This is a genomic window from Xanthomonas hortorum pv. cynarae (assembly GCF_002939985.1).
Taxonomy (GTDB): domain Bacteria; phylum Pseudomonadota; class Gammaproteobacteria; order Xanthomonadales; family Xanthomonadaceae; genus Xanthomonas; species Xanthomonas hortorum_D.
Genome location: NZ_MDFM01000005.1, coordinates 57,672 through 114,404, shown reverse-complemented (window position 1 = coordinate 114,404; position 56,733 = coordinate 57,672). Strand labels below are relative to the sequence as shown.

Below are 56,733 nucleotides of genomic sequence, written 5' to 3'. Positions count from 1 at the left end.
CATATGTATCGACTAGTCTGTATTTAGGTATCGGAGAGTGCAATGGCACAGATGGGAAGGCCACGCAGCTTCGACCGCGACACCGCGGTTGAGCAAGCGCTTCACCTGTTCTGGGAACAGGGCTACGAATCCACCTCGTTGACCCAACTCAAGGCGGCGATTGGCGGCGGCATCACCGCGCCCAGCTTCTACGCAGCGTTCGGCTCCAAGGAGGCACTCTTCAAGGAATGCATGGAACGCTACCTGGCGAGCTACGCGAAGGTGACCCACTGCTTGTGGGACACCTCGCTTTCTCCAAAGCAGGCGGTGGAGCTTGCACTGCGCCGCTCAGCCAAGATGCAGTGCGAGCGCGGCCACCCAAAGGGCTGCATGGTCACATTGGGAGTGATGAGTGCACCATCACCGGAACTCTCTGCGCTCTGCACCCCACTGACGCGCTCGCGTGCCCGCACACGCGCCGGCATCCGCGCCTGCGTGGAACGCGCCATCGTCAACGGAGAACTCGGGCCGGATGCCGACCCCGCTGCACTGACCTGCGTGTTCGACAGCTTCCTGCTTGGGCTATCCACACTCGCCAGGGACGGCATGAGCTTCAAGGCGATGGATGCTGCCATTACGCAGCTCATGGGGTTCTGGCACGCCCAGACCCAATAGGCAGGCAGCACTTCAACCCGTGCGCCGCAGAACGCCGGGATGGCGTTCGCTGCGGGATGACAGAGCTAGATTTATTTGAGAGCCCGCTTGCCTCGCTGCGCCTGTCTCTCAGGGTCAACTTTCGCAGTGAATGACTCAAGCCGCCGGACCTGATTACCGGTATCGATGGTAGCGGCAGCGCGCATTGTCTGACTTTTTAGTCGAAAGTGCCGATAGCGGAAAGCCGCACTAGCTCGTCCACCACGTAGCGCACCTTCGGGCGCAAGTGGCGCGTGCGCGGCCAGAGCGCGAAGATTTCGATGCAATAGGCCGTGCACTCTTCCAGGACGAGCTGCAGCCTGCCCGACTGGATGTGCGGGCGCACCAGCGAGATCGGCATTTGGCAGATGCCCAGACCTGCGATCGCAGCGTCGATGACAGCATCTCCGTCATTCAACTGGTGCGTTCCTTGGGGCACAAAATCGCCGGCGGTCACCTTGTCGCCAAACCGCCAGCCAACAGGCTGGCCATTGCGGAAGCCGACGATGCTGCGATGCGCCTGCAGCTCGTTGATCGTGCGAGGCGTTCCGTGTGCAGCGAGATACGCAGGTGATGCGCATAACACCAGTCGCTGCCGCCCCAGTTTGCGCGCAACCAGGCCGCCGGAGCTTTCAACGCCGCCAAACCGAATCGTCAGGTCGATGCCTTCCTGAGCCGGATCGATCAAATGGTCGTTGAAGGAAAGCGTGTAGTGAAGATCGGGGTGCGCTGCACCGATGCGGAGCAGGATCGGCAACATGACGTGGCGGCCGAAAGACGACGGCATGTCCACGCGCAGCCGGCCGGTAGGCAGTGACGACTGAGAGGCCAGGCCGGCTTCTGCGCTGGCGATCTCTTCCAACGCAGCAGCGCATGTCGCGAAATAGGATTCGCCATCAGCAGTGAGCGCGATTCGGCGCGTGGTGCGATGGAACAGGCGCACGCCCAGCCGCGCTTCCAGGCGGGCGATCGCCTTGCCTACCGCCGAGCGCGAGATCCCCAGCGACTCGGCCGCCTTGGTAAACGTCCTGGAACGTGCCGCGGTGACGAAGGTGACCAACCCATTGAGTGTCTCGACAGGGAGCATCGGAAATCCTTTGGGGAATTGATGTCCCCAATGCTGGGACTCTCAGCACCTTTATGTGCATCGAAGTCAACCTTACCTTCTTTAGCCTGTCCCCACCAAATAGCCCTTCTCCATGACATCAAAGATCTTCCAACTCTTCGATCTCGGCGGCACCCAGCTGAGCAACCGCATCGTCATGGCACCGATGACCCGCGCCCGCAATCCGGGATGCGTGGCGAATGCATTGACGGCAACCTATTACGCCCAACGCGCGAGCGCAGGCCTGATTGTCAGCGAGGGCACTCCCGTCTCGCAGCAAGGCCAGGGCTACATTGATGTGCCCGGCATCTGGTCGCAGGAGCAGGTCGCCGGCTGGAAAGTGGTGATCGATGCAGTGCATGCCAAGCAGGGCAAGATCTTCGCCCAGCTGTGGCATGTGGGCCGCATGTCGCATACCTCGCTGCAGCCCGACGGCGCCGATCCGGTGAGCGCGAGCACGCGCCCGGTTGCATCCAGCTCCAAGAGCTATGCATTTATCTACCGCGAGGACGGAACGCGCGGGACAGCTGAGCCCAGCCCGGCGCGTGCGCTCGAGACCGAAGAGGTGCCAGGCATCGTCCGGGATTTCGAGCAGGCGGCCCAACGCGCGATCGACGCAGGCTTCGACGGCATCGAGATCCACGCCGCCAATGGCTACCTCTTCGAGCAGTTCCTCAACCCGATCACCAACGACCGTGTCGACGCCTACGGTGGTTCGCTGCAGAACCGGGCGCGGCTCATTCTCGAGACCGTGGATGCAGTGGCAGCGCGCATCGGCTCCCGCAAGGTGGGTATTCGCCTTGCACCGAACAACCGCCAATTCGACATGCCCGCGTATGCCGAGAGCGAGGCCAGCTACCTGTACCTGGCCAAAGAGCTGGCCAAGCGTGAGCTGGCGTATGTGCATCTAAACGACAACCACGCAGACGGCTCCCCGGACATGAGCGAAACATTCCTCGCAGCGTTCAAGCGCACCTACGGCGGCACCGTGATCCTTGCGGGAAAATTGAACCTGGAACGCGCAACTCGGTTAATCGATCAGGCAGTGATCGACCTGGCCACGTTCGGCCAGCCCTTCATTGCAAACCCGGACCTCGTGGCACGCCTGCAGACAGGGACCTCGCTCGCGTCTCCGGATCGCGACACTTACTACGGCGGTGGTGCGGAGGGTTACACCAACTATGCGGCCGCAACCTGAAGCACAAGCATCCACCTCTTCGATGCATCCGCCGGCGGCTGGCGCTGCGCTCTGCGAATTCGCCTCAAAGGGAATATCGCAGCGCGCATCGGCATGATCCTGCGTCAGGCTGCACAGCGTGTGGCGATCTATTCCATTAACGAGTCGTCCCCTGACCTGGCGGCGCGCGTGATCGCCGGCAACTCGCAATCGACCTGCGCGAGCGCGTCCACAAACAGTGGACAACGCGGGCAACAAACACTGCGGGGCACGTGACACCGGCAACGCTAGGCAGCTATGACCATGCGCTGCCGATGATAAAACTGCCAAAGCGCGGCTAATTTTCCAACAATTTTTTCCAAGGCAACGAAAAAGGCACTTCGACTCGCGTCAAGTGCCTTTTTTATTGGTGGGCCCACCAGGATTCGAACCTGGAACCAAAGGATTATGAGTCCTCTGCTCTAACCGTTGAGCTATAGGCCCGGCAGGGTGGGTGGCGAGATGCAGGGCATGTCGGACCGTCCAGCTGACGCGAAAGTTTACCTGTCCGCGCGCGTCGCTGTCTGCTGTATCAGGTGTCAATGAGGACGAGTGGCCGCACCTACCTGTGTTTGCGCATGCAGATACAGGAAAGCCCGGCGTGAGCCAGGCTTTAAAGGTGTACGCGATCAATCTGTCCTGCCGCACTATTCGAGGATGAATGATCTAGCGACATACACCTCAGCAATTCCGAATCACTGATCCCCAATCCTCAACCCGGCCACTACGCCATCTCAAACTGCGCATCGATCAACTTCCGCCCCGCTTGAAACCCATGCGCAATAGCGTCCTGATACGTCTCCCAACCAGGCCCCTGGTCGTCGATGCGTGGCTGGCGTTGGCCGCCAAGCGCATACACATCGACCTGCACCGTCCAGTTGGCATCGGGCGCAGCGCGCTCGACGCGTACGCGGATTTCGTGATCGCGGTACGTGGTGGTTTCAAAGCGGCTTTGCCTGCTCATAAGGCGGTCTCGTGTGCGTGCGTCCGTCAACTTAGAAGGCACGGTTAGAACACCACGTGAGCTTTGGAGAAACGCCGATTTCATGTTGCGGCGCCGTGCGGCTTCGTCGCCGATGCGTGAATGCGCTAGCACCGTTGCAATGCTTGGCAGCCTGGACACACAACACAGCCCTACTGAGCAGCCATCGCCTACTACGGACCCATAACGCAACAGCCCCGCGATTGCGGGGCTGTTGTGATCGCTACGCTGGCATCGCCCTGATATCAGTCGATATCAAGGAACGAGCGCAGCTGCTCCGAACGGCTCGGGTGACGCAGTTTGCGCAACGCCTTGGCCTCTATCTGACGAATCCGCTCGCGGGTGACGTCGAACTGCTTGCCGACTTCTTCCAGCGTGTGATCGGTATTCATGTCGATACCGAAGCGCATCCGCAACACCTTGGCTTCGCGCGGGGTGAGGCCGGCCAACACATCACGCACCGTCTCGGAGAGATTGATGTTGGTGGTGTTGTCGATCGGGGACTCCACATTGGTGTCCTCGATGAAGTCGCCCAGATGCGAATCCTCGTCGTCGCCGATCGGGGTTTCCATCGAGATCGGCTCCTTGGCGATTTTCATCACCTTGCGGATCTTGTCCTCGGGCATGTCCATTTCCTTGGCCAGTTCCTCCGGCGTGGCCTCGCGGCCGAACTGCTGGAGCATCTGACGGGAAATGCGGTTCAACTTGTTGATCGTTTCGATCATGTGCACCGGAATACGGATGGTGCGCGCCTGATCGGCGATCGAACGGGTGATGGCCTGACGGATCCACCACGTTGCATACGTCGAGAACTTGTAACCGCGACGGTATTCGAACTTGTCCACCGCCTTCATCAGGCCGATGTTGCCTTCCTGGATCAGGTCGAGGAACTGCAGGCCGCGGTTGGTGTACTTCTTGGCAATCGAGATGACCAGACGCAGGTTGGCCTCGACCATTTCCTTCTTGGCCTTGCGTGCCTTGGCTTCGCCATAGGCCATCGCGCGACTGATCTCCTTGATCTCGCCCAGGGTCAGGTAGTTGGCCTTCTCCATCTCGATCGAGCCCTGCTGCTCGGAGACGATCTGGTCCTTGACGTCGCGCAGCGCCGAGGACCACTTCTGCTTGCGCTTGAGCGCGTCTTCCACCCATTCCAGGTTGGTCTGATTGCCTTCCCAGGAACGGATGAAGTCCTTGCGCGGCATGCGTGCCACGGCGGTGGCCAGGTGCAGCACCTTGCGCTCGTGGTCCTTGATGCCGTTGACCACGCCACGCAGCTGGGTGACCAGCGCGTCGGTCAGCGGCAGCGGCAGCTTGAGCGTGGTGAAGATGGCGGCCATGTCTTCGCGCGCCTTGACCACCAGCTTGTGCTCGGCGCCGTTCTTGGCATAGATCTTCTTGAACTTGGCGTATTCGTTGGCCAGGTTCTCCATGCGCGTGGCCACTTCCACCGGGTCCGGACCGGTCGGGCCGGCCTCTTCTTCGGCAGCGTCGTCGTCGCCGTCTTCGGCGTCGTCATCGTCCGCAGCATCGTCTTCGGAAACGGCAACCGGGCCAGCGGCGGCCAGCGCCGCGGCGGCGGCATCGGCTTCTTCGATCAGGTCGTTGAAACCGACCACGATCTCGGCCAGACGCTTCTTGCCTTCCTTGTGCGCTTCGTAATCGGCCAGCAGCATCTCGGTCGACAGCGGGAACACGCCCAATGCTGCCTGGACCTGGCTCAGGCCTTCTTCGATGCGCTTGGCGATGGCGATTTCGCCTTCGCGGGTCAGCAGCTCGACCGTGCCCATTTCGCGCATGTACATGCGCACCGGGTCGGTGGTACGGCCACCTTCGGTGTCGAGCGCGGTCAGAGCGGCGGCGGCTTCTTCGGCTGCGGTATCGTCAACCTCGCGGTTGCCGGTGTTGCCATCGTTGAGCAACAGGGTTTCAGCATCGGGCGCAACTTCATGGACATCGATGCCCATGCCGTTGATCATGCTGATGATGTCTTCGATCTGCTCCGGGTCGACCAGGTCGTCGGGCAGATGGTCATTGACTTCGGCGTAGGTCAGATAGCCCTGTTCCAGGCCCTTGCTGATCAGTAGCTTGATGTCGGATTGCTGGGCAGGACGTTCGTTGGCCATGGATGCTCGCGCCACCGGCTTTGAGATTGGAAAGAGGACCTAGCATTATACCAGCGTGAAGCCCCGTCTGCCGGATTCAAGACGAGACCGCTGGTGTAGCGCTGGCTAGGGCCTGAGAAGGAAGGTCACCGGGCCATCGTTGACCAGGTCGACAACCATATGGGCACCGAAACGCCCGGTTTCCACCCCGCCGCGATGTTTTTCGCGGCAGATCGCCACCAATTGATTGAACGCCCGTTCAGCCTCCAGCGGCGGTGCGGCCGTACTGAAGCCTGGGCGGGTGCCGGAACTGGTGTCGGCAACCAGGGTGAACTGGCTGACCAGCAGCAGCCCGCCCGCGGTATCGGTGAGTGAGCGGTTCATCTTGCCGGCGTCGTCGGCGAAGACGCGATAGCCGAGCAGGCGTTCGGCCAGGCGCCGGATCTGCGCATCGCTGTCGCCGGGTTCGACCCCGACCAGGGCCAACAGCCCGGGACCGATCTGACCGACGCGCTCCGCATCGACAGTGACGCAGGCCCGGGTGACGCGTTGGATCAGTGCAAGCATGGGCATTGTGGTTGAGCAAACTGTGTCGCGCAGCATGCCCAGCACGGCCCGTACTGTCACGCGCGGGTCTTGGGCGGCCGCGCTGTTTAGAATTACGTCGATGAAACCTGATGCTCGCGCTCGCCTGCTCTACGCCACCGCCGCCACCGTGGGCCGCTTGCCGTGGCCGCTGCTCAAACGTGTGGCCGATACGCTGGCCTGGAGCTGGCGCAAACTCGATGCGCGCGAGAGCCGCGTGGCACGCCGCAACCTGGAGTTGGCGTACCCGGAACTGGATGCCGGCCAGCGCGCGCAGCTGCATGCGCAAGTGCTGCGTTCGACCGCCCGGCAGACGCTGGAAGTGCTGCGCACCTGGACCCGCCCGCCGGCCGAAAACCTGGCGCGCCTGCAACGCAATGGCCAGGAGCTCTACGACGCAGCGCTGGCCTCCGGACGCGGGGTGATTGTTGCCGCGCCGCACTTCGGCAACTGGGAACTGCTCAACCAGTGGCTGTCCGAACGCGGGCCGATTGCGATCGTGTATCGGCCACCGGAGTCGGACACGGTGGACGGATTCCTGCAGCTGGCCCGCGGCGGCGACAACGTGCGCCAGGTGCGTGCCGAAGGCCCGGCGGTGCGGCAGTTGTTCAAGGTGCTCAAGGACGGCGGCGCGGTCGGCATCCTGCCCGATCAGCAGCCGAAGATGGGCGATGGCGTCTTTGCACCGTTCTTCGGCATTCCGGCCTTGACCATGACCCTGGTCAACCGGCTTGCCGAACGTACCGGCGCGATCGTGCTGTACAGCTGGTGCGAACGCGCCGGTGGCGATCTGCAGTTCGCGCTGCATGTGCAGCCGTCCGACCCGGCGGTGGCCGATGCAGACCCGGTGCGCGCGGCCAGCGCGCTCAATGCGGGCATCGAACAGATCGCCCGGCGCGACCCGGCGCAATACCAGTGGACCTACAAGCGCTACACGCTGCGCCCGCCAGGCAGCGGCGAGGCCAATCCGTATGCGACCGAGCGGCATCCGCACTAGATTGGCCAGCACACCGACGGCACGGCTACGTTTTGCTAGCCGCTCCTGGCTGCAGATCCTGTGCAACAGATACCGTGCAACACTGCGTTGACACGCAGCGCATTCCGATCGCCTCCATCGCAGACAGCCACTGGGTGACGCCGCGCCGCAGTGGCTCGCTACATCGCCCGACCGCTCAGCCCAGCTCAAACAAGGGTGAGAACAGAGCGCGGCACGCCGTGTCGGCGCCAGGCACGACCATTCAATCGTCGTGTGGATCGGCCGGCGTGGCCAGAATGCGCTGATAGAACGCCAGATCCAGCCAACGCCCGAACTTGAAGCCTGCCTCGCGCACGGTGCCGGCGTGGGTGAAGCCGAATTGTTCGTGCAAGGCGATGCTGGCCTGATTGCTGGCATCGATGCCGCCGACCAGTACATGCACACCACGCTCCTGCGCCGCGGCGATCAAGGCCTGCAGCAGCGTGCGCCCCAGCCCCTTGCCGCGATGGTCGCGGTCCACGTAGATCGAATGCTCCACGCTGTACTTGAACGCCGGCCAGGCGCGAAAGGTGCCGTAGCTGGCAAAGCCCATCAACGTGCCGTCGGCGTCTTCCACACCAATCACCGGAAAGCCGCCCGCCCGCTTGGTCGCAAACCAGCCGACCATGCTCTCCGGCGGCCGCGGCTTGTAGTCGTACAGCGCGGTCGAGTTGGCGATGGCATCGTTGAAGATGTCCAGGATGGCGCTGGCGTGGCGGGCTTCGCTGCAGTCGATAAGAGACATGGGGTCCTAGGCGGGCAGAGGGTCTTGGGATTAAAAAGCATTGCCGGGCGATGAACAACGCGACCGGCATGCAACCAATCGGCGCCTGCTGCGCCACCCAGTCTGCAGCCGCTGGATGCAGCGTTCCACCGCGCCGTGGCGACCGGGCGTTGCGAACCACGCGACAATGGCGTCACGCGACCACGCAGTGGCTGCGGCGGCGTCCGCCTTGAAGCGGCCGTGGCAATCCCCATCTGGAGTCGTGCATGAGCAGCCCCGTCCCCTCCCCCAGCGCACACGTCTTCGGTGATCCGGCGGCGATCCGCTGTGAGCGCGCCGCCTCCGAACTGCGGTCCGGTCGTCCGGTGCTGCTCACTGCGGCAAGCGGACAGGCGCGCGCAGTACTGGCGCTGGACAGCAGCACGGCGCAGTCGTACGCGGCGTTCGCACGTGCGGCGCAAGGCCGCCACTATCTGTTCGTAACGCCGACACGCGCCCAGGTCCTGGACCTGAGTGCGCCGCAGGGCGCGCGCGTGGCCTTGGTCGAACACAGCTACGACCAGCTTGCCGCGCTGGCCTACCTGCGCGACACCCCGGTGCCGACGCAGTGGGCGCCCGGCGATGCACTGGATGCAGGCGCGGTGGAGATCGCGCGGCTGGGACTGCTGCTACCGGCGATGTTGGCGGTAGACCTGCGCGATGCGGACGACCATGCCGCCTTTGCCGGCTGCCAATCGCTGGCGTTGGACGATCTGGCCACCGGCTGCGCCAAATCCGCCGCAGCTGGCTACGAGCTGGTGACGCGCACGCCGGTACCGCTGCGCGGCCTGGGCATGAGCGAATTCGTGGTGTTTCGCGGCGGCGTGGCGCAACGCGACCAGGTGGCGATCGTGGTCGGCCAGCCCGACTTCTCAGCCGCGGTGCCGGTACGCGTGCATTCCTCCTGCCTCACCGGCGATCTGTTCGGCTCGCTCAAATGCGATTGCGGCGACCAGCTGCGGCATGGTCTGGCCAAGCTGAAAGACCTCGGCGGCGGCGTGCTGCTGTATCTGGATCAGGAAGGCCGCGGCACCGGCATCGCCGCCAAGATGCGCGCTTACGGCTACCAACATGCCGGCCTGGACACCATCGATGCCGATGCGCAGCTGGGCTTCGGCCCGGACGAGCGTCGCTACGGCAGCGCGGTGGCAATGCTGCGCGGCCTGGGCATCGGCCGGATCCGGCTGTTGACCAACAACCCCGCCAAGGCCGAACGCCTGCGCGCGGCCGGCATCGGCGTCGAAGACCGCATCCCGGTGACCGGCGACATCACTCCCGAAAACGAGCAGTACCTGCGCACCAAGGCCGCCCGTGCCGGCCACGCGCTGGATGTGGATGCGCTGATTCTGGCCGCGCAGTAAGCGCGGCCTGCGCCGGATGCGCCCGCCCTCGGCGCCCGGCTATGCTTGCGCACCGCTTCTGCAGGCCAGCCTTGTGCACGACGCTCCACCGCCGCACCCCGATGTCATCGTTCCACCTGCTCCGGCAGAGATACCGGCTGTGGACCACGCGCAGTGGCAGCCGCTACCGCAGCGTGGTGCTTATGTGGCCGGGGTGAACGGCGCCTTGGGCGGCGGCGGCGCGGGCCTGATCGCGGCCGGCGTCACGGCCACGGTCCTGCACCTCTGGCACTACTGGCCCGTGGTGCTGGGCGTGACCCTGATCGCCGCCGCCCTGGGGGCCTGGTTTGCGGTCAAACGGCATCGGCTCACCCACTGGAAACTCGACCACCACGGCCTGGCGCTGCAACGCGGGCACCTGTGGCAAAGCGATACGCGGATTCCGATCTCGCGCGTGCAGCATGTGGATCTGCGCCGCGGCCCGATCGAGCGCGCCACGCGCCTGACCACACTGGTGGTGCACACCGCCGGCAGCCGGCTCAATGCAGTGGCATTGTCCGGCCTGGATCAGGACGATGCCGAGCGGCTGCGCGACCGCCTCGCGCGCCAGCTCGATCACGACGACGACGCGCTGTGAGCGCGATCGAACATCCCGGCGACGCTGAGCAGCGCCTGCATCCGCTGTCGTGGATGTTCGTGCTGCTGCAGCAGATCCGCCAATTCCTGATTCCGCTGGCCGCGCTCGTGTTGTTCGGCAGCCGCGACGGCAGCCGCGATTTTGCCGACCACATCGCCACCGGCGTGGTGATCGCGGTGCTGGTGGCGATTTCGGTGCTGCGCTACTTCACCTACCGCTACCGCATCGGCACCGACGGCGTGGCCATCCGCAGCGGCCTGCTGGAACGCAGCCGGCGCGACATCCCGTTCGCGCGTATCCACAACGTGGTGGTGCATCAATCGCTGCTGCACCGGCTGGCCGGCGTGGCCGAAGTGCGGCTGGAATCGGCCGGTGGACACAAACCCGAAGCGGAAATGCGCGTGCTGCGGTTGGATCAGGCACTGGCGCTGGAAGACCTGATCCGTCGCCGCGCGCACCACACCGATGCCGCCGCGCCGCAGCTCGAAAACAACAGCAACACGTTGCTGCGCCTGCCGATGGGCGAAGTGATCCGGCTGGGGCTGATTTCCAATCGCGGCATGGTCGTGGTGGCAGCCAGTTTCGGTGTGATCTACCAGATGATTCCGCGCCGCACGGTGTCCAACTTCGTCGAACACAATGGCGAGCTGGCGTATCGCTATGTCAGCCAGATCCATCCGGGCACGGCAGTCACCGCCGCGTTGGTGCTGATCGGCTTTTTAGCGGTCTTACTCGCAATGCGCGCGCTCTCTGTGGCCTTGGCGGTGGCGCAATACCATGGCTTTCATCTCAGTGAATCCGAGCGCCGTCTCACCGTGGAGCGCGGCCTGCTGACGCGCGTCCGTAGCAGCGTGGCGTTGCGGCGGATCCAGTCGTGGACGCTGTACGAAAGCCGCCTGCATCGCCTGTTCGGCCGGCGCCAGTTGCGCGTGGACACTGCCGTGGCCGGCACTGGCGATAACGAAGGCAGCGCGTTGAAGGAACTCGCACCGATCGCCGACCCGCAGCGCTGCGATGCCTTGTTGCAGCGCCTGCTGCCCGGTGCTGCCTGGCCGCCTGCGCAGTGGCAGTCGATCGCCACGCATTGCTGGTGGCGGCTGAGCCTGCCCACGTTGCTGTTGCTGCTGCCGCTGATGGCCGGCCTGGCCTGGCAATTCGGCAGTCAGGCGGCCTGGGTGATGCTGTGGTTGCCCTGGAGTGCGTTCAAGGCATATCGCCAGGTGCAACGCATGGGCTATGCGCTGGATGCGCGCTATGTGGCCGTGCGCGGTGGCTGGTGGAAGCGTTGGTGGCGGCTGGCCGAACTGGACAAGCTACAAGCGCTGCAACTGCAACGCTCGCCGCTGGATCGGTTGTCCGGCACCGCCACGCTCTGGCTGGACACCGCCGGCGCCAGCGCAACCGGCCCGGCGTTACGCCTGCGCTTTGTGCCGTTGGCGCAGGCGCAGCAGCTGCAGGCGCAACTCGGTGCGGCGTTGACGCGGCGCAAGCTGCGCTGGTGATTGGTGATTGGATCAGCGATCACTGATCGGCATTGGCATCGCGCACCACCAGCAATCAACGTTGCGCCGCCCCCCAATACCCGAGTTCGCGCCGAATCTGCAGTGCTCGCCACAGCGCACCCAACGGCTTGCGCCGTAGCGGGCCGAGCTTGCCGGCGATGAAATCCTCGGTCGCTGCGATCACCCGCGCCGACGACTGCCCATCGCGATATGGATGGATCGCGTCGGCATAGCTGGCCAGCGCGCTACGCAGCGCCGCATCCGGCGCCAGCGCGCGCGCCAGTTGTTGCGGCAACTGCTCGGGCTGCTGAAAGTCCAGCATATGCGGCTGCGGCACGCGGTTGCGAAAGGTCACCACCGGTTTGAGCTGCACCACGAATTCGGACACGATCGATGAGGTGTCCGAGACCAGCACATCGGCCGCACGCTGCGCTGCCATGACTTCTTCGGGTTCGACAAAGCGTGCATGCGGCCCGGCCAGCGCGCGATAACGATCGAACAGGTCCGGCGCGCACTTCGGGTGCAAGGTCAGCAGCCAATAATGCGCGCCGCGCGCGATATCGGCGGCGATCTCAGCATAGAGCGCAGGCGCAGCGCTCAAGCGCTCGGTAAACGTGGAGCCGAACAGGATCACCGGCCGCCCGTTGGCCGGAGCGCGCAATGCGGCGCTGCGTCCGCCATCGTCGCGGAACACCGGGTCGAGCTTCGGCCAACCAGTTTCGACCACTGCAAAATGCCCTTCGCGCGTGGCCAATGCACGAAACGGCGCCGTGGTGGCCGGACCTTGCGTGCAGTACAGATCGAACAGACCGCGCACGCGGAAATGGCCGCGATTGTCTTCGCGCTTTTGCACGTTGAAGCCATGGAAGAGCTGCACCTTGGCGCCGGAGATAAACGGCGGCACCCAGTTGGCTGCGCTGAACACCGCACGCGGACGCAGCGCCAGCGCCTCGCGCAGGCCGACCTCGCGCACACCCGGCAAGGCCAGCCCACGCGCACCTCCCTCGAACCAGGCCGACACGGAGTGACCGCGGGCCTGTAATGCCTGCGCCAATGGCGCCAGAATAGGCAACGCGTAACGCTCCGTTGCGAACAGCAGGTACTCGGCCATCACATGTCCTCTTTGACCGCACCCGACGAACGGCCGCGCATCAGCGCCTGCATTATCGCGTTCAACGAGGCCGATCGCCTACGCGACTGTCTGAGCTCGCTGGCGTTCTGCGACGAGATCGTGGTGGTGGACTCCGGCTCCACCGACGCCACCGTGGCGCTGTCCACCGCGCTTGGCGCACGCGTGTTGCAACGCGACTTCGACGGCTATCGCAGCCAGAAAGCGTATTGCGTCGAACAGGCCAGCCACGACTGGGTGCTGTGCCTGGATGCCGACGAACGCATCAGCGATGCCTTGCGCGGCTCGATCATCGCCGCGCGCGATGCGGGCTTCACCGCGGCAGCCGGCTATCGCTTCGCACGGCTATCGGATTACTTCGGCCGCTTTCTGCGCCATGGCAATGCCTATCCGGATCGTGTGCTGCGCCTGTTCGATCGCCGGCGTGGCGGCTGGCGCGGCAAGCGCGAGATCCACGAAGCGGCGAGTGTGGATGGAACCGTCGTCACCCTGCCCGGCGATCTGATCCATTACCCGTATCGCTCACTGGCGCAGCAGCTGGCCAAGACCCAGCGCTATGCGCAGATGATGGCCGAGCACGAGTACGCACGCGGCAAACGCGCGACCTGGAGCAAGCTGGTGCTGGCGCCGGCCTGGCGTTTCTGGCGCGGCTATCTGCTGCGTGGCGGTTTTCGCGATGGCTGGCACGGGCTGATCTACGCCTATGTGCGTGCCAACTACGTGCGCCAGAAGACCATCATGTTGTGGCTGCTACAGCACAACCAACCGGTGCAGGACCCGCCGCGCGCGGACGATCAACGCAGCGACTGAGATGCAGCCTGCTGCGCCTGACGCGCTGCCAGGCCAGCCAGCACACCGACCATCGCCGTGTAGAAACTCGCCGAGACCTGATGCGCGAACATCGATTGCGTCAGCCCGCACAGTGCGTAGCTGATCACGATCATCACGCCGGCCGCTGCCGGCCCGCGAAACTGGCGCTGCCCGCTGCGCCGATGCAATCGCACGAAGATCCACAGCGGCACGCCATACACCGCGATCAACAACAACAGGCCCGGAACGCCCTGCGTGGCGCCCCATTCGGCCAGATCGTTATGCGCGTGACCCAGATGACAACGCAGCAACCGGGTATCGCCGGCACACACCGGCAACTCGCGCATCGCATCGTCGAAACGCCCGACGCCCACGCCGGTGAGCGGATGCGCGCGCAAGGTATCCCAGGCCACATGCAGCCGCTCGATGCGGGCGCCGGCAGACGAATCGCTGTCGCCGACCTCGTAGCGTTGCAGGTCTCTCTGCAATTCACCCAGACGCATTTGATCGGTCAAGGCCGGCACGCTGACGATCACGCCCACCGCCAGCACGCCGCTGCCGATGAAAGCCAGCAAACGCATGCGCGGGCTATGCCAGGCCGCGCCCCAGATCAGCACACCGAGTGTCACCAGCAACGACAGGTACACACCACGGCTGCCACTGAGCACGATGACCACCACCGCCGCGATGGCCGCGCCGACCAGCCAGCGCACGTTGCCCACCGGACGACAGAACACCGCCACCACCAGCAGCATCAGCGTGATATCGGCGAACACAATCGCGTTGGTAAAGCCTTCCGCGCGGTCGGCACCGTTCATCACCTGCAACAAGGCGATCAACATGGCTGCGAACACGCCGGCCAGTGCGCCGCGCCACAACCAGACCTGGCGCGGTTGCAGCGCGTACGCCCACAACGCAGCCCACGGCAATACCAGAAAGCGCGAGCGGTTATCGACGTCGCGCAGCCCATGTTCGAACAGGGCGATCGACAGCAGCGACATCGCGATGACCGCCGCCGTCAGCCAGCCCAGCGCACGTAGCGACCCATCGCGCGTGACGATGCCCGCACGCAGGTTGCGCCAACCCACCAGCGAACCGAGCAGCAGGCACACGCCGAACGGCAGCAGGCCGCTCGGCATGCTGACCACCAGCGCGGTCATCAGGAACACGCCCAGTTCGGCGATGCGCACGCCTGCCCGCGATGCGATGGGGGCAGTCTGCGACAGCGAAGCGGGTTGAGTGGGCAAGGAATTCATCGAGCATCGGTGGCGAAAGGGAGGTAAAGCGGGCGACACGCAGCGGCAATGCCGGCCAAGCTAACGATGCCCCGCATGAATCGTCGCTAGACAGCGGCCAGCGGCGGCATTGACGCGGCGCAAATCGCGCCTGGGAGGCGTGCTTGGCGCCCTCATTCGGTCTCCAGGTTGCCCTGCTCCTGTGCTTCCACCGCCCGCTCGTTGGAGCTCGCTACGCAACTGCCCTGCACCGCATCGGCCGGCACCAGCCACCAGCGACGACGGTTGGCCACCCCCACCAATTGGCTGCGGCTGCGATCCACGCAGGCCAGCAACGCCGTCTCCTGCACCAACAGCCAGCGTTGCGCAGGCTGCTCTGCCTGCCAGGTCACCCCGCGTTGCAGCTGTTGTTCCCATGGCACCTTGAAGCCAAAGGTCTGCGCGGGGCGGTCGGCCATCAGCAGGTTCTGCTCTTTCCAGGCCACCAGCCCGAGCTGCGCATCCACCCCGATCCGGCGCCCGGCTTCGCGCATCACCGCGCCCGACGAGCTGGAGTCGTTGAAGATCGGGTAGCAGACCAGCCCGAACGCCACCCACCACGCACCCAGCAGCGATGCGACCGCAAGCGCGGAGCCGCGCACCCGCAGCAACAGCAGGCTGGCCACGCCCCACACCCCCACCGCCAGCAACAGCCAGCCGAGCGGGTCGGTCGCCTCGCTGCCGACTCCGCGGCTGTCCATGATCTTCTGCTCGAAGCCCGGATGCCCGATCAGCATCGCCACCCCGCCCACGCTGAAGACCACGGTCAGCAGCAGCGCGAATCCGAATAACACGCGCTGCACCCCGGCCCGGCGCAACAGCCCCGCCGCCAACGGCGCCAGCGCCAGGCAGAACATCGGCAGCGCCGGCAGGATGTAGACATCGCGCTTGCCGCTGGGAATGGTGAAGAACACCAGCACCAACAGCCACCACGCCAGCGGCAGCAGATAGCGCGCATCGCGGCGCTTGAGCCGGCGCCGCCAGGCCGGAATCGCCCATGGCAGCAGCAGAATGGTCGGCAGCCACATCGTGGCCATGCCCTTCAAGTGGTACCAGACCGGTTGCGCGTGGTCCCAGGAGCTGGCGTAGCGCTTGGCGGTCTGGCGCAGCAGGATGTCGTTGAGATACACGCGGTATTCGGGCTGGCCTGCGGTCAGCGCGGTCACCATCATCGGCACGAACCACAGCAGGATCGCGACAAAGAAGAACAGCGGCCCCAGCCAGAAGCGCCGATCGCGCACATGCACGCGTACGCCCGGCCAACCGCGCGCCGACGCAATGCCGGCCGGGATCAGCATCAGCAACGCGATCACCCCGACGCCTTTGGTAATTACGCCCAGCCCGGCGGCGAACCAGCCCAGCGTCCACCAGCGCCAGGCCGGGCCCATCAGCAGATGGCGCAACAGCCCGTAATTGGCCAGGGTGATCCAGAACACCACCAGCGGGTCGATCTGCGCCTTCTTGGCCTGGAAGGTGAAGTGCAACGTGAACAGCAGTATCCAGGCCGCATACAGGCCGACGCGCCGGGTCCACAGCCGCCGCCCCAGGTCGTACACGCAGGCCAGCGTGCCCAGGGCTGCCAGCAGCGACGGCAACAGGAACGCCACCCGCCAATTGCCCAGCAGCGTGTAGAACAGCGCCTGCAGCCACATCAGCATCGGCGGCTTGTCCGAGTACAGCTCGTTGCCGCGATGCGGGAACAGCCAGTCGCCGCTCAGCACCATCTGCTTGGCGACCAGCGCAAAACGCGGCTCGTCCGCCGGCCAGGGGTCACGCAATCCCAGGCCGGCACCGATGACCAATACAGCGGTGATGGCCAGCAGCCAGAAATCGGTGGAAGCACGGGTCTTGAGCATGGCCGGCGGCAGTGGGAAACAGGAGGGAGCGCCGACTCGGCGCCCGATCAGGAGGTTTTTAGCAAAAGCGCGTAGAAAAATCCGTCGCAGTGCTGCTCGCCTGGAAACCGCTGGCGCCCCGGCCCTGCCGCATGACCAAACTGCGCACCCAACGGCTGCGCCTGGGCATCCGGGGTCTGCTGCAGAAACGCCTCCACCTGCGCCTGGTTCTCGCGCGCCAGTAACGAACAGGTGGTGTAGAGCAACTGCCCGCCCGGACGCAGCGTGCGCCAGGTCGCATCGAGCAAGCGTGCCTGCAAGGCGCACACCGCATCGATATCGTCGGCGCGGCGATGCAGCAGCACATCCGGTTGACGGCGCACCACACCGGTGGCCGAACACGGCGCATCCAGCAGCACCGCATCGAACGGCTGCTCGTCCCACCAGCCGGCAGGATCGGCGGCGTCGGCCGCCTGCAGCGCCACCTGAGCGCCCGGCACGGTGCGCTGCAAAGTCTGCTGCACGCGTTCCAGCCGGCGCGCATCCACATCCAGCGCGGTGAGCTGCAAGCCGGGATAGCGTTCCAGCAGGTGCGCCGCCTTGCCACCGGGCGCGGCGCAGGCATCAAGCACGCGCGCCGATGAAGCCAACGGCAGTGCATCGGCCACCTGCTGTGCAGAGCCGTCCTGCACCGAGACCTCGCCTTCGGCAAAGCCCGGCAATTGACTCACCGGCAGCGCAATGTGCAAGCGCACCGCATCCGGCAACACCGGATCGGTTTCCGCAGCGATGCCCAGTTCGGCCAGACGCGCGACATACGCGGCCGGATCGGTGCGCCCGCGATGCACCCGCAGCCACATCGGCGCCATCAGCGCGCTTGCTACGAAAATGGTTTCGGCGCGGTCGCCCCAATCGGCGCGCAATTGCTTGCGTAACCAGGACGGCCAACCGGCATCGGCAGACACTGCCGGAAATCCTTCGCGCTGCGCACGCCGCAGGATCGCGTTGACCATGCCGGCCTGACGCGGCCGGCCCAGCGCACGACACGCGTCTACGGTGGCCGACAACGCCGCATGCGCAGGCAGTTGCAGCACGTCGAGCTGGGCGAAGCCGGCCATCAGCAATGCTTTGAGTTCGGCATCGCGCGGCGGCAACGGGCGTTCCAGCCACTGCCGCAGCGCCACGTCGTACGCCGGGCGCCGCCGCAGCACCGCAAAACAGATCGCCTCCACCAGCGCGCGGTCGCGTGGATCGCTCAGGCCGGGCAAGCTCGCGGCCAGTTCGGCCTTGAGCGAGCGGCCCTGGTCGAACACCGCCGTCAGCACCCGCGCTGCGGCCAGACGCGAGGCAACGCCGGCAGTGGCGGCTTCCGTCGACATCAGGTCAGCGCCGGCAGATCGCGGCGCGCGTTGAGGTAGTCGGCGGCGGTGATCGCCTTGCCGCCCTCGCGCTGCAAGACGCGTACCCGCAACGCACCCTCACCGCAGGCGATATCGATGCCCTGCTTGCTGGCAGCGAGCAGGGTGCCCGGCGCCTGCCGATGTGCCAGCTCCAGCGCCACTGCGCCATGCAGGCGCACACGCTCACCGGCCAGCATCGCCTCGGCCACCGGCCAGGGATTGAACGCACGCACGCGCCGCGCCAGTTCCTGCGCCGGCTGCGCCCAGTCCAGCCGTGCCTGCGCCTTGTCCAGCTTGTGCGCGTAGGTCACACCCTCGGCCGGCTGAGGTTGCGCCACCGGGCGAACGCCGGCACGCAGCAACCCCAGTCCATCGGACAGCACCTGCGCACCCAGCGCGGCGAGGCGGTCATGCAGCTGCCCGCCGGTTTCCTGCTCGCCGATCTCCAGACGTTGCGACAGCAGCACAGGGCCGGTATCCAGACCGGCTTCCATCTGCATCAGGCACACGCCGGTTTCGGTATCGCCGGCCTCGATGGCACGCTGGATCGGCGCGGCGCCACGCCAGCGCGGCAGCAACGAGGCATGCACGTTCCAGCAGCCATAGGTCGGCGCGGCCAGCACTGCCTTGGGCAGGATCAAGCCGTAAGCCACCACTACCATCAGGTCGGCATCGAGCGCGCGCAGCGTCGCCAGGGCCTCGGGCGAGCGCAGCGTCTGCGGCTGAAACACCGGGATGCCGCGCGCGATCGCTTCCAGCTTGACCGGCGAGGCGGTCAGCCCACGGCCGCGGCCGGCAGGCCGATCCGGCTGGGTATAGACCGCCACCACTTCATGTCGCTGCGCGGCCGCGCGCAACGAGGCGACGGCAAAATCCGGCGTACCGGCGAATATGATTTTCATGGGGCTGGGATTCGGAAGTGGAGATTGGGGATTCGTAAAAAAGGATCGGGCGACCGGGCCGAGAACCGGCGTTTCCAATCCCCAATCCCGACTCTCCAATCCCGGCCGTCAGGCAACGTGTTTGCGCTGCTTGGCCAGTTTCTTGCGCACCATCTCGCGCTTGAGCGGCGACAGATAATCGACAAACAACTTGCCGTCCAGGTGATCCATCTCATGCTGGATGCACACCGCCAGCAGGCCTTCGGTGCTCAGTTCCTGCGCCTGCCCGTGGCGGTCGACATAGCGCACCGTGATCGCATCGGCACGGCTGACATCGGCATAGATGCCCGGCACCGACAGGCAGCCTTCCTGATACAGCTGCTCGCCCTGTTTGCTGACGATTTGCGGGTTGATGAACACCTGCGGCAGGTTCTTCTCGTCGCTGACGTCGATCACCATGAAACGCTTGTGCACATCCACCTGACTGGCGGCCAGGCCGATGCCGGGCGCCTCGTACATGGTCTGGAACATGTCGTCGAGCAAGCGTTGAAATGCCGGGCTGGTGACCTCGGCAGCATCCACCGGCACGGCCTTGGTGCGCAGCCGCGGGTCGGGAAATTCGAGAATAGGGAGCAAAGCCATGGGGTTACCCGTGCTGGGAACACCGGCGCGGCGCCGGCAAGACGCTCCTATTCTAGCGCACTGCTTGCGTAGCTCCGGGGTTTCTGGACTATAGTGCGCGGACCTGTTGGGGAATCAGGCAAGAAGGCACTCATGTTGAACCGACTTCGTACGGTCGTCGCTGCGGCGATGCTGACCGTCGCGACCTACGCTGCCGCGCAAGCGGTGGGCGAACATCCAGAGACTTACGTGGTCCGCAAGGGGGATACCCTTTGGGACATCGCTGGGCGTTTTCTGCAAAAGCCGTGGCTGTGGCCGGAAATCTGGCAGGCCAATCCGCAAATTCAGAATCCGCACCTGATCTACCCGGGCGATGTGATCAGCCTGGCCTACCTGGATCGCGTTGCCAAGGGCACTGTGCAGCCCGGCCCGCGTCAGGAAGCGCCGATCAATGCGATTCCGCTGTCGGACGTCGAGCCGTTTCTCAAAAACCTGCGCGTCACCGACGACTTCGACGGCCTGCCGTATGTCGTGGGTCTGGAAGGCGGTCGTTCGCGTGCCACCACTGGCCAGTTGGCGTATGTGGTCGGCCTGGACGACGCGCAGCCGGGGCAGCGTTTTGCAGTGGTGCGCCCGACCGTGAAGTTCAGCCTGCCCAAGCCCAACGATGATCTGGATATGGCCGGCAATAGCGTCGCCGGCTCCGGCAACATCTGGAAGAACTACATCGCGCCGAGCAGTCGCCGCGAGTTTCTGGGGTATGAACTGGCGCAGGTCAACGTCGGCACCATTACCCGCAGCGCGGCAGGCGGCAATTCCAAGGCGGCGACCTTGCTGTTGCAGGACAGCGGCCGTGAAGTGCGTGCGGGCGATCGCATCATCGCGGTCGAAGCCCAGCCCTACGATCTGCAGTTCATTCCGCATCCGCCATCGGAACAGGCCACGCAGACCGAGTTGCGCGTACTCGCCATCTCCGATGCCTTCATCGTCGGCGGTACCCGCGACGTGATCGCCATCTCCGGTGGCGCGCGCGAGGGCATCAACAACGGCACCGTGTTTTCGATCTGGCGCAAGGGCCGTACGGTCAGCGACCGCGTCAAGCACTCGCGTTTTTCGCGGACCGATGACGATTTCAGCGGCCCGGCCGGTTCCACCGTCGGCCTGCCCGACGAATACGTCTCGCACGCGATGGTGTTCCGCACCTTCGACAAGGTCAGCTATGCGCTGGTGATGGAAAGCGTCAAGCCGACCGGCCTGGGCTACATCGTCAAGCATCCAGACGCGCAGTAAGCGGGACAAAATCCGATGCTGTAACGCGACGGCGCCTGAGGGCGCCGTCGTCGTTTGCGGCCTACGCTGACTGCATGGCCCTGATTGCTCCCGACCTGCGTGCGTTGTTGATCCTGCTGCTGGCCGGCGGCCGCAGCCCGCCGCGCCGTACGCTGCTGACGACGTTCGCCTCGCCGGCCGAGATCCTTGCCGCCGGCTCCGATGCATGGCGCGCTGCCGGCTGCGACGCGCTGCAATCGGCCCTGCTGCGTGTCCCCGACACGCAGGCGCTGGACGCAGCGCTGCACTGGTGCGCGCAGCCCGGGCATCACCTCATCGGCTGGCAGGATCCGGACTATCCCGCGCTGCTGCGGCATCTGGTCAATCCGCCGCTGGCCTTGTTCGTGGACGGCGACCCCACCGCGTTATGGCATCCAGCGGTGGCGGTGGTCGGCAGCCGTGCGGCCACGGCCGGAGGGCGGGAGCACACCCGCGCATTCGCTTCCAGTCTGGCGAGCGCCGGGCTGGGCATCGTCAGCGGCATGGCGGCAGGCGTGGATGCGATCGCCCACGAGGCCGCGCTTGCCCGCGCCGACGGCATCACCGTGGCGGTGGTCGGCACCGGCACCGATGTGGCCTATCCCGCCCATCATCAGTCGCTGCGCGATCGCATCGCCGCGCGTGGCGCGGTCGTCAGCGAGTATCTGCCTGGCACAGCGGCGGCCGCGGGGCACTTCCCGGCCCGCAACCGGATCATCGCCGGGCTGGCATTGGGCACGCTGGTGGTCGAAGCGGCCATGCGCTCGGGCGCGTTGATCACCGCGCGGCTGGCAGCCGAGGCAGGCCGTGAAGTGTTCGCCCTGCCCGGCTCGTTGCACAATCCGCTCGCGCGCGGCTGCCATCACCTGATTCGTCAGGGCGCCACCCTGGCCCAGGAGCCGGCCCAGATCATCGACGGGCTGCGCCTGCTCTCGGGCGAGTTGGCCGATGCCTTGCGTCAGCGCCTGGCCGCCCCCACTGATCAGGCCAGGACGGCGCCCAAGGCCTCTACCGCGCGCCCGGATCCGGACTACCAGCGCTTGTGGCAGGCACTTGGCCACGACCCAACCCCTATGGATGCATTGGTCGAACGCACCGGATTGACGGCCGCCACGCTGTCCTCCATGCTGCTCATCATGGAACTGGAGGGAGACGTGGTCACCGAGCACGGTCGCTATACCCGCAATCCCTAGTTTCTTCACCTCCACAGCGTCGCGCGACGCAGGCCGAGGGGCAATGAAAGAGAGCATTCTTGATGTACTGCTGTACCTGTTCGAACATTACTTCAGCGAAGACGCGGACCTGGTCCGTGACCGTGACTCGCTTCAGAATGGCCTGATCCAGGCTGGCTTCAGCCCTGCAGAAATCAGTAAAGCCTTCGATTGGCTGGACGCGCTCTCCGAGCAGCGGCCTAGCGTTGCGCGCCCGCACGTCGACGGGCCAGTGCGTATCTACCACGGCCCGGAGCTGGACAAGCTCGATGTGGACTGCCGCGGGTTTCTGATGTTCCTGGAGCAACACCGCATTCTCGATGCCGATCAGCGCGAGTTGGTGCTGGACCGTGCAATGGCGCTGGACCAGGACGAGCTTGATCTGGACGACCTCAAGTGGGTGGTGCTGATGGTGCTGTTCAACCAGCCAGGCGCCGAAGCGGCCTATGCCTGGATGGAAACGCAGATGTTCCTCGACGAGCCTGAACCCGTACACTGAGGGTCGAAGCCGCGATGGAAGCGCGTGCGTGGGGACGGGAATGAGCAGTTGGTATTACGCCGAGGGCAACCGCCATCGGCGTGGCCCGGTGGCCTGCGAGGCCTTGCTGGGCCTGTATCGTGATCGCGCAATTGCTCTGGATACCCTGGTCTGGCGCGAAGGCCTGACCCAATGGGTGCCGCTGTCCGCCTGCGCCGATGAACTCGGACCGCCGATCTCCACCGATTTGAGCGCTGCAGCGCAGCCTCCGCCACTGCCATCGGCGGCGGCACACATGTCGCCTGCCCACGTGTCTGTACTGCCAGCGCATCGCCTGCCGAACCACGGGCCGGGATGGTCGTTGGCGTTGGTGCTGGGCGCGGTGGTGGGGATGTTTGTCCTGGTGGCGGTGATCGGCATTCTGGCTGCAATCGCGCTACCGGCTTATCAGGACTATGTGGGACGCACCAAGGTCGCCAAGGCAGTGGCCGCGTTGGCGCCATTAAAGCCGCAGATCGCCGAATTTCTCGCGCAGGAAGGCCGTTGTCCGGTCAATGGCGACAGCGGCTTCCAGGCGCCCGAGCATTATGCAAACGACGTGCTGACCAGCGTGCGGGTCGGCCGTTTCGACACCACCCAGTGCGGCATCGAAGCGGTGATGCATGCACCGAAATCGGCCAAGCTCGATGGCAAGGCGTTGTGGCTGGATTTCGACGCTGATGCGAGCAGTTGGCAGTGCAGTTCCGAGATCGACGACAACCAACTTCCGCCGGACTGCCGCGGTTAGAGCGCGTTAGCTCAAATGCATCTCACGCTCTAGCCAATCGTTTCACCCAAGGGGACATCAATGACGCAGTGGTATTACGCCGACGCCCAGCGCGAACGCCAGGGGCCGATCGACACCGACACGCTGGTTGCGCGCCTGTCGCAAGGCATCATCGACCGCTCCAGCCTGGTCTGGCGCGAAGGTCTGCCGCAGTGGGTGGCGCTGCGCGAGGTCGCGGCCGAACTGGGCGTCGACACACCAGTGCCAGCGCCCCCCGAGCCGACCGGATATACATCAGTGGACGTTCCGGGCAGTGAACCGCAAGCGACGGTTTACCCGACCAGCGCACCGGTGGATAACGCGCCCGCCGCAGCGGCGCCGTTTTCCGGCTCCGCTGTAGACGCTTCGCTCGCGCAGACCGAATCTGGCCTTGCCGATCACCCTGCAGCAGTCGATCAGCAGCAGATTCCGCCAAGCGAGCACGCTGCATCGGCAGATCCGGTAGCGTGGTCCACCACGCCGGCAGAGGCCGCGACACCCCCGGCGGCCTCAAGCCCGACCCTGACCAAGACCCCGGACGCGCCTGCGACGCCCGCCGATGCCTCGTCGCAGACACCCGCTGGCGTGCCAATTCCCAGCGCCTGGGATTCCATAGCCGCCGCACCCACAGCAGGCGTTGCTTTGCAGGATGCCCCGGTTGTCTACGCCGGCCTGTGGCGACGCGTGGCGGCCAGCATTCTGGACAGCTTCGTGACCACCTTCGCGGTGTACCTGATCGTGATCCCGTTGGTGTTCGTTGTGGCGCTGGCAACCACCCGCGGCGATTCCGGTTCGGCGCTGGACGACGGTAGCGCGCTCGGCATCGCGATCATGGTGGTGTCGTATGGCATCGGTCTGGCCATCCCGACGCTGTATTTCGCCTGGATGCAGTCCAGCCGGCACCAGGCCAGCCTGGGCAAGCTCGCCTGCGGCATCAAGCTGGTGCGCGCCGACAGCAACGGCGGCCGGGTCGGTTTCTGGCGCAACGTGTTGCGCTATCTGGCCTACATGCTGATCAGCGTGCTCACCCTGGGCATCGGCGCGATCGTGGCGGCGTTCATGGCCGGCATGACCCAGCGCAAGCAGGCCCCGCACGACAAAGTGTGCGAGACCCTGGTGGTGGATCGCTGGGCCTTCACCGATCACCCGGAGCGGCAATCCACGGGGCTGGACACAGTCACGATTGTGGTGCTGGCCATTTATGCGGTGATAGTGGTGATTGGCGTGATCTTCGCTGCGATCATGATTGCGGCGATCGGAATGAGCCAAAACTGAGGGTTCGTGGCCGAAGCCGCTTGACACGGCGGCGTCTGCCGTGATCTTTCTAATATGAGAACTGAACGCCCGGGCTACCATCCCGGGCGTTGACGTGTGGGAAACAGGCGATCTGCTTCCCTCCACCGGCCAATTAGGCCACGCTACCTGCCCCCCGGGCCCTGCCCAAAGAATTAACCACCATGCCCAAGCACCTGCTCATCGTCGAATCGCCCGCCAAGGCCAAGACGATCAATAAATACCTCGGCAAGGACTTCACCGTCCTGGCCTCGTATGGGCACGTGCGCGACCTGGTCCCCAAGGAAGGCGCGGTCGATCCGGACAATGGGTTCGCGATGCGTTACGACCTGATCGAAAAGAACGAAAAGCATGTCGAAGCCATTGCGCGTGCGGCCAAGACCGCCGACGACATCTTTCTGGCGACCGACCCGGACCGCGAGGGCGAGGCGATCAGCTGGCACATCGCCGAGATCCTGAAAGAGCGCGGCCTGCTCAAGGACAAGCCGATGCAGCGGGTGGTGTTCACCGAGATCACCCCGCGTGCGATCAAGGAAGCGATGCTCAAGCCGCGCGCGATCGCCGCCGACCTGGTCGATGCGCAGCAGGCACGTCGCGCGCTCGACTATCTGGTCGGCTTCAACCTGTCGCCGGTGCTGTGGCGCAAGGTGCAGCGCGGCCTGTCGGCCGGCCGCGTGCAGTCGCCGGCGCTGCGTATGATCGTCGAGCGCGAAGAAGAGATCGAAGCCTTCATCGCGCGCGAATACTGGTCCATCGATGCGCAATGCCGGCATCCGTCGCAGCCGTTCAATGCACGTCTGATCAAGCTGGACGGGCAGAAATTCGAGCAGTTCACCGTCACCGACGGCGATACTGCCGAAGCGGCGCGCCTGCGTATCCAGAAGGCGGCGCAAGGCGTGCTGCATGTCACCGACGTGGCCAGCAAGGAGCGCAAGCGCCGCCCCGCCCCGCCGTTCACCACTTCCACGCTGCAGCAGGAAGCCTCGCGCAAGCTCGGTTTCACCACCCGCAAGACCATGCAGGTGGCGCAGAAGTTGTACGAAGGTGTGGCGCTCGGCGACGAAGGCTCGGTCGGCCTGATCAGCTATATGCGTACCGACTCGGTGAATCTGTCGCAGGACGCGTTGGCGGAAATCCGCGACGTGATCGCGCGCGATTTCGGCACCGCGTCGTTGCCGGATCAGCCCAATACCTACACCACCAAATCCAAGAATGCGCAGGAAGCGCATGAGGCGATCCGTCCGACCTCGGCATTGCACACACCGGCGCAGGTCGCGCGCTTTCTGTCCGACGACGAGCGCCGTCTGTACGAATTGATCTGGAAGCGCGCAGTCGCCTGCCAGATGATTCCGGCCACGCTAAACACCGTCAGCGTCGACCTGTCGGCCGGCAGCGAGCATGTGTTCCGCGCCAGCGGCACTACCGTGGTGGTTGCGGGCTTTCTGGCCGTGTACGAAGAAGGCAAGGACACCAAGAGCAGCGAAGACGAGGACGAGAGCCGCAAGCTGCCGCCGATGAAGGCCGGCGACAACATCCCGTTGGACCGCATCGTCACCGATCAGCATTTCACCCAACCGCCGCCGCGCTTCACCGAAGCGGCGCTGGTCAAGACGCTGGAGGAATACGGCATCGGCCGTCCGTCCACCTACGCCTCGATCATCCAGACCCTGCAGTTCCGCAAGTACGTGGAGATGGAGGGCCGCAGCTTCCGCCCCACCGACGTGGGCCGTGCGGTATCCAAGTTCCTGTCCGGGCATTTCACCCGTTACGTGGATTACGACTTCACCGCCAAGCTCGAAGACGATCTGGATGCGGTCTCGCGTGGCGAAGCGGAGTGGATTCCGTTGATGGAGAAGTTCTGGGGCCCGTTCAAGGAACTGGTCGAAGACAAAAAGGATTCGCTGGACAAGACCGACGCCGGCAGCGTGCGCGTGCTGGGCGCGGACCCGGTCAGCGGCAAGGAAGTCAGCGCGCGCATCGGCCGCTTCGGCCCGATGGTGCAGATCGGCACGGTCGAAGACGAAGAAAAGCCCACATTCGCCTCGTTGCGCCCGGGCCAGAGCATCTTTTCGATCTCCATCGAAGACGCGCTGGAACTGTTCAAGATGCCGCGCGCGCTGGGCCAGGACAAGGACCAGGACGTCAGCGTCGGCATCGGCCGGTTCGGGCCGTTTGCGCGCCGTGGCAGCGTGTATGCCTCGCTGAAGAAGGAAGACGACCCGTACACCATCGATCTGGAACGCGCGGTGTTCCTGATCGAAGAGAAGGAAGAGATCGCGCGCAATCGGGTGATCAAGGAATTCGACGGCAGCGACATCCAGGTGCTCAACGGCCGCTTCGGCCCGTACATCAGCGACGGCAAGCTCAACGGCAAGATTCCCAAGGATCGCGAACCGGCGTCGCTGAGCTTCGAAGAAGTGCAGCAGTTGCTGACCGACACCGGCAAGCCGGTGCGCAAGGGCTTCGGTGCGAAGAAGGCCACGCTGAAGAAGAATACGGTCAAGGATTCGTCGCCGAAGAAGACCGCAGTCAAGAAGACCGCCACCAAGACTGCTGCGACCAAGACAGCTGCCAAGAAGGCGCCGGCCAAGAAAGCTACCGCCAAGAAGGCCGCCAAGCGTGTGGTCAAGAAAGTGGCGAGCAAGGCGGCAGGCTGAGTCGCACGATGCAACCGGCACCCAGCCCCGCGCTCAGTGTGGATAACGCCGTCGCTGCCCTGACCCGGGGCGGCGTGATCGCCTATCCCACCGAAGCGGTGTGGGGACTGGGTTGCGACCCGCGCCAGGAAGCGGCCGTGCTACGGCTGCTGGCGATCAAGCGGCGCCCTGTCGACAAGGGCGTGATCGTGGTGGCCGCCAGCGTGGACATCTTGCACGGCTGGGTGGATTTCGACGCACTGGAGCCTGCGCGCAAGCAGGAGGTGCTGGTCAGCTGGCCGGGCCCGCACACCTGGATCCTGCCAGTCACCGCACAGGCGCCGCGCTGGGTCGCTGGCGCGCATGACGGGCTGGCGGTGCGCATCAGCGCGCATCCGGTCGTCGCCGCGCTCTGCGCAGCCTGGGGCGCCCCGTTGGTGTCCACCAGCGCCAACCTGGCCGGTGAGCCACCCGCACGCAGCCGTCAATCACTGGATCCGGCGCTGCTGGTCAGCATCGATGGCGTGGTGGATGGCGAGGTGGGCGCACTGGCGCAGCCGACCCAGATCCGCGATGCGCGCAGCGGGCAGATCCTGCGCGACTGAGTGAACTAGTGGGCGCGTTTGAACTAGTGGGCGCGTTGTAGACCCAGGCCAGATGGCGCGTGCGGCGGGGCGCGAAGCCCTATGCGGTTGCCGCGTCGCTGATCCGCCCGCCTGCATGACCCAAACCAGTTCAGCCGCTCCCCCTTTGACACAGCCGGACAGACGCGCACACTGCGGTCATGCGTACCGTCCTGACCCTTCTGTTGCTGGCCACCGCGCTGCCTGCGTCGGCGGCCAGTACCGCCAGCAAACCCGATCCGAACGTGCGGATCTACCGCTGCGTCAGTAGCACCGGCACCGTGGCGCTGCAGGATGCGCCGTGCAGCAGCGGGCGCCAGCAGGTGCTGGACCTGCAACGCCCGCAGGATCCGCCGCCGCTACCGGAACGCGCCGTCGTCGCCCCTGCCGCCGTCGCGACGCAGCCGCCGCGCGAGGTGCGCATCATTACCGTGCAGCCGCCACAGCCGATGTACGAGTGCACCACCGAAGACGGCAACCGCTACACAAGCGACAGCCCGGAAGGCAATCCGCGCTGGGTGCCGACCTGGGGCCCCGCCTATGTGGGCAATGGCATTGCCCCGCCGGTCAACGGCGGCGGCATCCAGCGTCCACCGATCTCGGTGAGCCCACGCCCGGCGGTATCGGTGCAAGGTGGCTCCGGACGGGGTGGAAGCCTGCGCGGAAGCGCAAGCTTCGGAGGCGGCGGCTATCAGGGCGGTTACAACGGCGGCGGCTACGGCGGCGGCACGGTGATCGTGCCGTACGGCAATGTGCAGATCCGCGACGAATGCCATGCCCTGCCGGAGCAGGAAGTCTGTGGGCGGCTGGCCGACCGCCGCTGGGAGCTGATCCGGCGCTACAACAGCGCCTTGCAGAGCGAGCGCGAGGACCTCAGCCGCGAACAACGCGGCATCGACGCACGCCTGCAGCGCGATTGCGGCGGCGCATGAGGCGCTGTCTACTGTTGTTGCTGATGGGATGGATGTCGGTTGCCAGCGCCCAGGACGTGACCATCTACCGCTGCACCGATCCGACCGGCGCGCTCACGGTGCAGAACATGCCGTGCCCGAAAGGCGTGCAGCAGCAAAAGAAAGTGATGACTGCGCCGGCCGCCGTGCCGTTTGCGCCCGGCGGATCGAGCGCAGCATCGCCTGCGCGCACAGCGCCCTCTGCACAACCGCGCGCCACCCCGAAAACCGAGGCGCCCGCTGCTGCACCCGTTGCCGCACCAGCGCCGGTTGCGCCGACGCCACCTGCCACGACCTCGACCTCCACACTGCCACCGCCGCCGTTGTTCGAATGCACCGCGCACGACAACGGACGCTATTTCACCGAAGACCGCGAACCGGCCACACGCTGCCTGCCGATGCAGACCACCAACCTGGCGGGCGGGCCGGCCACCGGCGGCGGCAGCGCCTGTGAGGTGGTCACCGATCGCTGCGCGCCGGTACCGGATCAGAGCCTGTGCGAGGCCTGGCGCAAACGCGCCGAGCAGGCCGAGGCGACCTGGCGCTTCTCCGACGAGGCGCAATCGGCCGAACGCAAGCAGCGCTACGATCAAATGCGCCGGGTGCTGGACGAAAGCCGCTGCGCGAATCCGTCCACCACGCCTTGATGCTGCAACCAGCGGTCCAGCGCACAGGTCAGTCAGTTCAACGGCGCTGCGTTTGCTGGGCCGATGTTTTAAAGCCACTGGCAACCTACAGCGATCACCAGATGGCATGGGCAGTGCACCGACCAGCAGCGCAAGCGAGCAACCTCGCGGCCCCCTGACTCGCGCAGGCGGGTTAAAACCCGTACCGCAAGAATCCGCCATCCACCGCGATGCATTCGCCAGTGATGTAACTGGCCGCAGGCAGACATAGAAACCCGACCGCCGCGGCAACTTCTTCCGGTTCGCCGATGCGGCGCATCGGGGTGCGTTCGATCACCTGCTCGTAGTAATCCGGATCCGACAGCGGCCCGGATGTGCGACGCGTGCGGATGTACCACGGCGCCACTGCGTTGACGCGGATGCCGTCCTCGGCCCATTCCACCGCCAGATTGCGCGTCATCTGCTGCAACGCGGCCTTGGTCATGCCGTACGGCGCGCCGCTGCGCACATGGGTGATGCCGGAGACGCTGCCCACGTTGACGATTGCCGAAGCCGCGTGGCGGGCAAGCAACGGGTGCGCATAACGCGACAATTCGAAGGCCGCGAACACGTTGGTTTCGAAGATGCCGCGCCACTGGTCTTCGGTGTAGTCGATCGCCGCGCGGGTGATGTTGCCGCCGGCATTGTTGATCAGCAGGTGCAGGCCATCGGCGTGGTCTTCCACCCAGTCCAGAATGGCGCGACGTTCTTCATCGTCGGCCACATCGGCGGCCAGCCCATGCAATTCACGCTCGGGGAATTCTTCGGCGAGCTCGTCGCGCGCCTGCGCCAACGCATCGGCATCGCGCGCCACCATCAGCAGATCCGCGCCGAAGCCGAGCAGTTCGCGCGCGATGGCAAAGCCAATGCCGGCGCTGGCACCGGTGATGAGCGCGGTCTGTCCATCCAGCCGCCAACGATGGGTTGTCACGTGGGTGATCCTCTTTCAAAACGCGGGAGACGGCCGCTGCAACGTGATTGACGCCTGCGTGCGGCCCGAGCGTTAGGATACCGCCACCCCAAGCGAGGTCACGACGATGAAACTGCATTGGATTCCTGCAGCCAGCCTGGCGTTGCTGCTTGGTGCCTGTCAGCGACCGCAACCTGCGCCCACCGATCAGAAGCCCGAGCCGCAGGCCACCGCCTTGCGCGACCACATCCAGGAACCGTTGAACAAGGCGCATGCGGTGCAGGCGGCGACTGACCAGGCAGCAGACGATCAACGCAAGGCGATCGACGCAGCCACGCAGTAGAAACGACAACGCCGGCACAAGGCCGGCGTTGTCGATGCATCACCTTGAAACGTGCTGGGTTAGAACCCGCAGAAGCAATACGCCAGCGACTTCACCGGCGTGCCCCCGGCCTTGCTGTCATGCACGGCGTCTTCGACGAAGCGCAGCTGGGTATCCACTTCCGGCAGCGAGCGCGCCAGCATGGCGCGTGCCATGGCCGAATCGCCCAGCATCCAGGCGCCCATACGGCTGCCGGCAAAGCCGCTCATGAACTGCGAGAACGGCGTGGCCGGCTTCTCGACATAGCGCACGCGGAACTTGCCCTTGCTCAACTTTGCCCGATCGGCCGCATCGGCCACTGCCTCCTGCATGCCGCCAAACGCATCCACCAGGCCGTGCTGCTTGGCCTGCGCCCCGCTCCACACGCGACCACGGGCGACCTTGTCGATGGCGTCCACCGACTGGTGACGCGCCTGCGCCACCTTGCCGGTGAAGTCGGCATAGCCCTTGTTGATCACCGCCTGGATGACCTGGCCGGCGGCCGGGTCCAGCGGACGGGTGATGTCGAAGGCACCGGCAAACCGAGTGGTGCCCACACCATCGGTATGCACGCCGATCTTGTCCAGCGCACGGGTCAGATTCGGCACCATGCCGAAGATGCCGATCGAGCCGCTGATGGTCGACGGGTCGGCATAGATGCGATCGGCATTCATGCTGATCCAGTAGCCGCCCGAGGCGGCCAGATCGCCCATCGACACCACTACCGGCTTGCCGGCCTGCTTGAGCGCGACCACTTCGCGACGGATCTGCTCGGAGGCGAACACTTCGCCGCCGGGCGAATCCACGCGCAGCACCACCGCCTTGACCTCTTCATCGTCGCGCGCCTGACGCAGCAACGCGGCGGTCGATTCGCCACCGATGCGGCCGGCCGGCTGCTCGCCACCGCTGATCTCGCCGGCCGCCACCACCACGGCCACCTGCGGGCGGCTGTCCATCGAACGCCGCGCCTGCAACTGGGTGAGATAGCTGGCGAAATCGATGTTGCGAAAGCCGGCATCGGCATCGCTGTCGGCCACGCCGCGCTTGGTCAGCAGCGCATCGACTTCTTCGCGCGTCTTGAGCCCGTCGACCAGCTTCTGCTGCAACGCGAACTTGGCCAGGTCGCCACCGGCGGCGGTCACGCCTTCGGGCAGCGTGTCGATGCCGGCGGTCAGCTGCGCCGGGGTGAGCTTGCGTGCGGTACCGACGTCAGCCAGGTAGCGCTGCCACACGTCGTTCATCCAGAACAGATCCGCTTCCTTGGCGTCGGCCGAGGCCGCGTCGAGGATGTACGGCTCGGCAGCGGACTTGTACTCGCCCACGCGGAACAGATGCACGTCCACGCCCAGCTTGTCCTGCAGGCCTTCGCGGAAATACTGGCGATAGCGGCCAAGACCTTCCAGCAGCACGCTGCCCATCGGGTCCAGATAGACCTCGTTGGCCTGCGCGGCCAGCAGGTACTGGCCCTGGCTCATGCTCTCGCTGAAAGCCACGATCTGCTTGCCGGAGGCGCGCAGCTTCTGCAACGCTGCGGCGACTTCGCGCTGCGAAGCGAAACCGGAGGGCTGAAACTTGTCCAGGTTCAACAGCACCCGCTCGATCTTGCGATCCTTGCCGGCTGCCTCGATCACCCGCACCAGGTCACGCAGCTGCACCTCTTCGGCGCTCTTGTCGCCGACTGCCTTGGCCAGCGACCGGCTCACCGGGTCGGCGCTGAACTGTTCGACCAGGGTGCCTTCCGGGTTGATCACCAGCGTGGTGCGCTCGGCCAGCGGCTTGGTGCCGTCGCCACGCGCGATCGCCACCACAAACAGCAGCAGCATCAGGAACAAAAAGCCGAAAAACGCCAGGTTGAAGATCAGGCGCCGGGTGAAATTCATCACATCCCACAGGCCAACGAAGAAACTGGCGATGGGATTGCGACGCACGGGGTGGTTCATGGAAAACTCCGTCGAAATGACGCTGCATGCAAGTAATGCTGCCCAGCATACCGGCTGCGCAGCACGCACGGCATGCGCTGGAAGTCAGGGGGTCGCGTCGGCAGTCAGGCGCCGGCTGGTCTGGCGGAAACGCAGGCCCATCAGGATCGACGCCACGGTCAGGCCCAGGATCAGGCCGATCCACATGCCTTGCGGTCCCCAGCCAAGGCCCAGGCCGAGCCCGGCGCCGATCGGCATGCCCACACCCCAATACGAAAACATCGCCAGAAACATCGGCACGCGGGTGTCCTTGAGCCCGCGCAACGCCCCGCTCGAAAGTACCTGGATGCCGTCGGGAAACTGGAACGTGGCCGCATACAGCAGCAGCACCGAGGCCAGCGCCGCCACCGCCACATCGTCGGTATAGACACTCACGATGGCGTCGTGGCCCAGCAACAACACGCTGGCCGACAACGCCTGGGTGCCCAGCACGATGGCGTAGCCGGCCCAGGCCGCACGCCGCATGCAGAGCGGATCGCCGCTCCCCACCGCATGCCCCACCCGCACGGTGGTGGCCTCGGCCACGCCCATCGGGATCATGAAACACAGCTGCGCGACGTTGATCGCGATCTGGTGCGCGGCCGCTTCGGTGGAGCCGAGCCGGCCGATCAACAAGGCGGTGACGATAAACAAGCCGCCCTCCATCAGCACGGTGATGCCGATCGGCAGGCCGGTGCGCAGCAGATCGCCGATGGCGCGCCAGCGCGGCCCTTCGAGATGATTGAACAATTCCAGATGCGCGAAGCGGCGCGAGCGCCACAGATACAGCGCAAACGCGAGTGCCTGCACCCACATGGTGATTGCCGAGGCCATGCCCAGGCCTTGCGCACCGTGCTCGGCAACACCGAACTTGCCGTAGGTCAGCGCATAGCCCAGCGGCGCCAGCACCAGCAAGCCACCGAAGCCCAGCACCATGGTCGGCAGCGTCCAGTGCATGCCCTCGCTGAGATAGCGCATGCAGAAGTAGAACGTCAGCGCCGGCCCGCCCCAGCGCACCGCATGCAGGAAGTCGGTCGCGCCCGGCACGATGTCCGGCGCAATCCCGAAGGTGGGCAGCAGCGGCGGCACCGCGCTCAGGAAGGCGAACATCACCGCGCCCAGCCCCAACGACAACCACAACGCCTGGCGGAACAACGGGCCGATTTCGCGCTGCCGGCCGGCACCGACCAGTTGCGACACCGAGGCAGTCAACGAGATCAGCGTGCCGATCGGTACCAGCATCGGCAGCCACAACAACGAAGTGCCGATAGTGACCGCCGCCAACGTCGCGGTGCCGTGGTGGCCGGCGATGACGTTGTCGACAAAGCCAATGAGGCCGGTGGAGACGTGGCCGAGCACCAGCGGCAGCGCGAGCAGGCCGGTGGTGCGCACTTCCGCAGCGAAGCCTGGCGTCGCGGACGTGGGTGCAGAAGAAACAGACATGACAAACCGATCGCTGCGCGGACTACGGCCGTGCCGGGAGGCGCTGGCACCGGGTCGCGCGGGGCCGACATCTTACCCGCACTGTGCGACGCGGGTCAGTCAGCCTCCCATGCGCCAACGGCGCGTGGACGCGCGACGATGCGTTGAGGGTTTCGACAGCGAGGGTTTCGACATCAGCGCGCCAGCTGCCGCTTCAACCATGCATTGCGCGTTGCGGGCGCTTCGGCCAGCAAGGCATCGCGCAAGGCATCGCGGTCCTGCGGGGGAGTGCGTTGTGTCAGCAGCGCCAACTGCTCCAGCTGCCCGGCATCCAGGCTGCGCAGCACGTTCAAGAGTGCCTCGCGCTGCGCCGGCGGCACGTAGCCGATCAACGGCTGCAACGGGGAATAGAACGCGCCCAGCTGCGAGCCCAGTCGCCAACCGTCGCGATGCAGGCGATCCATGACGGTGAACTGCGTGCGTAGTGCGCGCTGCTGGTCTTCGGGCAAGGCCTGCAGACGCTCGCGTGCCTGCCGCAGCACCACCCGATCGGTGGCGGTGAGCCCTTTCCACGCGGCATAGCGCGCGCGCAGCTCGGCCTGCTGTGCAGGCGTCAAGGCGTCCCAGCGCGCGCGTTGCTGGGCGGCACTCGGGGTGGCGGAAGTTGGAGCTGCGGGCGTTGACGTCGCGGAAGTCGAGACTGTGGGCGTCGGGGCGCTGGACGGTGCGGCAGCGCTGCCTTCTTCCAACGGCGTCGGTAAGGCTTGCGCACCGGCCAAGTCGATAGCGGCGCACAACAGCAGGCCGCACCACTTAATTGTCGTCATCGACGGTCTCCATCGGGGCGGCAGGCTGCTCGGCGGCAGTAGCGGTGGCGTGCGCGCCGGATTCGTCGGCCGGCACCGGATGGCCGGCCGCATACCAGGCGTAGAAATCCGCCGCGCGCGCCAGCTCCAGATCCGGGTCGGCCAGCATCGCCTGGTCGCGCGGGTCCATGCCCGGGGTTGCCACGGCGTCCGGCAGATTGGCGGCGGGAAGTTCTTCCACCAGCACCGGCGCGGCGTCGGTGACATGCAACACGCCGGCCGGCGCCTGCGAGACCGGCTCGGGCGGCAGGGCGGGCCGGCGATGCGTCCACCACCAGCCCAGCGCCGCGAGCAGCAGTGCCAACGCCAGCACGGCCAGCACGATGCCGGCGTGGCGGCGCGAGATCCGTGGCCAGTGCCACTGACGGGCAGCGCGTGCACGCGGCGCAGTCGGACGACGCGGCTCGGCAGCGGCAACCACAGGCGCGGCCGCCGCCGGTTGCAGCGGCATGCCGGCCAGGGCCGAATCGCGGAGTTGCCCCAGTCGACTCACCTGGGCTGGGGTGAGTTCGCGCAACTCCTGCTGCGCCGCCTCGGCCAGCACCCGCCAGGCCTGCGCGTCCGGATTGCCGGCCGCATCGCGCGGGCAGGCGCGAGCCAGCGATTGCCGATACGCCGCCACGTCGATGCCCTGCACCTCGCTGGCGGGGTCTTCTTCCAGCCCGGCCACGATGCGCAGCAGCAGCGCCAGCCGGTCGGTGGTCTGCATCCGGCCCAACACGGTGAACGGCGGCAGCCAGGTGCCCGGCATGGGTTCGCGCCGCAGCGGCGGGGCAGCTGCCAACAGGCTCCAGAAGCGCATCGGCCAGCCGGCCATCGAGCGTCCTGCCGCCTGGCTGCTGAAAGCACGCAGCGCCGCCGCCAGGGCCCGCTCGGCCGCTGCCACATCGCCGCACTGCAATTGCGCGAGCACCAGACCCCGACGTTCGACCCCACGCAGGAAGGCTGACAGCGCGGCGGGGGTGACAGGGGCGTCGGGGACTACGGTCATGGGAACTCCAGCATCGGCCGGCATGATACCGGCGTCACGGCCCCCGCCAACGGCTTGACAGATCGAACCGGCCTCGCTCCGCCCTCACGCCGGCCACGCCCATCACCCGTGCGGGTTGTGCACAGCGGCAGACATACCGATACGCAGGCGTCTGTCAACTGTTGATTTTTCTTTGTTGCAATCGTGTTTCACGCCTAAGTGATTGATATTGATCAACTTATGCGTGTTGGCTAAAAAATGTCCAAGAGGTTGCAGAGGCTAGTGAATCCGCCTTCAACGCGTGGAGCACGAGACTAATTCACAGGTTTATCCACAGGCAGTGTGGATAAACCCGTTTCCTTAACCCTCACATAGGTTTACGTCGTATTTATCACTTGCGTCACAGAAACGCGCCGTAAGCCGAGGTGCCGATTTGGGCCGATTTGGAGCGCGACTGCCGGCCTCTGGACAGGGTCGGTAGACTGGCCGGATGTCTTCGACCGTCGCCACCCTGCGCGTCGCCTTGCCGGTGCCGCTGCCCCAACTGTTCGACTATCTGCCCCCGGCCGATGCCCCGTTGACCGATCCGGCGCGGCTCGGCTGCCGGGTGCGGGTGCCGTTCGGGCCGCGCGAGCTGGTCGGCGTGGTGGTGGAAATCGGGCAGTCAGCCTCGGCCGAAGGGCTACGCCCGGCCTTGGCCTGGTGTGACGATGCCCCGCTGCTGGTCGACGAGCTGGCCCGCTCGCTGCACTGGTTGGCGCGCTACACCCACGCCCCGCTTGGCGAAGCCCAGGCCAGCGCCCTGCCCGGCCCGCTGCGCCGCGGCGAGCCGCTGGCCGACACCCACGCCTGGGCCTGGCAGCTGACCGAAGCCGGGCGCACTGGCGCCGCCAGCCTGCGCACGGGTAGCCGGCCCGCCTTGCTCGCCGCCCTGCTGCTCACCGGTGCGGTGGGCGAAGAACAGCTGGACCCATTGCTGCCGCAATGGCGCGAGGCCGCGCGCAGCCTGGCCAAGCGCGACTATGCCGAGCGCGTGGCGGTACCCGCCGACGCCATCCCGCCACGCCCCGGCAGCGGCCCGCAGCTCAACGACGAACAACAGGCTGCCGCCGCCGCCGTTCGCGCGCATACCGGCTTTGCCACCTATCTGCTCGACGGCGTCACCGGCAGCGGCAAGACCGAGGTCTACCTGCAGGCGATCGCCGATTGCCTGGCCGCAGGCCGCCAGGCGCTGGTGCTTGTGCCGGAAATCGGCCTGACACCGCAGACCTTGGGCCGCTTCCGCGCTCGCCTGGGTGTACCGGTGCACGCGCTGCACTCGGGCCTGTCCGATGGCGAACGCGCACGCGTCTGGGCGGCCGCCTGGCGTGGCGAGGCCAAGCTGATCGTCGGCACCCGCTCGGCGATCTTCATTCCGCTGCCCAAGGCCGGACTGATCGTGGTCGATGAGGAACACGACGGCAGCTACAAGCAGCAGGACGGCATCCGCTATCACGCCCGCGACTTCGCGCTGGTGCGCGGCAAGGCGCTGGATGTGCCGGTGATTCTGGGCAGCGCCACGCCCTCGCTGGAAAGCCTGCATAACGCCTATTCCGGCCGCTACCAGCATCTGCGCCTGTCGCGCCGCGCCGGCGAAGCGCGTCCGCCGCGCGTGCGCGTGCTCGATGTGCGCAAACGCCCGCTCAAGGACGGGCTGTCGCCAGAGGTGCTGGCCGGCATCGGCGCCACCCTGGCGCGTGGCGAGCAGGTGCTGGTGTTCAAGAACCGCCGTGGCTATGCGCCGGTGCTGCTGTGCCACGACTGCGGCTGGACCGCCGCCTGCCAGCGCTGCAGCACGCCACTGCATCAGACCCCGATGACCGTGCACGCCGGTGGGCGCCGTCTGCAATGCCACCACTGCGGCGCGCGCCAATCCGCACCGCTGGCCTGCCCGGCCTGCGCCAGCCTGGCGCTGCAGCCGCAAGGCATCGGCACCGAGCGGCTGGAAGAACGCCTGACCGAGGCGTTTCCGGAGTTTCCGGTGGTGCGTATCGACCGCAGCACCACCCAGCGCCGCGATGCGCTGGAAACCCAACTCGCCCGGCTCGGCACCGAAGCCGGCATCCTGGTCGGCACGCAGATCCTGGCCAAGGGCCACGACCTGCCGCGGCTGACCATGGTGGTGGTGGTCGGCATCGACGAAGGCCTGTTCTCCGCCGACTTCCGTGCCGCCGAGAAACTCTCCCAGCAACTGATCCAGGTCGCAGGACGCGCCGGGCGCGCAGACCGCCCCGGCGAGGTCTGGCTGCAGACCCATCACCCCGAACATCCGCTGCTGCAGACCCTGGTCAACGGCGGTTATCACGCCTTTGCCGATGCCGAACTGCAGCAGCGCGAAGCTGCGGGATTTCCACCTTTCGCGCATCTGGCGCTGTTCCGCGCAGAGGCCAAGGATGTGGCGGCCGCCAATCAGTTTTTGATGGCAGTGCGTGGCTTGACCACGTCGGACAGCAGCGCCGAATCGCCCGCGTTTGCCGCAGTGGAATGCTACGGCCCGATGCCTGCACCGATGCCGCGCCGTGCCGGTTTCCAACGCACGCAGTTGTTGTTGTCTGCGCAACAGCGCTCGGCCCTGCATCGTTTGCTCGATGCGCAATTGCCGGCCATCTATGCGCTGCCGCAGGCACGGCGCGTGCGCTGGTCGCTGGATGTGGACCCGATCGATCTGTATTAGTGCAGGGCATGCCGCACACGCGGCTGCAGCCAGACTCACGTTTTGCGCGCTGTGCCCAGGTCCTTGATCGCGCATGGTGTGATCTTTTGTAGGAGCGCACCTGGGCGCGATGCGGCATTACCGGCACTGCCATCGCGCACGGGTGCGCTCCTACAAACAAACGCGAGCCAACAGGCCGTACGTGTCCTCACGCTTTTGTAGGAGCGCGCCTGCGCGCGATGGGGCATTGCCGGGAATGCCCTCGCGCACAAGTGCGCTCCTACAAACAACGCCAGACCAGCAGACCGCGCGATGTACGAGGCCCACTTCTTTGCAAGCAGCGTTTGATGTCGTCGACGCGTGTGGTGCCTGCAATGAATCACGCCGGCCTGAGCGGAGACCTGAAACTCACGTCAGCGCCGTCATCACTCCACGCTGGTACGCGGGCCGCGCGCGCAAGCGCTGATACCACGCCTGCAGGTGCGGCAACTCGGGTCGGTCGATCGGCATTTCGAACCATGCGTAGATAAAGCTGCCGAGCGGAATATCGCCCATCGCGAACTGTTCGCCGGATAGATACGGCTGTTGCGCCAATGCCGCATCGGCGCGTGCAAGCAGTTCGCCCGAGCGCATCAAAGCAGCGGCAATACTTGCGTGATCGCGCTCGGCCTCGGCGGTGCGCAGCACGCCCCAGAACAGATCGCGAAACACGCCGGCAAACGTCGAGGTGGTCCAGTCCATCCAGCGGTCGCCCAGCGCGCGTTCGGCCGGCGATTGCGGATACAGGGCCGGCGCGTACTGCGCGGCCAGATAACGCACGATCGCGTTGGATTCCCATAGCACCAACTCGCCATCCTGCAGCGTCGGCACCACGCCGTTCGGATTCAACGCGCGATATTCGGGCGTGTCGTTACCGCCGAAGGCACCGCCCACTTCGATCGAGGTATATGGCACCCCCGCTTCTTCGGCGCACCACAGCACCTTGCGCACGTTGCTGGAATTGCGACGCCCCCATAACGTGATCGTTGGTGTCTGCGCGGTGGGCTGCGTTGCAGCAGGTGCCATGGTCATTTCCCTGCCGCCGGCTTGGACGTCGCGCGCGCCGCAGGCTTCGCAACCGAGGCTTGTGCTGACCCAGCAGCAGCGGACTGCGCAGCCTTCGCACGCCCGCCCTTGGGCGCATCGCGTAGCCACAGCGCCTGCTCGTCCTGCTTGATCTCGAACAAGCCGATCGCGCGCACCAGATCGCTGAGCTTGCGGTAGCCGTAGTTGCGCGGATCGAACGAGGCCTGGTTGGCCACCTGCTTGCCCACCGCACTCAGCAGCGCCCAGCCATCGTCTTCGCGGGCACTGTCGATCGCGTTGCGTAGCATCTGCACCAGACGCGTATCGCTGCGCAACGCCGTGGCGTCCTTGCGCCCGGCCGCGGTGTCGCCGGCTGCTGCAGCTTGCTCGCCCAGCGCTTCGACGTAGGTGAACTTGGAGCAGGCGTTGACGAACGGCGCCGGGGTTTTCTTCTCGCCGAAGCCGTACACCTTCATGCCATCGGTGAGCAGACGCATCACCAGCGGGGTGAAATCCGCATCGCTGGAGACGATGGCAAACCCGTCCAGATTGCGCGCGTACAACAGATCCATCGCATCGATCACCATCGCCATGTCCGAGGCGTTTTTGCCCGAGCTATAGGCAAATTGCTGGATCGGGCGAATCGCGTAATCGTGCAGCGCCGCTTACCAGTTTTTCAGGTGCGGGCTCTTCCAGTTGCCGTAGGCGCGGCGCACATTGGCCACACCGTAGCGCGCCACTTCGGCCAGCACCACGTCGATCTTGCCGGCCGGCGCGTTGTCGGCATCGATCAGCAAGGCGATGCGTTTGTCGGGGTTGTCGATCATGCTCATTGCTCCCAGGAATCGGCAGAGTCGGTTTCGGTTTCGGTGTCGGTTTCGGTGTCGGTTTCGGTGTCGGTTTCGGTTTCGGTTTCGGTTTCGGTATTTTCAGCATCTACGGCCGGCAGCGCGTATTCGCTGCCATCGCGCATGGTCAGCGTTCCGTTGGTCAGCGTCTCGCTCTCAGCGCCGACACTGACCCAGGTCGCGTGCACGCGGCCACTGCCGCGATCGCCTTCCACGTTGAACACGAAATCATCGCCGCCCGGTGCAAGACCGGTGCGATACAGATCCACCCGCATCGTGTGGATCTGGCCGATCTGTTCCTGCACCACCGCATCGTCCTGCAGCGCAGCGCGCGCCTGATCGGCAAACAACGACCAGCCGGTGGCGATCAACCAGAGCAGCGCACCGATCACCAGCATGCCGAACAGCATCAGACACGCCAACACGCCGATCAGGCCGAGCGCGACCCCGCTGAGTGGCTGTTTGACGGCAAGCGAGGGCGTCGTCGATGCCGTTGCGGCAGGCAACGCGGACGGCGGCACGGAAGACAACGGCGGCAAAGGCGGTGGCAGCGACGACATGCGATGACCGGGTCGATAAGATGCGACATGATGCCGCAGGCAGGCCGAATTCAGGCGTCATGTTCAGTGCAAATGCGGCATGCTGATGAGCCCGCGTCGCATTCCATCGGACTCTACGATGACTTCTCCTCCCTCCCAAGCTCCACTGCATCTGGTCGTGGTTGGCGGCGGTTTTGCCGGCTTATGGGCAACCCGCGCGCTCGACGATCCCGGCATCCGCATCACCCTGATCGACCGCCAGAACCATCACCTGTTCCAGCCGTTGCTGTATCAGGTCGCCACCGCCGGCCTGTCGGCACCGGATATCGCCGCGCCGCTGCGCCACATCCTGCGCGAGCAGCGCAATGTCGAAGTGCTGCTTGGCGATGTGGCCGAAATTACTCCAACCCGTCGCGAAGTGGTGCTCGCCGATGGCAACACGCTCGGCTACGACATGCTGCTGCTGGCCACCGGCGCCACCCATGCCTACTTCGGCAACGACCAGTGGGCCGAGCATGCACCAGGCCTGAAAACGCTGTACGACGCGCTGGTGCTGCGGCGCAAATTGCTGCTGGCCTTCGAGCGTGCCGAAGCCGAATCCGACCCCGCCGCACGCGCGGCCTGGCTCAGCTTTGCGGTGGTTGGCGGGGGCCCGACCGGCGTGGAACTGGCCGGCACGCTGGCCGAAATCGCCCGCCATACGCTCAAGGACGAATTCCGCCATATCGATCCGCAGCAGGCGCGCGTGCGTCTGGTCGAAGCCGGCCCGCGCGTGCTGCCCTCGTTCCCGGAAGATCTCACCGACAAGGCGCGCAAGCAGCTGGAACGCCTGGGCGTGGAAGTGCACACCGGTACACCGGTGACGCATATCGACGCGCTCGGCTATCAACTCGGCGACACCTTCGTGCCCGCGCGTACCGTCGTCTGGGCCGCCGGCGTGGCCGCCTCGCCGCTGGCGCGCACCCTGGGCGTGCCGCTGGATCGCGCCGGTCGCGTGCTGGTGCAGCCGGACTTGAGCGTGCCCGGCCACCCGGAGATCTTTGTCGGCGGCGATCTGGCCTCGGTGCAGCAGGATGGCCGCCCGGTGCCTGGCGTGGCGCCGGCGGCCAAGCAGATGGGCAAGCACATCGCCAAGGCGATCCGCGCGCGCCATCGCGGCCAGGCCACGCCGGCGTTCCGCTATCAGGACTACGGCAATCTGGCCACCATCGGCCGCATGGCCGCCATCGTGCATGTGGGCAAGCTCAAGCTGTCCGGCATCGTCGCCTGGTGGTTCTGGCTGGCCGCGCACGTGTACTTCCTGATCGGCTTCCGCAACCGCTTCGTGGTGCTGGTGAACTGGGCAATGGCGTACTGGAGCTACCAGCGCGCCGCACGCATCATCTTCGGCGGCGCAACCGACGACCCGCCGCCCAACAGCAAAGACGGATGACAGTGCGACGGGCGGTGCGCGATGCTGTCCCGCCCGTTCCCACTGCGGCGCCGTGACCACTCTCCTGTTCCTGCTGGATCTGCTCGGCACCTTCGTGTTCGCCCTCAGCGGCGCCACCGTGGCGGTGCGCAATCGCCTGGATCTGTTCGGCGTGCTGGTGCTGTCGTGCGCGGCGGCGGTGTCCGGCGGGATCGTGCGCGATGTGTTGATCGGCGCCACCCCGCCGGCTGCGTTGGTGCATCCGCAGTATCTGCTCATCGCCTGCCTGGCCGGGGTGGCCGGTTTCCGCTGGCATGCCGCAGTGGAACGGCTGCGCAACCCGGTGCAACTGTTCGACGCAGCCGGGCTGGCCTTGTTTGCGGTCTACGGCACCAGCAAGGCGCTGGACTATCAGCTCAGCCCGCTCAGCGCGACTTTGCTCGGCATGCTCAGCGGCATCGGCGGCGGCATCGCGCGGGACCTGCTGGTAGCGCGCACGCCGGTGGTATTGCAGGCGGAGCTATATGCAGTGGCCGCACTCGCAGGCGGCGGCCTGGTCGCGATCGGGCATGTGCTCGACGTGCCGCAAGCCTGGTCACTGGCAACCGGCGCCGGCGTGTGTTTCGGCCTGCGTTTCATGGCCATCCGCTATGGCTGGCATCTACCGGTGGCGCGTCTGCCGGAATAGCTGTCGTCGGCCGAAGCGACAATGCCGGGCGCATCACCCGGACGGTTCGTCAGCTTCTCGAAGGACATGAAAACTGCACACCTGCAACGCAAACGGCCCGGAAAACCGGGCCGTTTTTGCAACCTGACGCGCGTGATCGAACCGATCAGGCGACGAACAGTGCCTTCATCTTCTTCAGCGCGTTCGCCTCGATCTGGCGGATACGCTCGGCCGACACACCGTACTCGTCGGCCAACTCCTGCAAGGTCACCTTGGAATCGGAATCCAGCCAGCGACGCTTGACGATGTCGCGCGAACGCGTATCCAGACCGGACAGCCCTTCACGCAACAGCTGCAGCTGGTTGTCTTCGCTGTCGTGACGCTCGTAGGCCTGCGACGGGTCTTCCTCGTTGGCGACCAGGTAGCTCACCGGCGACGGCGGGCCGTGATCGTCGTCTTCGTCGGAGGAGGCGTCGAAGCCGATATCGCGACCGGACAGACGCGACTCCATCTCCATCACTTCGCGCTCGGAGACATTCAGGTCCTTGGCAACCGCAGTCACTTCGGAGGCATTGAGCCAGCCCAGACGGGTCTTGGACTTGCGCAGGTTGAAGAACAGCTTGCGCTGCGCCTTGGTCGTGGCGACCTTGACGATGCGCCAGTTCTTCAGGATGAACTCGTGCATTTCGGCACGGATCCAGTGCACTGCGAAGCTGACCAGGCGCACACCCATTTCCGGGTCGAAGCGCTTGACCGCCTTCATCAGGCCGATGTTGCCTTCCTGTATCAGGTCGCCCAGCGGCAGGCCGTAGCCGTTGTAGCCGCGGGCGACATGCACCACGAAGCGCAGGTGGGAATGGACCAGTTCGCGCGCGGCGTCCAGATCCAGCTCGTCGCGGAAGCGACGGGCGAGATTCTGTTCCTCATCGACCGACAGCACCGGGATCTGGTGCACGGCACCGATGTAGGCGTCCAGCGAACCGAGCGCACTGGGAATCGGGAGATTGTTTGCCACAAGGGCAGTCGAGGTAGTCTGGTTCATAGGCACCATCTTAGCAGTCGAACTATTGGACTGCCGGGTACAGTAAGAGTTCCCAGCGTTCCATTTATAGGACGTTCGGGCTTTTGACCATACCGGCGTTCCAGCGGCCAACTCCACGAATCGATGGGTAAGTTATCACCGCCACGCTGCGAAGACCGTGACAAAACCAATGCGAAATGCGGTGCCGCCCGACCCGTTCAGCCGCGGGCGGGCGTGGTGTCGAGCGCGTTACGCGGCGGTAGCGACCAGTCGATCGGGCCGAGCCCGCGCCGTTGCAGATGGTCGTTGGTCTTGGAGAAATGCTGGCAGCCCAGAAAGCCGCGATGCGCCGACAACGGCGAGGGATGCGGGGCCTTGAACACGCGATGGCGCGCCTGGTCGATGACCTTGCCCTTGGACTGCGCGTAACTGCCCCACAGCAGGAACACCAGGCCTTCGCGCTCGCGGTTGAGCGTTTCCACCACGTGATCGGTAAAGCCTTCCCAGCCCTTGTTCTGGTGCGCGCCGGCACGCCCCTGCTCCACCGTCAGCACCGCATTGAGCAGCAGCACGCCTTGGCTCGCCCACGGCATCAGATAGCCGTGGTCCGGCCGTGCGATGCCCAGGTCGTCCTGAATCTCTTTGGAGATGTTGAGCAGCGACGGCGGCACCGGCACGCCGGGCAACACCGAAAAGCACAGCCCGTGCGCCTGGCCTTCGCCGTGATACGGGTCCTGGCCCAGGATCACCACCTTGACCTGCTCGAACGGGGTGGCATCGAAAGCGGCAAAGATCTGCGGGCCGGGCGGAAACACCCGCGCACCAGCCGCCTTGCGCTGACGCAGGAAGGCGGACAGTTCCTGCATTTCCGGGCGCAGCAACCAATCGCCCACACGCGCCTTCCACGACGGTTCCAGCTGGATACGTGCTTCTACTTCGGCCACATCTAACATTTCAGTCATAGCGTGACAGCCTGATCCTCAAGCCGTGCCAGGCGCAGCTGGAACAACACCTTGGTCACCAGCAGCCGCTCTTCAATGGGTTTTTGCACCAGATCGTTGGCGCCGGCGCGCAGCAGCTCGGACTGGTTGCGCGGGTTGGTGTCGCCGGTCATCACAAGCACCGGCAGACGGCGCTTGCCGTAGGCGAAATCGATGCGGATGCGCTCGACCACGTCGCGGCCGTTGAGCTCGCCTTTCAAGGTCACATCGGTCAGCACCACGTCGATGCGGCGCTCGGTGCGGCCCAGCGATTCGGCGGTGAGCAGCGCGAAGGCGTCTTCGGCGGTGAGCACGTGGATGACCTTCAGGCTCTGGCGCTCGAGCATGCGCTTGGTCGCCTCGGCCACCACGCGGCTGTCTTCGATGTACAGCACGGTCGCGCCGACGATCGGCTCGGGCTGCACATAGCCGCGGATGAAGGTCGCCAGAGCTTCGTGGCCCAGCGCCTTGTCGAAATAATCGGTGACGTACTCGGTAAAGCGGCGCTCCACCAGGTGCTGCTGCGCATCGCCGGAGACCACGATCACCGGCACGTAGGCCTGGCCGGCCGCTTCGCGCACGCTGCGCGCCAGGGTCAGGCCATCGCCGTCGGGCAGCGACAGCGAGGTGGTGACCAGATCCACCGTGCCGGCTTCCAGCGCCTGACGCGCCTCGGCAATGCTGGAGCAGCCGATCACCTGCACATTCGGCAGGTCGCGGGTCAGCACATCGGCAATCAGCTTGCGCACCAGCTTCGAGCCATCGACCACCATCACGCGCGGCGCGTCGCTGATCAGGTGTTTGAGATCTGGTGGATGCATGGCAGGCCTCAGGTCTCGGTGGGACGGGTCTGGCGAAGGAAATGGCCGGTCACCAGCCAGGCGCCCAGCCAACCCAGGACCAGGGTGCCGACCAGCACCATCGCAGAATGCAGCAGATCGAGCCCGTGCAGGGTAAAAGAACTGCCATAGCTGTCGGCCAATGTCGCCAACGGTGCCTGCAAGGCCAGCCCGGAGGCGGCGATCAGCGCGAGCGCAACCGCGCCGGCACCCAGCCCGTACCACGCACCCAGATACAGAAACGGGCGCCGGATGAAGCCATCGCTGGCGCCCAGCAGCTGCAGCACGCCGATTTCCTCGCGCCGCGATTGGATATCCAGCCGCACCGTGTTGCCGACCACCAGCACCGCGCCGACGCCGAGCAGCGCCGACAGCACCTGCACCAGACGCTCGCCAAAGCGCAGCCAGCCATCCAGGCGTTTGCGCCACAGCGCGTCGTGCTGCACCTGGTCGGTCTGCGGCAAGGCCTGCAACGCGCCGGCCAGTTGCGCATCGTCGGCCGCATCGGTCGGGGTGACGATCAACAACGTGGGGAGCGGGTTGTCGCCGAGCGCATCGATCGCCTCATTGAGCTTGGCGCTTTCGCGCAGCTCGGTCAGTCCCTGTGCGGGCGTACGCAGGGTGACCTGGGCGACGTCGGGGCGCGCACGCAATTCGCCGGCCAGCGCCTGTGCGGCATCGGCGCCGATATCGACCTTCAGGAACAGATTGATCTCGCGCGATTGCTGCACGCTGCCGGCCAGCAGCTTGACGTTGTCCAGCGCGATCGACAGCCCTAGCGGCAAGGCCAGTGCCAGCGCCATCACCACGATGGTCAGCAAGGTGGCCCACGGCTTGCGCATCGCGCGGCCCAGGCTGAAGGCGATGCTGTGCAGATGGTGGTCAATCCACACGCCGAAGCGCGAGGGTGCGGCGGCTTCGGTATTGGCGGGCTTGCTCATTCGGCCAGATCCTGCGGCGAGATGTCGTCGACCAGCCGGCCGTGATCCAGGATCAGCACGCGCTTGCGCATCTGCTTGAGCAAGGCCAGGTCGTGGCTGACCACCAGCACGCTGGTGCCGCGCGCCGGCAGCTCGGCAAACAACTGCATGATTTCGGCGGCCAGCGCCGGGTCGAGATTGCCGGTGGGCTCATCGGCCACCAGCAAACGCGGCTCGCCGACAATGGCGCGGGCGATACCCACGCGCTGCTGCTCGCCGGCCGACAACTGCGACGGCAAGGCCTTCTCGCGATGAGCCAACCCAATCCGTTCCAGCGCCGAACGCACGCGCTTGCCGATCTCGGCGCGGCGGGTGCCACGCAGGATCAATGGCAATGCCACGTTCTCGGCGATGCTGCGGTCGGTGAGCAGGCGATGGTCCTGATAGACCGCCCCCACCTGGCGACGATGCAACGGAATCTGCCGGCCGCGCACCTTGAGCAGGTTGCGCTCACCCAGCAGCACCGCGCCCTGGCTCGGGCGCTCGCTGAGGTGGATCAATTTGAGCAAGGTACTTTTGCCGGCGCCGGAGTGGCCGGTCACGAACAGCATCTCGCCATCGGCCACTTCGAAGCTGACATCGGTCAGCGCCTGGTGGCCACCGGCGTAGTGCTTGCTGACGTTGTCGAAACGCAGAACGGTCATCCAGCGATTATGCCGGAGCGCCAGCGCTTGCGTCGCATCGCCGAAGCCCGGCGATGCGATTGCAGCGGCAATAGATCAGTTGCCGGAGACCAGCGAACGCAATCTGCGGCCGATACGACTCAGCAGCGACGGGCTACCCGAGGGCTTGGTCGCACTGCGCACCGGCTTTGCGACCACCTGGGTCGGCTTGCGTGGTGCGGCCGGCGCGGCAACCGGTGTGGACGCCACGGCAGGCTCGGCACCTTCGACCGGACGACCGTTACGGCGACGGCGACGCTTGCGCGGTGCGCGCTCGGCATCGGCCAGGATGGTCGACGGCGCTTCGGCAGTCGCTGCGGCGACCACAGGCGTTTCCGACGCTGCGGCAACGGTTGCCGTCTCGGCGGCAACGTCGCCTTCGACACGCGGCTTGCGGCGCGGACGCGGCTTGCCATCGGCACTGCCGCCGTCACGGCGACCACCGCCACTGCTGCTGCCGCTGCGCGAAGCGCCACCCGGGCCACTACGGCCACCGCCGCGACGCTGTTCTTCGGCTGCACGCTGTTCGCGCGCTTCACGGAAAATGGTGCCCACGCTGTCGCCAGCGTCGTCGTCGGCCTCTTCGCCTTCCACCGGCACGCGTGCCACACGCGGCAACGGGATCAGCAGCTCGGAGGTCACCGGCTCGACCGGGATCTTCTGCGCGATGTAGGCCTCGATGTCCGGCAGGCTCATCGCATAGCGCTCGCAGGCGAAGCTGATCGCATCGCCTTCTTCGCCCAGACGCGCGGTACGGCCGATGCGGTGTACGTAGTCTTCCGCATCGAAGGGTAGGTCGTAGTTGTAGACGTACTTGACGCCGTCGATATGCAGGCCGCGTGCGGCCACGTCGGTGGCGACCAGGATTTCGAGCTGGCCCTTCTGGAAGCGGTTGAGCAGCGACTCGCGCTTCTTCTGCGGCACATCGCCGGACAACACGCCGACCCGGTAGCCATGACGCTCAAGGGTGCGCGCCACGCGCTCGACGAACGCCTTGGTGTTGACGAACACCATGGTGCGCGCGCCTTCGCTACGCGACAGCAAGCCGAGCAGCAGCGTCTGCTTCTCTTCGTCGGAGGGGAAATAGATACGCTGACGTACGCGTGCGGCAGTGATGGTCTCGGTTTCGACCACGAGCTTTTCCGGCTCGTTCATGTGCTCGTAGGCGAGCTCGAGCACGCGATGGCTGAGCGTGGCCGAGAACAGCAGGGTCTGGCGGGTGCCGCGCTCGGGCATGCGCCGCAGCAGGAAGCGGATGTCCTTGATGAAGCCCAGGTCGAACATGCGGTCGGCTTCGTCCAGCACGCAGATTTCGCAGGCGTGCAGCGAGACCACCTTGTGCTGCTTGACGTAGTCGATCAGCCGGCCCGGGGTGGCGATGATCACGTCCACGCCCTGCTGCAGCAGCTCGCGTTGCTTGTCGTAGTCCACCCCGCCGTAGACCAGCGCAAAGCGCAGGCCCAGGTCGGCGCCGAACTTGACCGCATCCTTGTGGATCTGGATCGCCAGCTCGCGGGTCGGGGCCAGGATCAGCGCGCGCGGGTCTTCCGGCTTGCGGTCGGCCAGCGCCGGGCGGTTCAGCAGGCGGTTCACCACCGTCACCAGGAACGCCAGGGTCTTGCCGGTGCCGGTCTGGGCCTGGCCGGCGACATCGCCGCCTGGCAGCGCGACCGGCAGGGTCAGCGCCTGGATCGGGGTACAGCGGGTAAACCCGGCGCTCTCCAGCCCGGCGATCAGCGCCGGATGCAGGTCGAACGTGGAAAAGGTCAAATCGGTCAGCGGTTTGTCGCTCATTATTCCGTCTTCGTGAGGCGCCCTGGGCAGCCCGGGCGCGGCTTGCATCGATGCCGACAGCGTCGCAAACTGCGGCTGTTGTGGCGGACAGCGCGGCTTCAGGACTGACACTTGATTCAGTCGCGCAATGCCCCAGTTTAACGCAATGTAGCGGCCTGCCCGTTCGGGCGGGCCGTTTTGGTTTCCAGGAGACCCAACGTGAGCGACAAGGTTCAACATGTCGGCGATGCCGACTTCGATACAGCTGTACTGCAATCCGGCGAACCGGTCCTGGTGGATTTCTGGGCCGAATGGTGTGGCCCGTGCAAGATGATCGCCCCGGTACTGGACGATCTGGCCGATACATATCAGGGCAGACTGAAGGTTGCCAAGGTCAATGTGGACCAGAACCGCGCCCTGGCCATCAAGTACCACGTGCGGTCGATCCCGATGCTGCTGCTGTTCAAGGACGGGCAGGTGCAGGCAACCCAGATCGGGGCGGTTGGCAAGGGCCAACTCACCCAGATGATCGACAAGACCCTGGGCGGCGCGGCCGCCTGAGCGAGCGGGCGTCCCAGCGATGGGCGCCCCCGATGTTTCGCCAGCAGTTAAACCCTGCCCCGGCAGACGCTTGCGCGGTTAAGCGCAGCGGTGATAGTGTCAGTCGATCCGGAGCACGTTCGTGCGCCGCCGTACCCCTCTAGAAACGTCTCTCTAGACTCCCATCACCATAGTTCGCCCCCCAGCCGGGCGCTCGCACTCTTAGCGAGGAATCAAGCACTTGTCCGATCATCCTTCTTCCGATACCGGGAGCGTCGACGCTCCTGTCGAGAAACGCGTGCGCAAGCCGCGCGTGAGCAAGACCGCCGTTGCCAATGACGACGGTGGCGCGCAACAGCCCAACCTGCCCTTGCCCGCCAGCCCCGCGCCTGATGTTCCGCGCGCGCCGCAGGCACCGTCGCACGCTGCCGATTCGGCACCGGCGCAGACGTCCAGCGATGGCGCATATGCCGGTAACGCCCCCAGCGCCAGTCAGGGCAACCAGGGCGGCGACAACCATGGCGAATCCCGCGAGGGTGGCCAGTCGCAGCAGCAGCGCTTCAACCAGGCGCAGAACCAGCAGAACCAGAATCAGGCGCAAAGCCGGGGTCAAGGCCAGAACCAGGGTCAAGCCCAGGTCCAGGGCCAGCCGCAAAATCAAGGTCAGGGTCAGGACCAAGGTCAGAACGCCGGCCAGAATCAGCAAGGTCAGGGTCAGGGGCAGAACCAGCAGGGCAATCGCCGTGACCGGTTCCGCAACCGCCGCGACCGTGGGCCGCGTGATCGGTTTGGTAATGAAACCGGTGGCGGCATGCCCTCGTCCGATGGCAGCAACGAGCCGTTTATCGCGCGTCCGCACCCGGCCGTGCCGGATGGCTTCCCGGTGTATTCGCTGAGCGATCTCAAGCGGATGCCGGCGCAGAAGCTGCTGGATATCGCCGATCAGCTCAACATCCAGGAAGGCGTGGCGCGTGCGCGCAAGCAGGACGTGATCTTCGCCCTGCTCAAGGTGCTGACCCGCCACGGCGAAGGCGTTGCCGCCGACGGCGTGCTGGAAATCCTGCCCGACGGCTTCGGTTTTCTGCGTGCCGCCGAAGCCAGCTACCTGGCCGGTCCGGACGATACGTATATCTCGCCCAGCCAGATCCGCCGCTTCAACCTGCGCACCGGCGACCATCTGTCCGGCCGCATCCGCTTCCCGAAGGACGGCGAACGCTATTTCGCGCTGTCGATCGTCGACACCATCAACGGCGAGCCGCTGGAAGCCAGCAAGAACAAGGTGCTGTTCGAGAACCTGACCCCGCTGTTCCCGCGCCGGCGTTTCCGTCTGGAACGTGGCGATGGGTCCACCGAGGACATCACCGGCCGCATCCTGGATCTGATGGCGCCGCAGGGTAAGGGTCAGCGTGCGCTGATCGTCTCCCCGCCCAAGGCCGGTAAGACGATGATGATGCAGCAGGTGGCCACGGCCATCACCAGCAATCATCCCGAAGTGCACATGATCGTGTTGCTGATCGACGAGCGCCCGGAAGAAGTGACCGAAATGCAGCGCACCGTGCGCGGCGAAGTTATTTCCTCGACGTTCGACGAGCCGGCCGCGCGTCACGTGCAGGTCGCCGAGATGGTGATCGAGCGGGCCAAGCGCCTGGTCGAGCACAAGAAGGACGTGGTGATCCTGCTCGACTCGATCACCCGTCTGGCACGCGCCTACAACAACGTGGTGCCCAGCTCCGGCAAGGTGCTCACCGGTGGTGTGGACGCCAACGCGTTGCATCGCCCGAAGCGCTTCTTCGGTGCGGCCCGTAACGTCGAAGAAGGCGGCTCGCTGACCATCATCGCCACGGCGCTGGTCGAGACCGGCAGCAAGATGGACGAGGTGATCTACGAAGAGTTCAAGGGCACCGGCAATAGCGAAGTGCATTTGAACCGTCGCATCACCGAAAAGCGCGTTTACCCGGCGATCGACATCAACCGTTCGGGTACGCGTCGCGAAGATCTGTTGATCGAGCCGGAGCTGCTGCAGAAGATCTGGATTCTGCGCAAGCTGCTGCACCCGATGGACGAAATCGCGGCAATGGAATTCCTGCTGGACAAGATGAAGACCACCAAGTCCAACGACGAGTTCTTCAGTTCGATGAAGCGCTGATTTCGATCGGCATTCTCGATAAGAAAAAGCCCCGCATTGCGGGGCTTTTTTGTGGGTGCGCGATTGCTTGCAGTCACAAGCCTGGTTGGTCGAGTGCGCGGTGCCCTCACCGCTCGCGGGCCACGCCGTAAATCCGTCCGTGGAGGCTCGGTGGCGGCATCCATGCCGCCACACGGTCCCGCAAGCGGCGAGGACACCGCACCAGAGAGTTAGTCGGTCGCTATTTTAAAACCATGCACACCGACACTCTCGACTGGCCCTTGCCCGCTCACCGTCGCGGGACCTTACGCGGCATGGATGCCGCGTAAGAGCCTACATGGACGTACTTGCGGCGTGTCCTGCGATGGTGGGCGGGCAAGGGCCCTGCAGCAAACTCACAGCGTCAAGGTCGCGGCAAGGACACCGCACCCNGTAAGAGCCTACACGGACGTACTTGCGGCGTGTCCTGCGATGGTGGGTGGGCAAGGGCCCTGCAGCCAAATCGCAGATCAGCCGCCCTGCCGCCAAGCATCAGATAATCCTCCCCGCAGCGAAGGCCCAGATCGTCGGCTCCGCAATGGACCGGCATGAAATAGTTTGCCAGCCGCTCTGATGTTGGCGTTGCGCTTAACTTCCTTGCAGCGGTGTCACCAGGCGCACACCTACTCCGCGTGCCGAGAACAATCCACTTCCAGGTAGCGCATCCGGACTGTCGGTCGATGCTGACGCACCGCGCTGTTCGTGCCAGGGCGCCGGCTGACGCGGGCCCGGCAAATAGGATTGCCACGTTTTGGCTTGCTTTGCAGCGGTCAGATTGCGTGGCCAGGTTTCGATGTCGAAGGTGACCGGAACCCGCATGACCCAGTACGGCGCGTCGGCCTCGGCGCCTTGCGTGGGCGGCACAAATGTCAAGCGCTGCGCATTGGCGATTGCGGCATCGGCAAACGCCTTGCGCCAGCGCGGGCGTTTGGATTCCGGCGCCAGTGTGGTCAGGTTGACCTGCTCTGCGACCAGATCCTCGACCTTGCCATCGCGGCCGATCTTGAGTAGCAGATAGACCACCCCTGTCGCACCCTCTCGAAACGCATGCTCGGGATAGGCCGGTGGCGGCATGTCCTTGGCAGCGACGCTGGCGGCACCTTGCTCCTCGCTGCCGAAATGCGCGCTGCGAATCGATACCGCATACGTGTTGTTGTCGCCCGGCTTGGCGACCAGCAGCAGATTCATCGGTAGTTGCGCGGGCAATGCGCTTCCATCGTCTTTGACAGGGTCGAAGCGCCAGGAGGCGATCGATTGCTTGACGCGGTCGCGGACCACTGGCGGCAAGCTTGCTTCGTCGGTGAGCTTGACTGCCGTGACAGTGCCGTCCGGGGTCAGCGTCAATTCGCCCGCGACATTCATGCTGGCTTCCATCTGCGCCTGCACCTGCGCGGCACTGGGACGTGCCTGCACGCCGTTGATACTCCCCATTGCCAACAAAATCCCCAGGCCCAAGCGTTGCTTCCACTGCATGACCGCGCTCCATCGTGATTGAATCTTCGTTGTACCAGCCTTGGTGCATACGCGTAAATCGTCAGGCCAGTTTTCGCGAGTCCGCGTAGGGCGGCGTGTCCGGGTAATCGTCTTCGCGCAGTCGCGCTTGCAGATCGCGCCACCATTGCGGCTCGAACAGTTCCGGATGCGTGTGCTTGACCGCTTCCAGTTGCGAGGCCGGCAAGCCCATAAACAGCGCAAAACGCTCGGGAAACACATCGCGCGGGCCGACATGAAACCAGGGCTCGGCGGACATTTGTTCTTCGTAACTGGTGGGCGTGGGCCAATCGCGGAACGTGCATTCGGTGATCAGGCACAGCTCGTCGTAGTCGTAGAACACCGCACGCTGATGGCGGGTGATGCCGAAGTTTTTCAGCAGCATGTCGCCGGGAAAGATGTTGTTGCGCGCCATGTCCTTGATCGCCTGCCCGTAGTCCAGCGCTGCGGCATGCGCGGCCTCGGGCAGTTGTTCGCGCAGGTACAGATTGAGCGGGCGCAGCCGGCGCTGCACGTAGCACAGCGCGATCAACACATCGGCGCCATCTTCGCTCAGGCTCATCGCACAGCTGGTCTGCAGTTCTTCCAGCAACGCCGGCGAGAAACGCGCCTTGGGAAAGCGCAGAAAGCGGTACGGCTGCGCGTCGAGCAGGCGGCCGATGCGGTCGAGCTGGAACACCAGTTCGTATTTGCCTTCCACCTGCGCGCGGCTCATGGTTTTTGGATACGCAAAGCGGTCGCGGATCAGCTTGAACACCAGCGGATAACTGGGCAGCGTAAACACCACCATGACCATGCCGGGCGTGCCATCGGCATGCACCAACTGCTCGGCAGGATGGGCCTGAAAATGGCTGAAAAACGTGCGATAGCGTTCGGTCTTGCCCTGCTTGGCACGCCCCAGCATCGTGTACAACTCGTCGATGGGCTTGTGCGTCAGCAGGCTGCGCAGAAACACCACTGCATCACCGACGGTGGATAGATCGGCCTGGAAATAACTGCGCGAGTTACTGAACAATTGCGCGACATCACTGCGCCGGGTCAGCACCGCTTCGGCACGCAGGCCGGCACCATCGTTGACCAGTGCGATCACGCAGGGAGAAAAGCGATGTTCGCCAAACACGCGCCCGATCAGATAGGCGCGCCGTTCGCGGTAGAACACGGTCTCCAGCAGTTCCACACTGCGCACAGGATGCTCGCCCCAGTGCGCAAGATCGTCCTGCAGCCGCACTGCAATTGCCGCCGCGCAACGGGTGCGGTGTAGGTATGCCACATCGAACGCATAATCGCCCAGCACGCGCACCAGCATGTCGGTCAGCCGGCCGGGCGAGACCGCGTAGGTATGCCGCGCAACCGGCAGCGTGATCGCATCGGTCGGCTCGATATCCAGCGCGATGAATTCGATCTCCGCATCCACACCATGGGTGCCGAAGTAACGCCGGGTCAGGGTGTTGTAAAAGGTCTTGTACAGCTCCTGATCGATCAACCCGGTCAGCAGCGCGGCGTAATGCTCGCGTGCGCGCATCCACAACGCGCGGTCGTGCGCCTGCCCCAGCAACACCGCACGCAGCCGCAGCATGCATTCGCTGATGTAGTGATCGTAGAGCGCAATACGCGCCACCGCATCCTCGCGCGCGCCGTTCCAGTCGCGTGTCTCGAAGCGCTGCTTGGCGCGTGCGGTGATCTGCGCAAAGCGCGCGTGGTAATCCTCGAACGCTTCATACACGGCGCGGCCGATCGCCAGCGCGCGACGCTCGGACTGCGGCGGTAACGGAAGAGGGCTCATGGCGGCAGTGTACCCAGCGTGGGGCGTCGGACGACAGGCAATGTCGCAAGTGACCTAGGCAGCATTACGAACTCGCTGAAGATACGATCCTGGCAAACGTACGGCACCGGGCGCGACTGCGCGCGGGAAATCCAGCCCGTTGACGCACTTGCCACAGAGAGAGATTCGTCAGGGACCTGAAGACACCGCCTATGCTATTTCTGGTTTCAAGGTTCTGTGGAGCAACAGAAGGCTTGTGCTCTTTCCACCGGTCTGGCCTTTTTGAGGACGCACGGCTCAGCCTTGCTGGAACCAAGCGGCGGCGCAGTCGCGGGGTGTCGTTGCGCTTTCTTCCATAGGCTGTAAGCCAAAGCTTGTCAGGATCTGTATAGACACCGTGCAACGGAGATGCCGCCATCAGACCCTTCACGCATACCGATCATTAGCACCGTCGGTAACGTGGCTCGCTGCCGCTGTTGATACAGGATCAGGCGATGTTGTTGCGCCAGGGAGACTCGTCATGTCTGGCGCCACTGTTCCCCGACAAAGCCGCAACAATGCACTGACAAGGAATACGCATGCAGTTGTTGGTCCTGAGCGAGGTACAGATATATGGTGATGCGCTCGATTCACTGCTACGCACCACGCAGTCACAGATGACAGTGACCCTGGCCACCAGCATCGGCGGAGCCGTCATCGAAATGGAAAAGCGTGCAATGGATGCCGTGCTGCTGGATGTGGGAGCTGATGGCGTTCTGCAAAGCCTTTCGGCGCTCAGGCGTCGCTGGCCACAGACCTTGATGGTGGCATTCGGATTGAGTTCTTCCAGTCAGGAAGTGATCTGCAGCGGCGCAAGCATGAATTACATCTTTGGCCGTCAAGTGGGCATCGAGGAAATGCTGAGCGTCCTTAGCCACGAGCGTCCTCCCAACAGACGCGCCACGCCGCCCTCACCACAACCGACGATGTATCGA

At 65.4% G+C, this 56,733-nt stretch carries 49 protein-coding genes, 1 tRNA gene and 1 pseudogene (1 of these 51 cut by a window edge); 23 read left to right on the top strand and 28 right to left on the bottom strand.

Going from position 1 to position 56,733, the window contains the following annotated elements:
• Positions 1-42: 42 nt before the first annotated feature.
• On the top strand, positions 43-654 hold the full coding sequence (locus XcyCFBP4188_RS05170) for a TetR/AcrR family transcriptional regulator (RefSeq protein WP_006449680.1): 612 nt from the start codon (positions 43-45) through the stop codon (positions 652-654).
• A 196-nt stretch (positions 655-850) separates the two neighbouring features.
• On the opposite strand, the gene XcyCFBP4188_RS05165 is transcribed toward XcyCFBP4188_RS05170, so the two are convergent.
• Entirely contained in the window at positions 851-1,759 is a 909-nt protein-coding gene (locus XcyCFBP4188_RS05165; RefSeq protein WP_104591737.1) for a LysR family transcriptional regulator, read from the bottom strand.
• Between the two features lie 112 nt (positions 1,760-1,871).
• Between XcyCFBP4188_RS05165 and XcyCFBP4188_RS05160 the strand changes: the two genes are divergently transcribed.
• Positions 1,872-2,975 carry an alkene reductase gene (locus XcyCFBP4188_RS05160; protein ID WP_104591736.1) on the top strand — a complete coding sequence of 368 codons (1,104 nt, stop codon included), beginning with the start codon at positions 1,872-1,874 and terminating at the stop codon, positions 2,973-2,975.
• A gap of 386 nt (positions 2,976-3,361) precedes the next feature.
• Here the strand turns inward: XcyCFBP4188_RS05160 and XcyCFBP4188_RS05150 are convergent.
• The 4 genes from XcyCFBP4188_RS05150 to dtd form a co-directional block, all read right to left on the bottom strand.
• Positions 3,362-3,437, bottom strand: a tRNA-Ile gene (locus XcyCFBP4188_RS05150).
• Positions 3,438-3,717: 280 nt separating this feature from the next.
• Positions 3,718-4,041, bottom strand: coding sequence for a DUF6566 family protein (locus XcyCFBP4188_RS05145; RefSeq protein ID WP_074056569.1), 324 nt, complete (start codon positions 4,039-4,041; stop codon positions 3,718-3,720).
• 179 nt (positions 4,042-4,220) lie between these two features.
• On the bottom strand, positions 4,221-6,098 hold the full coding sequence (rpoD, locus tag XcyCFBP4188_RS05140) for an RNA polymerase sigma factor RpoD (protein WP_006453177.1): 1,878 nt from the start codon (positions 6,096-6,098) through the stop codon (positions 4,221-4,223).
• Between the two features lie 105 nt (positions 6,099-6,203).
• Positions 6,204-6,644, bottom strand: coding sequence for a D-aminoacyl-tRNA deacylase (gene dtd / locus XcyCFBP4188_RS05135; protein ID WP_006453176.1), 441 nt, complete (start codon positions 6,642-6,644; stop codon positions 6,204-6,206).
• On the opposite strand from dtd, the gene XcyCFBP4188_RS05130 reads away from it, so the two are divergent.
• Positions 6,643-7,659, top strand: coding sequence for a lauroyl acyltransferase (locus XcyCFBP4188_RS05130; protein ID WP_006453175.1), 1,017 nt, complete (start codon positions 6,643-6,645; stop codon positions 7,657-7,659). The genes dtd and XcyCFBP4188_RS05130 overlap by 2 nt on opposite strands.
• Before the next feature lie 241 nt (positions 7,660-7,900).
• Here the strand turns inward: XcyCFBP4188_RS05130 and XcyCFBP4188_RS05125 are convergent, their stop codons facing one another.
• Positions 7,901-8,422, bottom strand: a complete 522-nt coding sequence (locus XcyCFBP4188_RS05125) for a GNAT family N-acetyltransferase (RefSeq protein ID WP_006453174.1) — start codon at positions 8,420-8,422, stop codon at positions 7,901-7,903.
• A gap of 245 nt (positions 8,423-8,667) precedes the next feature.
• Between XcyCFBP4188_RS05125 and ribA the strand changes: the two genes are divergently transcribed.
• From ribA to XcyCFBP4188_RS05110, 3 genes are read left to right on the top strand one after another with little or no spacing between them, the layout of a single operon-like run.
• Positions 8,668-9,801: a GTP cyclohydrolase II RibA gene (gene ribA / locus XcyCFBP4188_RS05120; protein WP_006453173.1), complete on the top strand. Its 1,134-nt coding sequence runs from the start codon at positions 8,668-8,670 to the stop codon at positions 9,799-9,801.
• 16 nt (positions 9,802-9,817) lie between these two features.
• A complete protein-coding gene (locus XcyCFBP4188_RS05115) occupies positions 9,818-10,417 on the top strand; it encodes a PH domain-containing protein (RefSeq protein ID WP_074056566.1) in 600 nt (199 codons plus the stop codon).
• On the top strand, positions 10,414-11,919 hold the full coding sequence (locus XcyCFBP4188_RS05110) for a PH domain-containing protein (RefSeq protein WP_006453171.1): 1,506 nt from the start codon (positions 10,414-10,416) through the stop codon (positions 11,917-11,919). Before XcyCFBP4188_RS05115 ends, XcyCFBP4188_RS05110 begins: the two co-directional genes overlap by 4 nt.
• Before the next feature lie 55 nt (positions 11,920-11,974).
• On the opposite strand, the gene XcyCFBP4188_RS05105 is transcribed toward XcyCFBP4188_RS05110, so the two are convergent.
• Positions 11,975-13,033 (bottom strand): CDP-glycerol glycerophosphotransferase family protein, encoded by a 1,059-nt coding sequence (locus XcyCFBP4188_RS05105; protein ID WP_104591735.1) that lies wholly within the window; start codon positions 13,031-13,033, stop codon positions 11,975-11,977.
• Between XcyCFBP4188_RS05105 and XcyCFBP4188_RS05100 the strand changes: the two genes are divergently transcribed.
• The gene (locus tag XcyCFBP4188_RS05100; protein ID WP_006453169.1) at positions 13,034-13,858 is read left to right on the top strand and encodes a glycosyltransferase family 2 protein; all 825 of its coding nucleotides are present in this window, start codon (positions 13,034-13,036) and stop codon (positions 13,856-13,858) included.
• Here XcyCFBP4188_RS05100 and XcyCFBP4188_RS05095 read toward each other — a convergent pair.
• The 5 genes from XcyCFBP4188_RS05095 to def form a co-directional block, all read right to left on the bottom strand.
• Positions 13,843-15,114, bottom strand: a complete 1,272-nt coding sequence (locus XcyCFBP4188_RS05095) for an O-antigen ligase family protein (protein ID WP_104591734.1) — start codon at positions 15,112-15,114, stop codon at positions 13,843-13,845. The genes XcyCFBP4188_RS05100 and XcyCFBP4188_RS05095 overlap by 16 nt on opposite strands.
• Positions 15,115-15,266: 152 nt before the next feature.
• Positions 15,267-16,988: an ArnT family glycosyltransferase gene (locus tag XcyCFBP4188_RS05090; RefSeq protein WP_074056561.1), complete on the bottom strand. Its 1,722-nt coding sequence runs from the start codon at positions 16,986-16,988 to the stop codon at positions 15,267-15,269.
• 47 nt (positions 16,989-17,035) lie between these two features.
• A complete protein-coding gene (gene rsmB, locus XcyCFBP4188_RS05085) occupies positions 17,036-18,346 on the bottom strand; it encodes a 16S rRNA (cytosine(967)-C(5))-methyltransferase RsmB (protein ID WP_006453165.1) in 1,311 nt (436 codons plus the stop codon).
• Positions 18,346-19,269: a methionyl-tRNA formyltransferase gene (gene fmt / locus XcyCFBP4188_RS05080; protein WP_104591733.1), complete on the bottom strand. Its 924-nt coding sequence runs from the start codon at positions 19,267-19,269 to the stop codon at positions 18,346-18,348. The genes rsmB and fmt overlap by 1 nt, the downstream gene beginning before the upstream one ends.
• Before the next feature lie 108 nt (positions 19,270-19,377).
• Positions 19,378-19,890 (bottom strand): peptide deformylase, encoded by a 513-nt coding sequence (gene def, locus XcyCFBP4188_RS05075; RefSeq protein WP_006453163.1) that lies wholly within the window; start codon positions 19,888-19,890, stop codon positions 19,378-19,380.
• Positions 19,891-20,022: 132 nt separating this feature from the next.
• Between def and XcyCFBP4188_RS05070 the strand changes: the two genes are divergently transcribed.
• From XcyCFBP4188_RS05070 to XcyCFBP4188_RS05030, 9 genes are all read left to right on the top strand, one after another.
• Positions 20,023-21,159, top strand: coding sequence for a LysM peptidoglycan-binding domain-containing protein (locus XcyCFBP4188_RS05070; protein WP_006453162.1), 1,137 nt, complete (start codon positions 20,023-20,025; stop codon positions 21,157-21,159).
• Positions 21,160-21,233: 74 nt separating this feature from the next.
• Entirely contained in the window at positions 21,234-22,370 is a 1,137-nt protein-coding gene (gene dprA / locus XcyCFBP4188_RS05065) for a DNA-processing protein DprA (protein ID WP_006453161.1), read from the top strand.
• Positions 22,371-22,413: 43 nt separating this feature from the next.
• Positions 22,414-22,887 carry a DUF494 family protein gene (locus XcyCFBP4188_RS05060; protein ID WP_006453160.1) on the top strand — a complete coding sequence of 158 codons (474 nt, stop codon included), beginning with the start codon at positions 22,414-22,416 and terminating at the stop codon, positions 22,885-22,887.
• Positions 22,888-22,927: 40 nt separating this feature from the next.
• Positions 22,928-23,653 (top strand): pilin, encoded by a 726-nt coding sequence (locus tag XcyCFBP4188_RS05055; RefSeq protein ID WP_043911270.1) that lies wholly within the window; start codon positions 22,928-22,930, stop codon positions 23,651-23,653.
• 60 nt (positions 23,654-23,713) lie between these two features.
• Positions 23,714-24,946 carry an RDD family protein gene (locus tag XcyCFBP4188_RS05050; protein ID WP_104591732.1) on the top strand — a complete coding sequence of 411 codons (1,233 nt, stop codon included), beginning with the start codon at positions 23,714-23,716 and terminating at the stop codon, positions 24,944-24,946.
• Positions 24,947-25,128: 182 nt separating this feature from the next.
• Entirely contained in the window at positions 25,129-27,621 is a 2,493-nt protein-coding gene (locus XcyCFBP4188_RS05045; RefSeq protein WP_104591731.1) for a DNA topoisomerase I, read from the top strand.
• Between the two features lie 8 nt (positions 27,622-27,629).
• A complete protein-coding gene (gene tsaC, locus XcyCFBP4188_RS05040) occupies positions 27,630-28,205 on the top strand; it encodes an L-threonylcarbamoyladenylate synthase type 1 TsaC (protein ID WP_104591730.1) in 576 nt (191 codons plus the stop codon).
• Between the two features lie 179 nt (positions 28,206-28,384).
• The gene (locus XcyCFBP4188_RS05035; protein WP_006453155.1) at positions 28,385-29,155 is read left to right on the top strand and encodes a hypothetical protein; all 771 of its coding nucleotides are present in this window, start codon (positions 28,385-28,387) and stop codon (positions 29,153-29,155) included.
• Positions 29,152-29,820 (top strand): hypothetical protein, encoded by a 669-nt coding sequence (locus tag XcyCFBP4188_RS05030; protein ID WP_043911267.1) that lies wholly within the window; start codon positions 29,152-29,154, stop codon positions 29,818-29,820. Before XcyCFBP4188_RS05035 ends, XcyCFBP4188_RS05030 begins: the two co-directional genes overlap by 4 nt.
• Before the next feature lie 172 nt (positions 29,821-29,992).
• Here XcyCFBP4188_RS05030 and XcyCFBP4188_RS05025 read toward each other — a convergent pair whose 3' ends face one another.
• Positions 29,993-30,769 (bottom strand): SDR family oxidoreductase, encoded by a 777-nt coding sequence (locus tag XcyCFBP4188_RS05025; RefSeq protein WP_006453153.1) that lies wholly within the window; start codon positions 30,767-30,769, stop codon positions 29,993-29,995.
• 106 nt (positions 30,770-30,875) lie between these two features.
• Between XcyCFBP4188_RS05025 and XcyCFBP4188_RS05020 the strand changes: the two genes are divergently transcribed.
• Entirely contained in the window at positions 30,876-31,091 is a 216-nt protein-coding gene (locus tag XcyCFBP4188_RS05020; RefSeq protein WP_074056551.1) for a hypothetical protein, read from the top strand.
• Between the two features lie 59 nt (positions 31,092-31,150).
• Here XcyCFBP4188_RS05020 and sppA read toward each other — a convergent pair whose 3' ends face one another.
• The 4 genes from sppA to XcyCFBP4188_RS05000 all read right to left on the bottom strand — a co-directional run bounded on the left by sppA (position 31,151) and on the right by XcyCFBP4188_RS05000 (position 36,346).
• Positions 31,151-33,049, bottom strand: a complete 1,899-nt coding sequence (sppA, locus tag XcyCFBP4188_RS05015; RefSeq protein WP_006453151.1) for a signal peptide peptidase SppA — start codon at positions 33,047-33,049, stop codon at positions 31,151-31,153.
• A gap of 84 nt (positions 33,050-33,133) precedes the next feature.
• Positions 33,134-34,510: an MATE family efflux transporter gene (locus tag XcyCFBP4188_RS05010; RefSeq protein WP_043911263.1), complete on the bottom strand. Its 1,377-nt coding sequence runs from the start codon at positions 34,508-34,510 to the stop codon at positions 33,134-33,136.
• Positions 34,511-34,683: 173 nt separating this feature from the next.
• Positions 34,684-35,316: a DUF3106 domain-containing protein gene (locus XcyCFBP4188_RS05005; protein ID WP_043911260.1), complete on the bottom strand. Its 633-nt coding sequence runs from the start codon at positions 35,314-35,316 to the stop codon at positions 34,684-34,686.
• Positions 35,303-36,346: a hypothetical protein gene (locus XcyCFBP4188_RS05000; RefSeq protein WP_006453148.1), complete on the bottom strand. Its 1,044-nt coding sequence runs from the start codon at positions 36,344-36,346 to the stop codon at positions 35,303-35,305. Before XcyCFBP4188_RS05000 ends, XcyCFBP4188_RS05005 begins: the two co-directional genes overlap by 14 nt.
• A 469-nt stretch (positions 36,347-36,815) precedes the next feature.
• On the opposite strand from XcyCFBP4188_RS05000, the gene XcyCFBP4188_RS04995 reads away from it, so the two are divergent.
• On the top strand, positions 36,816-39,038 hold the full coding sequence (locus XcyCFBP4188_RS04995; protein ID WP_006453147.1) for a primosomal protein N': 2,223 nt from the start codon (positions 36,816-36,818) through the stop codon (positions 39,036-39,038).
• A 387-nt stretch (positions 39,039-39,425) separates the two neighbouring features.
• On the opposite strand, the gene XcyCFBP4188_RS04990 is transcribed toward XcyCFBP4188_RS04995, so the two are convergent.
• From XcyCFBP4188_RS04990 to XcyCFBP4188_RS04980, 3 genes and pseudogenes are all read right to left on the bottom strand, one after another.
• Complete coding sequence (locus XcyCFBP4188_RS04990; RefSeq protein WP_282433348.1) at positions 39,426-40,088, bottom strand: glutathione S-transferase family protein; 663 nt, start codon at positions 40,086-40,088, stop codon at positions 39,426-39,428.
• Positions 40,085-40,915 (bottom strand): annotated as a pseudogene (locus tag XcyCFBP4188_RS04985) (NYN domain-containing protein). The gene XcyCFBP4188_RS04990 and the pseudogene XcyCFBP4188_RS04985 overlap by 4 nt, the downstream one beginning before the upstream one ends.
• The gene (locus tag XcyCFBP4188_RS04980; protein ID WP_104591728.1) at positions 40,912-41,490 is read right to left on the bottom strand and encodes a hypothetical protein; all 579 of its coding nucleotides are present in this window, start codon (positions 41,488-41,490) and stop codon (positions 40,912-40,914) included. The pseudogene XcyCFBP4188_RS04985 and the gene XcyCFBP4188_RS04980 overlap by 4 nt, the downstream one beginning before the upstream one ends.
• A 118-nt stretch (positions 41,491-41,608) precedes the next feature.
• Here XcyCFBP4188_RS04980 and XcyCFBP4188_RS04975 point away from each other — a divergent pair, with 118 nt between their 5' ends.
• Both XcyCFBP4188_RS04975 and XcyCFBP4188_RS04970 read left to right on the top strand, forming a co-directional pair.
• The gene (locus tag XcyCFBP4188_RS04975; protein WP_043911253.1) at positions 41,609-42,901 is read left to right on the top strand and encodes an NAD(P)/FAD-dependent oxidoreductase; all 1,293 of its coding nucleotides are present in this window, start codon (positions 41,609-41,611) and stop codon (positions 42,899-42,901) included.
• Between the two features lie 52 nt (positions 42,902-42,953).
• A complete protein-coding gene (locus XcyCFBP4188_RS04970; protein WP_006453142.1) occupies positions 42,954-43,568 on the top strand; it encodes a trimeric intracellular cation channel family protein in 615 nt (204 codons plus the stop codon).
• A 145-nt stretch (positions 43,569-43,713) separates the two neighbouring features.
• On the opposite strand, the gene rpoH is transcribed toward XcyCFBP4188_RS04970, so the two are convergent.
• The 6 genes from rpoH to rhlB form a co-directional block, all read right to left on the bottom strand.
• Positions 43,714-44,589, bottom strand: a complete 876-nt coding sequence (rpoH, locus tag XcyCFBP4188_RS04965; RefSeq protein ID WP_006453141.1) for an RNA polymerase sigma factor RpoH — start codon at positions 44,587-44,589, stop codon at positions 43,714-43,716.
• Positions 44,590-44,786: 197 nt separating this feature from the next.
• Complete coding sequence (gene ung / locus XcyCFBP4188_RS04960) at positions 44,787-45,512, bottom strand: uracil-DNA glycosylase (protein ID WP_043911283.1); 726 nt, start codon at positions 45,510-45,512, stop codon at positions 44,787-44,789.
• A gap of 14 nt (positions 45,513-45,526) precedes the next feature.
• Positions 45,527-46,369 (bottom strand): response regulator, encoded by an 843-nt coding sequence (locus tag XcyCFBP4188_RS04955; protein WP_006453139.1) that lies wholly within the window; start codon positions 46,367-46,369, stop codon positions 45,527-45,529.
• Between the two features lie 8 nt (positions 46,370-46,377).
• The gene (gene ftsX, locus XcyCFBP4188_RS04950; RefSeq protein WP_006453138.1) at positions 46,378-47,328 is read right to left on the bottom strand and encodes a permease-like cell division protein FtsX; all 951 of its coding nucleotides are present in this window, start codon (positions 47,326-47,328) and stop codon (positions 46,378-46,380) included.
• Positions 47,325-48,011, bottom strand: a complete 687-nt coding sequence (ftsE, locus tag XcyCFBP4188_RS04945; protein WP_006453137.1) for a cell division ATP-binding protein FtsE — start codon at positions 48,009-48,011, stop codon at positions 47,325-47,327. The genes ftsX and ftsE overlap by 4 nt, the downstream gene beginning before the upstream one ends.
• Positions 48,012-48,086: 75 nt before the next feature.
• Complete coding sequence (rhlB, locus tag XcyCFBP4188_RS04940) at positions 48,087-49,823, bottom strand: ATP-dependent RNA helicase RhlB (protein ID WP_046932473.1); 1,737 nt, start codon at positions 49,821-49,823, stop codon at positions 48,087-48,089.
• Between the two features lie 198 nt (positions 49,824-50,021).
• Here rhlB and trxA point away from each other — a divergent pair, with 198 nt between their 5' ends.
• Both trxA and rho read left to right on the top strand, forming a co-directional pair.
• Positions 50,022-50,363: a thioredoxin TrxA gene (trxA, locus tag XcyCFBP4188_RS04935; RefSeq protein WP_005923050.1), complete on the top strand. Its 342-nt coding sequence runs from the start codon at positions 50,022-50,024 to the stop codon at positions 50,361-50,363.
• A gap of 220 nt (positions 50,364-50,583) precedes the next feature.
• Positions 50,584-52,488, top strand: coding sequence for a transcription termination factor Rho (gene rho / locus XcyCFBP4188_RS04930; protein ID WP_074065954.1), 1,905 nt, complete (start codon positions 50,584-50,586; stop codon positions 52,486-52,488).
• A 606-nt stretch (positions 52,489-53,094) separates the two neighbouring features.
• Here rho and XcyCFBP4188_RS04920 read toward each other — a convergent pair.
• A complete protein-coding gene (locus XcyCFBP4188_RS04920) occupies positions 53,095-53,979 on the bottom strand; it encodes an energy transducer TonB (RefSeq protein ID WP_006452419.1) in 885 nt (294 codons plus the stop codon).
• A gap of 61 nt (positions 53,980-54,040) precedes the next feature.
• The gene (gene aceK, locus XcyCFBP4188_RS04915; protein ID WP_006452420.1) at positions 54,041-55,780 is read right to left on the bottom strand and encodes a bifunctional isocitrate dehydrogenase kinase/phosphatase; all 1,740 of its coding nucleotides are present in this window, start codon (positions 55,778-55,780) and stop codon (positions 54,041-54,043) included.
• A 557-nt stretch (positions 55,781-56,337) separates the two neighbouring features.
• Between aceK and XcyCFBP4188_RS04910 the strand changes: the two genes are divergently transcribed.
• Positions 56,338-56,733: the 5' portion of a helix-turn-helix transcriptional regulator gene (locus tag XcyCFBP4188_RS04910; RefSeq protein WP_006452421.1), read on the top strand. The gene runs 189 nt beyond the window's last position; 396 of the gene's 585 nt are visible here — the first part of the coding sequence; the start codon lies at positions 56,338-56,340; the stop codon falls past the right edge of the window.

What these genes read in the sequence shown, in the direction of transcription:
- XcyCFBP4188_RS05170 (WP_006449680.1), top strand. Translation starts at nt 43, where the DNA reads ATGGCACAGATGGGAAGGCCACGCAGCTTCGACCGCGACACCGCGGTT.
- XcyCFBP4188_RS05165 (WP_104591737.1), bottom strand. Translation starts at nt 1,759, where the DNA reads ATGCTCCCTGTCGAGACACTCAATGGGTTGGTCACCTTCGTCACCGCG.
- XcyCFBP4188_RS05160 (WP_104591736.1), top strand. Translation starts at nt 1,872, where the DNA reads ATGACATCAAAGATCTTCCAACTCTTCGATCTCGGCGGCACCCAGCTG.
- XcyCFBP4188_RS05145 (WP_074056569.1), bottom strand. Translation starts at nt 4,041, where the DNA reads ATGAAATCGGCGTTTCTCCAAAGCTCACGTGGTGTTCTAACCGTGCCT.
- rpoD (WP_006453177.1), bottom strand. Translation starts at nt 6,098, where the DNA reads ATGGCCAACGAACGTCCTGCCCAGCAATCCGACATCAAGCTACTGATC.
- XcyCFBP4188_RS05130 (WP_006453175.1), top strand. Translation starts at nt 6,643, where the DNA reads ATGGGCATTGTGGTTGAGCAAACTGTGTCGCGCAGCATGCCCAGCACG.
- dtd (WP_006453176.1), bottom strand. Translation starts at nt 6,644, where the DNA reads ATGCTTGCACTGATCCAACGCGTCACCCGGGCCTGCGTCACTGTCGAT.
- XcyCFBP4188_RS05125 (WP_006453174.1), bottom strand. Translation starts at nt 8,422, where the DNA reads ATGTCTCTTATCGACTGCAGCGAAGCCCGCCACGCCAGCGCCATCCTG.
- ribA (WP_006453173.1), top strand. Translation starts at nt 8,668, where the DNA reads ATGAGCAGCCCCGTCCCCTCCCCCAGCGCACACGTCTTCGGTGATCCG.
- XcyCFBP4188_RS05115 (WP_074056566.1), top strand. Translation starts at nt 9,818, where the DNA reads ATGCGCCCGCCCTCGGCGCCCGGCTATGCTTGCGCACCGCTTCTGCAG.
- XcyCFBP4188_RS05100 (WP_006453169.1), top strand. Translation starts at nt 13,034, where the DNA reads ATGTCCTCTTTGACCGCACCCGACGAACGGCCGCGCATCAGCGCCTGC.
- XcyCFBP4188_RS05095 (WP_104591734.1), bottom strand. Translation starts at nt 15,114, where the DNA reads ATGAATTCCTTGCCCACTCAACCCGCTTCGCTGTCGCAGACTGCCCCC.
- XcyCFBP4188_RS05090 (WP_074056561.1), bottom strand. Translation starts at nt 16,988, where the DNA reads ATGCTCAAGACCCGTGCTTCCACCGATTTCTGGCTGCTGGCCATCACC.
- rsmB (WP_006453165.1), bottom strand. Translation starts at nt 18,346, where the DNA reads ATGTCGACGGAAGCCGCCACTGCCGGCGTTGCCTCGCGTCTGGCCGCA.
- fmt (WP_104591733.1), bottom strand. Translation starts at nt 19,269, where the DNA reads ATGAAAATCATATTCGCCGGTACGCCGGATTTTGCCGTCGCCTCGTTG.
- def (WP_006453163.1), bottom strand. Translation starts at nt 19,890, where the DNA reads ATGGCTTTGCTCCCTATTCTCGAATTTCCCGACCCGCGGCTGCGCACC.
- XcyCFBP4188_RS05070 (WP_006453162.1), top strand. Translation starts at nt 20,023, where the DNA reads ATGTTGAACCGACTTCGTACGGTCGTCGCTGCGGCGATGCTGACCGTC.
- dprA (WP_006453161.1), top strand. Translation starts at nt 21,234, where the DNA reads ATGGCCCTGATTGCTCCCGACCTGCGTGCGTTGTTGATCCTGCTGCTG.
- XcyCFBP4188_RS05060 (WP_006453160.1), top strand. Translation starts at nt 22,414, where the DNA reads ATGAAAGAGAGCATTCTTGATGTACTGCTGTACCTGTTCGAACATTAC.
- XcyCFBP4188_RS05055 (WP_043911270.1), top strand. Translation starts at nt 22,928, where the DNA reads ATGAGCAGTTGGTATTACGCCGAGGGCAACCGCCATCGGCGTGGCCCG.
- XcyCFBP4188_RS05050 (WP_104591732.1), top strand. Translation starts at nt 23,714, where the DNA reads ATGACGCAGTGGTATTACGCCGACGCCCAGCGCGAACGCCAGGGGCCG.
- XcyCFBP4188_RS05045 (WP_104591731.1), top strand. Translation starts at nt 25,129, where the DNA reads ATGCCCAAGCACCTGCTCATCGTCGAATCGCCCGCCAAGGCCAAGACG.
- tsaC (WP_104591730.1), top strand. Translation starts at nt 27,630, where the DNA reads ATGCAACCGGCACCCAGCCCCGCGCTCAGTGTGGATAACGCCGTCGCT.
- XcyCFBP4188_RS05035 (WP_006453155.1), top strand. Translation starts at nt 28,385, where the DNA reads ATGCGTACCGTCCTGACCCTTCTGTTGCTGGCCACCGCGCTGCCTGCG.
- XcyCFBP4188_RS05030 (WP_043911267.1), top strand. Translation starts at nt 29,152, where the DNA reads ATGAGGCGCTGTCTACTGTTGTTGCTGATGGGATGGATGTCGGTTGCC.
- XcyCFBP4188_RS05020 (WP_074056551.1), top strand. Translation starts at nt 30,876, where the DNA reads ATGAAACTGCATTGGATTCCTGCAGCCAGCCTGGCGTTGCTGCTTGGT.
- sppA (WP_006453151.1), bottom strand. Translation starts at nt 33,049, where the DNA reads ATGAACCACCCCGTGCGTCGCAATCCCATCGCCAGTTTCTTCGTTGGC.
- XcyCFBP4188_RS05010 (WP_043911263.1), bottom strand. Translation starts at nt 34,510, where the DNA reads ATGTCTGTTTCTTCTGCACCCACGTCCGCGACGCCAGGCTTCGCTGCG.
- XcyCFBP4188_RS05005 (WP_043911260.1), bottom strand. Translation starts at nt 35,316, where the DNA reads ATGACGACAATTAAGTGGTGCGGCCTGCTGTTGTGCGCCGCTATCGAC.
- XcyCFBP4188_RS05000 (WP_006453148.1), bottom strand. Translation starts at nt 36,346, where the DNA reads ATGACCGTAGTCCCCGACGCCCCTGTCACCCCCGCCGCGCTGTCAGCC.
- XcyCFBP4188_RS04995 (WP_006453147.1), top strand. Translation starts at nt 36,816, where the DNA reads ATGTCTTCGACCGTCGCCACCCTGCGCGTCGCCTTGCCGGTGCCGCTG.
- XcyCFBP4188_RS04990 (WP_282433348.1), bottom strand. Translation starts at nt 40,088, where the DNA reads ATGACCATGGCACCTGCTGCAACGCAGCCCACCGCGCAGACACCAACG.
- XcyCFBP4188_RS04980 (WP_104591728.1), bottom strand. Translation starts at nt 41,490, where the DNA reads ATGTCGTCGCTGCCACCGCCTTTGCCGCCGTTGTCTTCCGTGCCGCCG.
- XcyCFBP4188_RS04975 (WP_043911253.1), top strand. Translation starts at nt 41,609, where the DNA reads ATGACTTCTCCTCCCTCCCAAGCTCCACTGCATCTGGTCGTGGTTGGC.
- rpoH (WP_006453141.1), bottom strand. Translation starts at nt 44,589, where the DNA reads ATGAACCAGACTACCTCGACTGCCCTTGTGGCAAACAATCTCCCGATT.
- XcyCFBP4188_RS04955 (WP_006453139.1), bottom strand. Translation starts at nt 46,369, where the DNA reads ATGCATCCACCAGATCTCAAACACCTGATCAGCGACGCGCCGCGCGTG.
- ftsX (WP_006453138.1), bottom strand. Translation starts at nt 47,328, where the DNA reads ATGAGCAAGCCCGCCAATACCGAAGCCGCCGCACCCTCGCGCTTCGGC.
- ftsE (WP_006453137.1), bottom strand. Translation starts at nt 48,011, where the DNA reads ATGACCGTTCTGCGTTTCGACAACGTCAGCAAGCACTACGCCGGTGGC.
- rhlB (WP_046932473.1), bottom strand. Translation starts at nt 49,823, where the DNA reads ATGAGCGACAAACCGCTGACCGATTTGACCTTTTCCACGTTCGACCTG.
- XcyCFBP4188_RS04920 (WP_006452419.1), bottom strand. Translation starts at nt 53,979, where the DNA reads ATGCAGTGGAAGCAACGCTTGGGCCTGGGGATTTTGTTGGCAATGGGG.
- aceK (WP_006452420.1), bottom strand. Translation starts at nt 55,780, where the DNA reads ATGAGCCCTCTTCCGTTACCGCCGCAGTCCGAGCGTCGCGCGCTGGCG.